Below are 55,341 nucleotides of genomic sequence, written 5' to 3'. Positions count from 1 at the left end.
AAAGGGAAATCAATCAACGGTTCTTCAATCCCTCCATCTGCGCTTTGAACAGACCGGGGAGTATCGCCACCGGGATGGCTACGTGCTCGCGTTCAACTTCTCGAGGAAGAGGAAGCGGCGCATGTTGTAGACAATATTGGCCAGCCCGATCCTCATGGTGGCCCGCGTTATGCCAACGGTTCGTATGAACAGTCCTGTCTGCGATTTCTGATCGGCAAAGACATGCTCGACACGCGACCGGATAACGGAGTTTCCTGCATTTGATTTCTGGATATGTCGTGGCATGGGCTTGAGATGCGGCTTTTTCCTGTGAACCTTTGAGACAAAACCCTCTTTGTCCATGAAGTCCTCATTCGCTTTCGAGCGATACGCGGTGTCGGCCCAAACGGTTGAGGCCGTATTGGTTTTATCCAGCAGACCCTCGCGCAGTCTGGCACCATCACTGGCAGCGGCATCCGTTGTCTTCCATTTCCGGATAAGTCGAAACTTTCGATCGATGGAAACATGCGATTTGTAGCCAAAGAACGGAATGGCGAGGTCCGTGGCCGGGAGCGTCCCGTCCTCCTGCCGCTTTGCCTTCGTGAACTTCAGCGTCCAGCGGGCGTGCCTGTCCTTGTGGGACAGCTTTACCGGCTTGTCTTCCCACCCTTCGGGGATCCGGCCTTCCCGAAGATCGGCTTTCTCCCCGTTGGTATTGCGCTGCTTTGGCGCTGCCACCAGCGTGGCATCCAGGATCTGGCCGGACATCGGCAGATACCCCGCGTTACGCAGGATGGCGTCCAACCTCGAGCTGATCGCCAAGCCCGCTTAACCGGGCAAGCCGGTCGTCAACATCAAAGAAACCCGGCTGCTTCATGAGCCATCCCCCAATCATCACACAAGGTAGGGGATCACAGCCAACAGTTCAGAGCCAGGGGTTTTTCGAACCCTCCAAATTCAATCACCGCCTCTTCGGTCCCTCCTCCCGCTCAAGAGAACAAGAAGCCTGGAGATTCTACACTAAGCAAAAATGCTTAGTTCATATCTGAAAACGCTACAGACCGATCATCCAGCGACGAATATGTCCTTTCTGAAGGGACTGCGGCCCTAACAGTTCTGATAATGCACCATCATCATTTTCTAACGGCCAACACCTTCCTCCACAGAGTTATTAAGAACCCTCAATGCTTGTCATCTATGTACAGATCTCATAACTTAATAATTTTCATCAACTATTTCACCCAACCTATAATTATGGTTTTAAATATGATACTAAATCGAATCATCTCACCTTAGAAACCAATGGATAAGATTCACACGGAGCTCCAGATCAATGAACTCGAGGTTTTTAACAGGTTCACCTCGTGCAAGTGTCTTTAGCAAGCTTTCAGCGTTATCCGCCTTAGCCGGTAGTGTTGTCTTCTTTTTAAGTGCTCGCATAGCTCACGCAGCCGATACAGCCCCTACTATCGATACCGGTGACACCGCATGGATGCTGGTCAGCACGGCTTTTGTGCTGATGATGACCATTCCGGGGTTGGCGCTGTTTTATGCGGGTATGGTGCGTAAGAAGAATGTGCTGGCAACGCTGATGCAGTCCTTTGCGCTGTGCTGCATTATGTCCATTGTCTGGATGGTTGCAGGGTATTCTCTGGCTTTCACCACCGGCACACCGTGGATTGGTGGCGTGTCGCGCATGTTCCTGAGCGGGATTGGCGCGCATATCCAGAACGGGGCTGACATTGCCTTCACGCTCGGCGCTGATTCTCTCAATGCCACGACGATGACGATTCCTGAGAGCCTCTTCATGATGTTCCAGATGACGTTCGCCATCATCACCCCGGCCCTGATTTCCGGCGCGTATGCAGAGCGCATGAAGTTCAGCGCCATGTGCATCTTCTCTGTTCTCTGGTCACTGCTGGTCTATGCGCCGATTGCGCACTGGGTCTGGAGCCCTATGGGCTGGCTGGCCGGTCTCGGCACTGCGGATTTTGCTGGCGGCACCGTCGTGCATATCAATGCCGGTATTGCCGGGCTTGTCTGCGCTCTTGTGCTGGGTAAGCGCAAAGGGTTCGGGCAGGATGATCTCTCTCCCTTCAATCTGACCTACGCCATTATTGGCGCCTCTCTGCTTTGGGTCGGCTGGTTCGGCTTTAATGCTGGTTCGGCAGTCGGGGCGAACGGGCGCGCTGCTATGGCCATGGCTACCACGCAAATTGCTGCTGCCGGGGCCGGTGTGGCCTGGATGCTCGTCGAATGGCTGCGCAGCGGCAAACCGACCGTGCTGGGTGTAATTTCCGGGGCTGTGGGTGGTCTGGTTGCCATTACGCCGGCTGCTGGGTTTGTGCTGCCGGGCAGCGCGCTGATCATCGGCCTGATTACGGGTGTAATCTGCTACTGGAGCGCCACATCGCTGAAGCACATGATGGGCTATGATGACAGTCTGGATGCCTTTGGCGTGCATGGCGTGGGCGGTATTGTCGGGGCCATGCTGACGGGGCTGTTTGCTTACGGTCCGCTCTCTGCCACGGACGCCAATCCGTCTGGCATTACGGGGTCTCTGCATCAGTTCATGGTTCAGGGCGAAGCCGTTATCGTCACCATTCTATGGTGCGGCATCATCTCCTTTGTTCTGCTGAAGGCCATTGATCTGACCATGGGTCTACGTGTGACCCCCGATGAAGAACTGGAAGGGCTGGACATGTCCCTGCATGGAGAGCGGATCAACTAACCCTCTCCTCAGTTTTATCATGCCGCTGTTCGAGCCCCTTCCCGCCTCTGTGCCGGAAGGGGCTTTTTTTATGGCACTTTCAGTGCACTTCCATTGCCGGACCACTCATCTTCATCTCTTCTGACAAACATTCCAGACGACAATGACGGAAAAGCTGCATCAGACAAGATGAAGGCCCGCGGCTTGCATGATTACGTAAAGGACCAAAGCAAGCCTGTTGGGGATAACCCTTTTCCAAACACATTTATTCATCATAAGATGTAACAATAGTCAGGGCGCTGCGGCATGGTGCTGCATCTTCCAGCCCTGGTATTTGGATGAGGTTTTTCCTTATGACATCTTCCGCTCGCTTTGCGCTTGCAGCACTGGCTCTGAGCTGTGCCACCGCCCTTTCCGCTCCGGCTGCTCATGCCCTGAGCGCAAAGGAATGTCATGCCAGCTTCGCTGCTGCTCGCACCGCTGGCACACTGGATGGCCAGAGCTACAAGCAATTTAAAGCTGCCAAATGTGATGCGGCAGCAACGCCCGCAGCGACAACTGCTCCGGCGGCCACAACTCCGGCAGAAACCGCAAAAGAGGCCGCTCCCGCTGCCCCGGCAACAGCACCGACCGCAGCCAGCACAGCAGCTCCGGCAGCCGCCACCACGGCTGGCGTTGTCTTCCCGAGCGCTGTTGCTCCGCAGTATGCGAAGCTGAGCGCTGGTAAAGCCCGTATGAAGACCTGCCTTGACCAGTACAATGCCAATAAGACCGGCACTGGCAATGGCAGCCTGAAATGGATCCAGAAGGGTGGCGGCTATTACAGCCAGTGCAACACCCACCTGAAAGCGGGCTGATTAAAGGCCGGGGCATCCACAAGGTGCCCCGGTTTTTTTTCAAGGCCGAGCGTTTAATTCCGCCGCTTGAGCGCTGGCATGACGTAGAGCATGCCTGTCTGATACGAAATCCAGACACGATGCGCCGCAAACCAGTCTGACCCCAACAGCATATCCACAGAATCATGAATGGGTGCCACGGTTAAAACCGGTGCTTTTTCCTGCTCTTGCCCAATCTGGAACGTGTGGAACTTATGCCAGTGATAGACTTGCGTATGGCCATCCACCCCACTGGTCAGCCCCCCCGGATCAGCCGCTAAAATGCGGGCCGTAACCCCCAGCCTTTCAGCGGCTTTGTCTGACAGAATACGGGACCGTGCGCCGCTATCCACCAAAGCGCGCAACGGCATGCCGTCCAGCAGCACCTGAACAATGACACGCCTGCCTGCTGATTCCAGTGGTACTGCCCGGTAAATCACATGCCAGTCCACTGGCCCGGCACAGGCAGAAGAACCGCTTTTGACGGACCAGAAAGTCAGCCAGCCCTCCGCAACATCGAATTCCACATCATAGTGCGAAAGCAGATCCCCTCCGACCAGACCTTCAACCGGAGGTTGCGTGACGGGCTTTCCCGGCAGGTCCCCAACCGGCATGGAAATCGGGCCGGTTTCCAGCCCCCCTAGCGTAAGCGACCGCACCACACCATTGGGCACCATCCGCCCGACCCCGCCCGTACCGTGCATGAGGGTATGAACAGACGGGTCCAGCTGGACATCAAAACCCTCAGCGGCCTCGGGGGAGAGCAGACTGCCCTCTGCCCCGGTATCAACAATCATACGCGCCGGATGTTTGTTGATTTCGACCGGGATGTTCAGAAACCCCAGATCATCATGTAAAGGCACACGGGCAATCCGTTCATGATGGCACAGCCCTTCCGCAGCAGTGGCCGCCTGCGTACCAAACGCAGGTGAGACCGCCGCACAGAATGCGGTGAGAAGTGCTGCCTGAACTGCCCGTGTGCGCATGATCAGCCTAATTCCCGCGCAAAGCGGTCTGTGGCATCCAGCAGTGCGCTGAGAATGCCGGGTTCAAACAACGCATGGCCGGCAGCGTTGATCAGTTTGAAGTCCGCTTCCGGCCAGGCTTTATGCAGATCCCACGCGGTACGCACGGGGGTCGCCATGTCGTAACGCCCCTGCACGATAACGGTTGGAATATGCCGGATACGATCCACATCACGGATCAACTGACCTTCTTCCAGCCAGCCCCCATGCACGAAGTAGTGGTTTTCAATCCGTGAGAACGCCAGAGCGTAATCGGTCTCTTCATGCTGGTTTTCAATGTCGGGGGCTGGCAGCAGGGTGAGCGTACGCCCTTCCCACAGGCTCCATGCCACAGCCGCTTCCTGCCGGACGGCCACATCATCAGAGACCAGACGCTTGCGATACGCCGCCATCATATCCCCCCGCTCTGCCTGCGGAATGGGGGCCTGAAAATCTTCCCATTTATCCGGGAACAGCCAGGAGGCTCCTTCCTGATAATACCAGAGCAACTCAGCTTTCCGCAGCGTGAAAATGCCGCGCAGCATCAGGGCCGTCACGCGGGTCGGGTGCGTCTGGGCATAGGCCAGCGCCAGCGTGGAACCCCATGAGCCGCCAAAAACCGCCCATTTATCAATACCAAAGAAAACCCGCAGGCGTTCAATATCCGCCACCAGATGCCATGTGGTGTTGTTCTCAAGCGAGGCGTGTGGTTTGGAACGACCACAGCCACGCTGGTCAAACAGCACAATCCGATAACGGGACGGATCAAACAGACGCCGCTGTGCGGGGGAACACCCGCCACCGGGGCCACCATGCAGGAACACTACGGGGATACCATGCGGGTTGCCGCATTCTTCCCAATAGATCTCGTGCCCTTCTCCAGTATCCAGATAGCCATGGGCGTAAGGGTCTATAGCGGGCCAGGGAGCGCGCAGGGCCTCGGTCATCAGTCTCGTGTTCCTTCTCTCGGCTGAGCAGTTTTTTGCGCACGCGGGTGCGCGCGGCTCCACACATCAAGCAGGCGGGCTTCATCCGCAAGAGTGTATCGTTGTGTGGTGGACAGGCTGGCATGCCCCAGCAGCTCCTGAATGACACGTAAATCCGCGCCGCCTTCCATCAGATGCGTCGCAAAAGAGTGCCGCAGAGCGTGGGGTGTCACATGCTCTGGCAAGCCAGCCAGTGCCCGCCATTCCCGCATGGCTTTCTGCGCCACACCGGCCTGCAACCGCCCGCCCCGCACGCCGGGGAACAAAGGCGACTCTGGCAGCGGAGACGGGTGCCGTTTGCGCCACGTCTCCAGCGCCTGCTGCACGGCGGGCAGCACGGGCACCAGACGCTCCTTGTTGCCCTTGCCTTTGATGCGCAGCACACCGCTGCTCGTCAGGCTACCAAGGTCGGAAATATTAAGATTTAACGCCTCGGAAATACGCAGCCCGCAGCCATAGAGCAGCAGGAACAAAGTCCCATCGCGCTGCTGCGCCATGGGTGTCAGGGCTAGGGCGGCAATATCTTCCGGCACGGCTTTGGCATCTGTCACACTCAGGGGCCGCGGCAGAGGTTTCTTGCTGCGGGGCGTCGCCAGCAGGGCCACAGCCGGGTTTTCCACCCCTTGCCTGCGTGCCAGATACCGGAAAAAGGAGCGCACAGCCGACACGCGCCGCGCCCGTGTGCGGGCGGCCCGGTCTGGTGTGCTTTGGCGAGTGCGGGATGCTGCGGAACGGGCCTGTTCCTGCGCCAGCCAGGCGCGAAAATCCCTCAGGCTGATACGCCCCAGCCCGGCCATGTCCGGCAGGCCATCCAGATGCTCACTCATGAAACCCAGAAACCGCGCCAGATCGGCCCGGTAGGCATCAATAGTCAGGGGGGATGCCCGCTTTTCCGTCGCCATCCACTCCAGAAATTTCTGGACGGCTTCTTCCGCTGTCATCGCACCCTCTCAAACAGATCTGCACTCTTCAGCATGCTCTGAAGGCCCTGCTGACTTGTTCAGAGTTTTTATGGTTTCGCAAGCACTGTTCTTTAACCGGACCTCCGCTTACATAGAACCCCATGGCGCCTGCACCTTCTCCCTCTCCTCAGCCTGCCCGGCTTCCGGCTTCTGCTGCCGGGTCTGCGCGCCAGAGAGTGTCCGTGCTGTTGCCCATGCCGTTCCCCGGTCCGTTTGATTATGCGGCCCCGGCAGAAATGGCGCTGCAACCCGGCGATATTGTAACGGTCCCCCTCGGCCACCGCAGGCAAACCGGGGTGGTGTGGGATGCTACCAGCTCTCTGCCCCCGGAATTCGCGCCACCACCCCAACGCACTGTGGATGCGGCAAAGCTGCGCCCTGTAGCGGAACGGCTGGAACTGCCGCCGCTCACTGCCGAACTGCGACGCTTTGTAGACTGGGTAGCGGCCTATACGCTCTCTGCCCCCGGCATGGTGCTCGCCATGACGCTCCGCCTCCATATGCGCGGGGTGCCCACACCCTCCACGGGCTGGCTGGCGGCATCCCCCCAGCCGGATGGACTGCGCCTGACACCGGCCCGCCAGAAAGTACTGACCTTGCTGGCCGATGGCACGGCCCGCACCACTACGGACCTTGCGACCGCCGCAAGCGTTGGTCCCGGCGTGGTAAAAGGTCTGGCCGATGCAGGCGCTTTAACCCCCGTTCCCCTTGGACCGGAGCGCGCCTTTGCCGCCCCGGACCCGTTCCATAATTTACCCGTGCTGGAAGGCGCACAGGCTGAGGCCACAGATGCCTTGCGCCAGACCGTGGCGGAAGGGCGCTTTTCCGTCACGCTGCTGGAAGGCGTGACCGGCTCCGGCAAAACCGAGATCTATCTGGAAGCCATTGCCGCCTGCCTGGAGCAGGGCAAGCAGGCGCTGGTTCTGCTGCCGGAAATTGCCCTTTCCGCTCAGTGGATGGAGCGCTTTACACGCCGCTTTGGCACGCAGCCCGCCATCTGGCATTCGGAAGTCGGCCAGCGTGCACGCCGTCTGACATGGCACGGCACGGCAGATGGCAGTGCCACGGTGGTTGTGGGGGCGCGGTCGGCTCTCTTCCTGCCGTTCAAGAACCTCGGCCTGATTATTGTGGATGAAGAGCACGAGGCCCTGTTCAAGCAGGAAGAAGGTGTCATCTACAGTGCGCGGGATATGGCCGTGGTGCGGGCGCGGCTGGCGGGGTTCCCCATTGTGCTGGTCTCGGCCACGCCTAGTCTGGAATCGCTGGCCAATGTGGAGGCCGGGCGTTACCGGCATCTGGTTCTGCCCTCCCGCCATGGCGGCGCGGCCCTGCCGGAAACCCGGATTCTGGACATGCGGGACCATCCCCCGCCCCGCGGCCTGTTTCTCTCCCCGGCCCTGACGGAAGAACTGACCGCGACCTTTGAGCGCAAGGAACAGGCCATGCTGTTCCTCAACCGGCGCGGCTATGCCCCCCTCACCTTATGCCGGAGCTGTGGGCACCGCATGGAATGTCCGCACTGTACCGCATGGCTGGTGGAGCACCGGAACCGCAAAATTCTCTCCTGCCATTTTTGCGATCATACCGAACCCATGCCCGAAGCCTGCCCCTCCTGCGGGGCGGAGCAAAGCCTGACGCCCATCGGGCCGGGCATTGAGCGCATTACGGAAGAAGCCCGCCATCTGTTCCCCGATGCCCGCATTCTGGTGATGGCCAGTGACACGCTGGGCGGCCCCGCCGCCACGGCGGAAGCGGTTGGCAAGATTTCCCGCAGGGAAGTCGATCTGGTGATTGGCACGCAGATTGTCGCCAAAGGCTGGCATTTTCCGCATCTGACACTGGTTGGCATTGTGGATGCCGACCTCGGGCTTGGCGGGGGTGACCTGCGGGCTGGTGAGCGCACCATCCAGCTTCTGCATCAGGTGGCAGGGCGTGCGGGGCGCGCCAGCACACCGGGCCGCGTTTTGCTACAAAGCTACACGCCGGAACATCCGGTGATGCAGGCCCTCCTTTCTGGCGATTTTGATGCGTTCATGACGCAAGAAGCCGAGCAGAGACGCCCCGGCTTCTGGCCGCCTTATGGTCGGCTCGCGGCGTTGATTGTGAGTGCTGACACCGCCGTAGCCGCTGATGATGCCGCCGCAGCTCTTGGCCGCGTAGCCCCTTATGGGGATGGCATTCAGGTTCTTGGTCCCGCCCCGGCCCCCATGGCTATCCTGCGCGGGCGGCACAGGCGGCGTTTGCTGCTGCGCACCCGTAAATCCATTGCCGTGCAGCCCATTCTGCGCCGCTGGCTGGGGCTGGTGAAACTGGACCGGCAGGTGCGGGTGGATGTGGATATCGACCCGGTCTCTTTTTTATAACGATAGCGCATCATTTTGTCGTAAAACCGCAGGAAACGACATTTGAGGATCGTATCGTGAAGCATTATTCCATTATCGGCATTGCCATCTATTTTTCATCATGGGTGGGAGTGGCCCTGCTTGGACTGGCTTATTGTAACTGGCATGAGGTGGCGTCCACAGTGGTGCTGATGCCGCTCATATCCCTTGCCATTGGCACGGCAATCGTCCTGTTCCTGAAATTCGTGCTGAAAAAAGAGCGGAGGTTGGCTACATTTTATCGGTCCCGTATCCAAAAACCGATCTGGCGTGCGGTCTTCTGGCTTTTGCCTCTGCCTGCTCTCACGCCCCTTGTGCTGCATATTCTGCACGGCCACCCACAAAGCAACGATACGCTGGGCCTGAAAATTCTGGCGCTGCTGAGCATCATCATGGCAGGCGAAGTTCTGGCTTTAGATGTGACCGAGGAAATTGCCCAGAGTGACACGGCGGACGCCCGTCTGGCAGCCGAAAACGAGCCTCTCTAATCTACGCCTCCGGGCACAAAAAAAGCGGGCAAGAAGCCCGCTTTCTGTAACAGCGCCCGAGAATGCGCCGCCTAATGCATCGCACGCTTATTTCTTGGCGTCCGCTACATCATTGGCCGGTTTGGCCGTGCTGGTCAGAACCGTGGTGACGGTGCTGCGCAGAACCATGACGCGGACGTTGGGGGCGATTTCCACTTCAATTTCCTGACTGTCGTCACGAGATTTCTGCACAATGCCGATAATGCCGCCTGCAGTGACAATCCGATCACCACGACGCAGGGACTTCAGCTCATTCTGGAGCTGCTTCTGCTTCTGCTGCTGCGGGCGAATCATCAGGAAATACATGATGACGAACACACCAATGAACGGCAGGAACGACATCAGACTCGAGCCAGCACCCCCGCCACCGGCGGACTGGGCATAGGCTGCGGGAATAAGAAAATTGGACATGATGGCAGGCTTTCCGGAAAGGCTGGTTGCGTAATTAAGATGCGTGACCATAATTTTCACGGCTCACACGTCAAGCATCCCTTGAAGATAAGCCGTCGCACCACCTCCTTTCCTGCCGGAAGTTCCCCGGCGGCACAACCATGGACCCTGCCCTGATGGATACCGCGCCTCTCTCCGTCCTTGAACGTATTGCCTCAGCGCTGGAGCGCCTCTCCCCTCCGCCGCCAAGCCTGGATGGGGTGGATCAGGCTGACGCGTTTGTCTGGCTCCCCGAACGCGGGCGGCTGCTGCCGGTGGCCCATGTGGCGCATGTGCCTGCCGGTTTGTTGCAGGGTGTGGACTCGCAGCGCCAGACGCTGATGGACAATACCGAGCATTTCGCCCGCGGGCTGCCTGCCAACAACGCCATGTTGTGGGGCTCACGCGGTATGGGCAAATCCTCCCTGGTTAAGGGCGCGCATGCGCTGGTCAATCAGGTGGATGGTAAGCCGTGCGCGCCCGGTCAGGGCCGGGTGGCGCTGGTGGAAATCCAGCGGGAAGATCTGGCCACCCTGCCGGACCTGCTGGCCATGCTGCGGGAAAGCCCGCGCCGCTTCATCATCTTCTGTGATGATCTGTCCTTTGAGAAAGAAGACCGCGATTACAAAGCCCTGAAATCCGTATTGGATGGCGGCATTGCCGGGCGGCCGGAGAATGTTCTGTTCTACGCCACCTCCAACCGCCGGCACCTGATGCCGCGTGAGATGATTGAGAACGAACGCGCCACCGCCATCAATCCGTCTGAAGCCACGGAAGAGAAAGTCTCCCTCTCCGACCGGTTCGGCCTGTGGCTTGGCTTTCATGCCTGCCCGCAGGATGTGTTTCTTGACATGGTGCGGACCTATGCGAGAGAACGCGCCCTTCCCATCAGCGATGAGGATCTGACAGCCCGCGCCAATGCATGGGCCATCACCCGTGGCGGCCGCTCTGGCCGGGTGGCCTTCCAGTTCATTGAAGACCTGACGGCAGAACTGGCCTCCAGCCGCTAGATCCTCCTCTCGCCCCACTGTTCTGGCAGCAAGGACTTTCCGCTTCATGGCCTTTCCCGTTCTGGCAGGCATCTCCGCCGAACCGATTGATAGCGTTGCGCATATCATCCAGATCGCGCTGACGCCGGTTTTCATGCTTTCGGGCATCGGCACGCTGCTCAACCTGTTCAATACCCGTCTGGCCCGCGTGTCCGACCATATTGAACAGGCCAATGCCCTGCTGATGGACGGGAATGACGATCCGGACCGAAACCAGACGCTGGAGAAACACCTTGTCCGCCTGCACCACCGCACCCTGATGCTGGACACGGCCATTCTGGCCGGAGGGCTTGGGGGCGCGGCCTCCTGCGGGGCAGCGTTTGTGCTGTTTATGGGCAGTGTGCGGGATTCCTCCGTCGCCACCTGGCTGGTGGTTATGTTCGGGATGGCCCTTGCCTGCACGGTGGGAGCGCTGGGCCTGTTTCTGGGGGATAGCCTGATTGCCTGGCATGGGCTGAAGCGCGAGGGACCTATGCCCAGACCAACACCCAAAGCAGCGTAACATTCAGTTTCTGAATAATTTGCAAATAAAAAGAGAATAACCGGGCATTCCGTTCCCTCTGCGTCTTGCCTCTTTGCGTGATATACGGTTGCATGCATCCGCTAATCGGCAGTGTCAGGATGACGCGGCCCCGAACGTCATGACATAGAGGCAAGATGGACCAGACCGTTCAGACCGACACACCAGACGATACACCCTCTTTTGGCGCGGGGCATAACACCACCACCGGTACGGATCTGCGGCGCATCCGCTCTAATCCGGACTTCTGGTATCCGGTTGCGTGGTCCAAAGAACTCAAGCCGGGCAAGACCATCGGCACGCGCTATGCAGGGACGCCCATCGCTCTGGTGCGCCCCACGGAAGGCGCAATTTTTGCGCTGGAAGACCGCTGTGCACACCGACAGGTGCCGCTCAGCAAAGGCAAGGTCTGCGGTCAGTCCGTCCAGTGCTGCTATCATGGCTGGGCCTATGGCCGCTCTGGTCGCTGCATTGATGTGCCCTATCTGGGCAAGGGCAAGCTGCCCAACGGTGTGCGGACCTTCCCCTGCCGTGAGCAGGATGGCCTGATTTTCATCTTCCCCGGAGACCCGGACAAAGCGGATTCCGTGCCGCTGGCCCCGCGTCTGGCCCGTGTGGGAGACCCGGCCTACAAGACCCGCTTCTTCGGGCAGGAAGTAAAGTGCCACTACAGCTTCATGCATGAGAACCTGATGGATATGAACCATCAGTTCATGCACATGAAGCAGATGGGCCAGATGCGCCCGCGCTTTCTGGGCCAGAAACGTAAAGCCGGTCTGGTGGAAGCCCGCTATTCCTTCGCCCGGACCAGCGGCAAGCAGCCGCTGGGTGAAGCTCTGATTTTTGGTGAACGCCGCGATTCCTCGGAAAAATTCCAGCATCGTGACGTCATGACCATCCGCACGGAATATCCGTATCAGACCCTGCGCATCCAGACGGGGGATGAAGACCCGGTGATGGATCTGTGGATCGTCTACGTCCCGCAGGATGCGGAAGAACTGACCAACCGGACCTTTGGCCTGTTGTCCGTCAAGCGCCCCAAGCTGCCGGGCGTTCTGGAACTGGCATGGCCGTTCCTTGTTGCCTTTACCGAGCGGATTTTTGCGGAAGACCGTGAAATTGTGGAACTGGAACAGAACGCATGGCGTGAGCTGGGCGGTGACCACAATGTGGAAGTCTTCCCCGTGATTAACGCCCTGCGTGCCCTTCTGGCAGAATGCGGTGTTCCCGCCGCACCGGCTGTGAATGCCTGAGATCACGTCTCTGGTTCTGGAGGCGCCGCCCTACCGGCTGCGCCCTCTGCTGCCTGATGATGCCCCTGCGCTCCACAATCTGGTCAATGACTGGGAAGTGGTGCGCATGCTCAGCCGCCTGCCCTTCCCCTACCCGCGGGAACTGGCGGATGACTGGATTGCGTCTACGCTCTCCATGCATCGGGCCAGAGAAGGTTGTCATTTTGCCATTCTGGATGAGAACGACACCTTTGTGGGCTGCGTAGGCCTGCGTGTGCAAACAGTGCCGCAGGTTGGGCGCGTTGGCATGCTGGGTTACTGGATAGGCCGCACGTACTGGGGCCGGGGCATTGCCACCCTTGCTGCAGGCCGTCTGGCCCGCTGGGCGCTGGCCAATCTGGACATTACCTGCCTGCGCGCCACGGTTGCGGATGATAATGCCGCCTCCGCCCGTGTGCTTGAACATATCGGGTTCCGGGCCATTGGCACGGACAAACAGATGTTTGTGGCCCGTGGGAAAGACCACCCCGTGCGGGTGTTTGAAGCCACGCGCGATGATCTCGATACGCCTGCCGGCCCGCAGGCGGACGGTATCGCTGCTCCCCGCAAGCTTGTTCTTGTGTCTGCCGCCGCGCTGATTGACGCGCAGGGGCGTATTCTGCTGGCCAAACGGCCGGAGGGGAAAAGTCTCGCAGGCCTGTGGGAATTTCCCGGCGGGAAAGTCGAACCCGGAGAAACGCCGGAAGTCGCGCTGATGCGGGAACTGGAAGAGGAACTGGGGCTGGATGTCTCCCGCGCCTGCCTCGCCCCGTTTACCTTCGCATCACACTCCTACAAGGGGTTTGATCTGCTGATGCCGCTTTATCTGTGCCGCCGCTGGGCCGGAACACCGACCCCGAAGGAAGGCCAGACACTGGCATGGGTAAAACCGGAAGACCTGCATGATTACCCCATGCCGGACGCGGATATTCCCTTTGTGCCGCTCCTGCAGGAATTGCTGTAAACTACGCCCTGCCCTGCTGCATAGCTGAGGCCGCAGCCCGGCGGGTGGGTAGACGCTTGACGAACAGAACATGCCTCCGCATAACGAAATGCTTGCGGTGTGTTAAAGCACGCTAAGACCTCGTGATTTGTCCGGCCGGCTTGCGGCGAGGTAAAATAAACGCGCTAAAGAGGCCATGGCGACGCTGTGCCGACGCCACGGTTTCCACGGTCACACTGCGCTGTATGACAGCAAAAGAACCGGATACCTCATGATGAGTGACAGCAAGACATCCTCTTCCCAAAACTGGCGCCCCGCCACCCGCCTGTTGCATGCGGGCCTGGAACGCACCGAATATGGTGAAACCAGCGAGGCGCTTTTCCTGACATCCGGCTTTGTTTACGAAAACGCTGAACAGGCCGCTAAAACCTTTACCGGTGAAATCTCCCACTATCAGTACAGCCGCTTTGCCAACCCCACGGTTGCAGCGCTGGAACGCCGTCTGGCGGATCTGGAAGGGGCAGAAGCCTGTGTGGCCACGTCCACCGGCATGGGCGCTGTGTCTTCCGCCCTGCTGTCTCAGGTCAAAGCCGGGGATCGCGTTGTAGCCTCCCGCGCGCTGTTTGGCTCCTGTCACTGGATTGTGGCCAACCTGCTGCCGCAATACGGCGTGGAAACAGTCTTTGTAGACGGGGGTGACCTTGCTGCATGGGATGAAGCCTTTAGCAAACCGACCGCTGCCGTGCTGCTAGAAAGCCCCTCCAACCCCATGCTGGATGTGCTGGACCTCGCCGCCATTGCAGAGCGCGCCCACAAGGCCGGCGCACTGGTGATTGTCGATAACGTCTTCGCCTCCCCCCTCTACCAGAAGCCGCTGGAACTGGGTGCCGACGTAGTGGTGTATTCCTGTACCAAGCATATCGATGGGCAGGGCCGCGTTCTGGGTGGTGCCGTGCTGGGCAAGGAAGACTGGATTAAAGAAACGCTCCAGCCGTTCGTGCGCAATACCGGTAACGCGCTCTCCCCCTTCAACGCATGGGTCATGCTCAAAGGGCTGGAAACTCTCGCCCTGCGCGTGGAAGCCATGACGCGCAACGCCGCAGCCGTGGCGGACTATCTGGCCTCTGCGCCCGGTATCGTCAGCGTGCGTTATCCGGGCCGCAAGGACCATCCGCAGTATGACCTCGCCCAGCGCCAGATGACGGCCGGCGGCACCATGGTCGCGTTTGAAGTGGACGGCGGGCAGGACGGCGCATTTGCGTTCATGAACGCTCTGAAGCTCATCGCCATCTCCAACAATCTGGGCGATGCGCGCTCCCTCGTCACCCACCCGGCCACCACCACGCACATGAAAATTGGTGCGGAAGAACGGGCCAAACTGGGCATTTCCGACGGGGCTATCCGCTTCTCCGTCGGGCTGGAAGACAGCGCCGATCTGATTGATGACCTTGCCCGTGGCGTGGCAGCTCTCGCCAAAAGCTAACGCCTGACCGCCGCCTGTCTGCTTTGTGCCGGAACAGCAACAGACCAGACAGGCGGCTTCCCTTATCCAATCGCTTCGTGATACTGCCAGCGGACTGTGCCTTGACGTCTGCCTTACGGGATGCCCCGGATGGCATGAAACCGGCCATGTTATTCTTATGCAGGAGCAGAACACCCCATGCCTGACTGGCCGGACTCACCGCCCATGTCCCCCGATCATGATGACGCCCTGAGCGAGCTCTTCGCTTCAGCGCCGATGTATGAAGCCGTGACGGACGATATGCGTGTCTGCGTGCAGGTATTCTGGCTCCCCGAACAGTCGGAACCGGACGAGGATGTCTATTGCTGGGTGTATCGCATCCGCATTGAAAATGGCGGCACGGCCCCCATCCAGCTGAAGGAACGCACCTGGCAGATTACCGATGGCGCTGGCCGCACGGAATATGTGCATGGTGAAGGCGTTGTGGGCGAACAGCCGGTCATCCGCCCGCAGAACGGGTTTGACTACACCTCCGGCGTCTCCCTCACCACGGCAGGCGGCTTTATGCGCGGGTCTTACCAGATGTGGAATGTCAATTCCGGCAAACGGTTTGATATCGCCATTCCGGCTTTCAGCCTTGATAGCCCGTTCCAGTTCCGCCAGATCCATTAACCCGAACTGGCCATGACCGCTTCATCATCATGCAGACCGCAGGAGAATGGCATGAGCGACCCTCTGCCCAAGACTGACCGCCCCACCCGTGAAGAGGCGGAAGACGCCATCCGCACCATGCTCCGCTGGGCCGGGGAAAATCCGGACCGTGAAGGCCTGCATGATACGCCTGCCCGCGTCACCCGCGCCTATGAAGAGTTTTTTGAGGGCTACGCGATTGACCCCAAAACACTTCTGGAACGCACATTTTCCGAAGTTGAAGGCTATGATGAAATCGTGCTGCTGCGCGATATTCGCTTTGAAAGCCACTGCGAACACCATCTGGCCCCCATTATTGGCCGCGCGCACGTCGCCTATCTGCCGCGCCAGCGCGTAGTCGGCATTTCCAAACTGGCACGCGTGGTGGATGCCTATGCCCGCCGCATGCAGATTCAGGAACGGCTGACGGCCCAGATTGCCAACACCATTAATGATGTTTTGCAGCCGCACGGCACAGCCGTCATTATTGAATCCAGCCATGAATGCATGACGACCCGTGGCGTGCATCGCCCCGGCGTTTCCATGGTCACCAGCCAGATGCTGGGCGTGTTCCGCACCAATTCTGATACACGGCGGGAACTGCTGGCCATGCTCAACCGCCCGGGTGCGAGCGAATACTAAGACGACCTGCCCCCGCACAAACGGGGGCATAGACCCAAACAGGCGGCGCTGAGTTTTAGCTCAGAACCGCCTGCATAGGGCCTTCAGAGACTTAATCGTTGGCTTTTTCCGTCAGGTGATAAGTCAGCGTCACGCGCTCATCCTTATGCGGCGCATGGCTTTCCGGCACGATGGTCACGCCGATATTCTTCTTCACATACAAAGCCTGAATGGCTTTTTCATCAGCCAGCACGGTTGCAGGCGTAACCTGTTCGCCCGGCTGACGATGCACGGCCTCTTTCAGCGCTGAGGTTGAGACGTGCAGATTGCCGTCAAACCCGAGGCTTTCCAGCACCAGCGGCTTTTGGAAATCTGCGGGGCCACCTGTTTCTTCAATGGCCCATCCTACCTTCACCCTTTTGCCGTCCAGGCTGAGGCTCTGGTGGAATTTTCCGCCAATATTCTGCTGCTGGTACAGCTTCATGATGTCCTGCAGACCCTGCGTGATCTGCGCCTGCGTGACCATGCTGCCAACATGGAACGGCACCACAGCCATAATAGCCTCGGTGCTGACCCGCTTGTTCCCGGAAACCTTGATGTCTTCTACCTTAACCGGCGTGTTGAGGGTCGGCAGTTTGACGTCCGGATGCATGTTCGGCGCAGGGCTTGGGGCATCATTCGGCGGGAGGGAGGTCGCCTGCTGTGCCCATGCTGCGGCTGGCGGCATGGCACAGGCCAGACTGAGAACCGCAGGGATAAAATGGGCAGTAAGACGTCTCATAAGAGGCTCCATCCTGTTGAACACAATCCTCTATGATGCACAACGGGAGGAGCCTGCCAATGCACTATATTGTCACAGTCGCGCCCAGCACGCTGAGGAACTGCGCCAGCCACGCCGGGTGAGCAGGCCAGGCCGGGGCTGTCACCAGCTCTCCGTCCGTCACGGCGTCTGTCACCGCAATATCGGCGTAGGTGGCACCAGCCATTTCCACTTCCGGGCGGCAGGCGGGGTAAGCGGAGACCGTGCGGCCCTTGATGATATCCGCCGCAGCCAGCAGCTGCGCACCGTGGCAGATGGCAGCCAGAGGCCGGTCTGCAAAGGCTTTGACAATCTCGATCACCCGCGGGTGCATGCGCAGATGTTCCGGCGCACGACCACCGGGGATGATCAGGCCGATATAATCGTCCGTATCAATCTCATCGAACGTCGCATTGAGCTGGAAGGCATGCCCGGGCTTTTCGCTGTAGGTCTGCGCACCTTCAAAATCATGGATGGCGGTCAGAACCTTGTCCCCCGCCTTCTTGCCGGGGCTGACCACATCCACTTTGTAGCCCACCATCAGCAGCGCCTGATACGGCACCATGATCTCGTAATCTTCCACATAATCGCCTGCCAGCATCAGCAGTCTGACGTCTTCAGTCATGGGAATGATCCTCCTTCAATCCTTCACGCAACCGGGGCATGAGCTCCACAAAGTTACAGGGGCGATGGCGGCTGTCGAGCTGGAACACAAGAATGTCATCCCAGCCGTCTTTGACCGCCCCGGTTGAACCGGGCAGCGCAAACAGGTATGTTCCGTCCGCAACACCTGCGACAGCGCGGGACTGAATGGTGGACGTGCCGATCTTGCGGTAGGACAGCATTCTGAACAATTCGCCAAAGCCTTCGATGCGCTTTTCAAGCACACAGTCAAAGGCTTCCGGCGTCACGTCGCGCCCGGTTACACCGGTGCCGCCATTCGTGATCACCACATCAACCAGAGGGTCTTTTATCCAGCTCTTAAGCTGTTCCGTTATCTGTTTGACATCGTCCCGCACAATCGTGCGGTCTGCCAGCACATGGCCCGCCTGCTCGATGCGGGAAACCAGAGCCTGACCCGATGTATCTGTCTCAAGCGTGCGGGAATCCGATACGGTCATTACCGCGATACGCACCGGCAGGAAGGGGCGGTTTGTGTCTATTTTTGTCATAAATGGAATTCATCATCTGCCGCCGCATGCGTCAACGCATTCCGGGCAGCGCTGTGCTGGCGGCTGTCGCTAAAATACCACCCAACAGGCCGAAAGACCCAAGAGAGTGAAAAAAGTTTTAGACATTATGGTGCCGCTTTGAAACAATATGAACACTCGCCTCATGCATCCTCAACAAAAACAAAAAGAAAAATGACAAGATTTTCATCCGGCTTCTCTTTCCTTTGCGCACTCTCTTTTGCCTGTTGCCTGACCCCAGCTTTCTCCTCAAAAGCATCAGCGCAGTTGCTGACGGGCGGGAACAGTGCTGCCGGCCTGTGGCCCAGTCTGGAAGCCAATAATGAGGCTAACCCGGTGGAAGACCCCGGCCCGATGTTTTCAGCGCCCTATGGGAAAAACCACTTTTTTGGGGACTGGTGGGGCGCGCAGCCCTGGCTGCTGGACCACGGCATCCACGTTCTGGCTGACGTGCATGAGGAACTGGCCGGGAACTTCCGTGGCGGCATGCGGCAGGGTGTGACCAACGCCGGGCAGGTCGGCGTGGAGCTGGATGTGGACTGGGGGAAGCTGACTGACCTCAATCTGCTTAAAGGCTTCTGGTCACACATGATGGTGGTAAACGGCCACGGCCAGAACCTGAGCACCCAGTATATCGGGGATTCGATTGGCGGCGTGCAGCAGATTTACGGTGCCCGAGGCAACGTGGTGGCCCATCTTGTCTATCTGTATGGCGAAAAGTCGTTCCTGAATAACCATCTGGATATCAGCGCAGGCTGGATTCCAGTGGGCAGCTTCTTCGCGGCCTCTCCGCTGTTCTGTATGTATATGAACGTGGCTGTCTGCGGGAACCCCGCCCCGAACAAATACACGGAAGGCAACCGTGACTGGCCATCAGGCAACCTTGGTGCCGTGGCCCGCGTCATGCCCACCAATGATACCTACATTATGGCCGGCCTGTTTGCCGTCTCCCCCCACGCTTTTAACGGCGGCATTTCCGGCTGGGCGTGGGCGCAGGATGGTCTGGGCAAATTCTCCACCCCGGTGGAAATCGGCTGGATGCCCTCCTTCGGCAAAAACCATCTGGTGGGCCATTATAAGGCTGGCTACAGCTACGATAATTCCAAATACAAAGACCTGTATGAGGACATTAATGGCAACGCCTGGGTGCAGACTGGTCAGCCAGCCCGTTACCATGCAGGCCGCGCCAGCGCATGGCTACAGGCTGACCAGATGCTGGTCCGTAATGGGGAAGGCCCGACCAACGGCCTGATTGCCATGGGCGGCTATATGTGGACTGACGGCAAGACCACCGCCATGTCCCACCATCTGTGGGGTGGCCTGCTGGAAACGGGTAAGCCCTGGGGCCGCCCGAATGACAGCATCGGCATGATGTATCAGTGGATGAAAATGAGCCGCACCGTAGCGCTCCAGCAGGAAGCGTCCGTCATTGCCGGGCAGGACTTCCAGTCCAACCAGTGGGGACAGGTCTGGGGCATTCAGTCGCATGAAAACGTCTACGAATTCTTCTACAACGCGCATGTGGCGAACGGCCTGACCCTTCAGCCGGATTTCCAGTATATCAACCGCCCCGGCGCCACCACGACGTTCCATGACGCCGCCGTGATGGCCCTTCAGTTCAACGTCGTTCTGTAATCTGCGGGATGGGCCGCAGGCTGAGAGGCCTGCCGCCCAGTCTGGCAAAAGCTTCCGCGCGGCAAGTCAGCACAAGAATCTGGAACCGCGTGGCCGCATCGGCCAGCACATCGAACATCAGTTCCAGCCGCTGAGAATCTGAAAAACTCAGCGCGTCATCCAGTACCAGAATGGCGGGCGACTGGCGGGCATGCAGCAGTTCTGCAAAGCCCAGACGCACCAGCACAGCAATCTGCTCCCGCGTTCCATCCGACAACCTGCCAAATTCTTCCGCCGTCCGCCGCGTCAGGCCGCACAGACCAAACCCGGTATCCATCTCAAGAGACGCCCCGGGAAACACCGTGGAAAATGCGGGCTGGAGAGTACGCACAAGCGGGGCGAGATAGCGTTCGGTCTGCGTTTTTTCCGCATCGCTCAGGGTCTGATCGAGCAAGGCCAAAGCGGCACGCTCCCGCTCATACCCTTCACAGTCCAGCTTGAGGCGGGAGGCGGTGCGTCCGGCCTCGGCGATTTTCTCATCCAGCCCGTCGCCCTCGGCCACGCGCACGCGGGTTTCCCGTTCCTTGATCTCCTCACGCAGGCGCGCAATGGAGGTGCGGGCGTTCTCCAGCGCCTGCTCCCGCCGCATAATGCGGGTTTCCACAACGGAGAGAGGCTGCTCCGTCTCTCGCCCGGCCTTGAGCGCCTGCACGTGCGCTTCTGCCTGCGCCTGAGCCTGCGCGGTCTCTGCTGCACGCGCTGCGAGAGCGTCATCGCTTTCCCGCGCTGCACTCACGGCGAGTTCGCGCCCGACCTGATCTCGTTCCGTCTGCTTCTGCCGAAGTTCCGCCTCTGCTTTGTCCTGAAGGTTTTGGGCCGCGTTATAGGCTGCCTGCTCCGTGCGCTCCCTCTGCCGGGCTTCGTCTGCGACGCGGGCGGCGCGCTCTTCTTCCTGCCGGGCCTTTTGCTGCAACGCCTGCAAGGTCGCTTCCGTCTGGTCTGTTTGCACGCCGCCTTCAGCCTCTGGGCTGCAAACAGTTTCTGTCGCGATCTGAGCTGCACGGCCTTCTGGTGCCCCGGCCAACGCCGACGACTGGCAATCCTGCTCGAAAGCCGCCTGCTCCCGTTCCAGAGCGGCAACCTGGTCACTCAAATCCTGCCGTAACGTCGCCAGAGCCTCGAACAAGGTCGCGTCGCGCTCATCCCGCGCTGAGGGCAGAGAGGCTACAAAGGCCGCACGCGCTTCCGCCACACGGGTTTCGGCTTGTCGCCGTTCTTCAAACAGGGTTTCGGCGTGCTCAGCACTCTGGCATCCGGCGGAGTGCAGGACGGACTGAAGCTGTTGCCGGGCCGTATCTGCGGCCGCCAGAGCCTCATCATGATCTTTGACAGCTGGTGTAATGCGGAACTGGCCAATGCCTTCCACCTGCACGTCTGCTGCCTGTGTGAGAACCATCTCACCCTGCGGACAGGCAGCCCCATCCAGCAGCACACGACCAGCCGCTTCGGGCTGTAAGGTCACAGTCAAACGGGTTGCGCGGGCATTCAGCGCGGCCTGAGCGGCATCCTGTTCCCGCACAGCTTTTCGCACGCGGCGGATTAGCCCTTCATCAACCTGCAAGGCCGCCAGCACCGCACGGGCCTGTTCCAGCCGCATGCAGGCCGCCTCGGCCCGGTGCAGTGTCTGTTTGCTTCGGTCCAGTGCGGCGCGCTGCTGCAAGACGGTAGCTCGGCGAGAAACCGCCAGCAACGCCTGCCGTGCGGCCTGCTGCTGCTGTTCCGCCTGCTCTCGCTGCGTTCGGCTTTCTTCGTAACGCTGACGGGCCTGTGCCGTCCGCAGTGTGAGGGCTTGCAGATCATGCTGCATTTCAGCCGCGTCACGCTCCAGCTTACGCTGGCTCTCCCGCCGTTCCTGCCGTCGCTCCTGTTCATCGCAGATGCTGTTGCGGGTGTGCGTCACTGTGGCGAGGGCCGCTCTGGCGGCCTGCTCTTCCGCATCCGCAACCCGCAGCTTGTCCCGCAACTGGCGCAAAGCCAGAAGTTCGGCCTCATCCTGTGCTTTGCGTTCCGGGTCTTCCTGCTCACGCAAGGCCCGGCGCGCCTGATCCAGCGCCGCCAGATCCTCTTCCAGCGCGGCCCGCCGGTTTTGGAGATCTTGCAAACACGCCTGCGCCTGCACTTCCTGCTCCAGCGCCTGCTTGTATTTGCCTGTTGGCTGGCCGCTTTTTGCTGTCTGGAGCAGATGCAGCCGGTCCCGCACACGGCTCAGCACGGCACTGGCCGCAGCCCCGCCGGTCGCATGGTCCACCCCATGTTCCAGACAACTGCGCAGACTGTCCTGCCCGGTCTGGTTCAGGTCCGGTTGCGCAAAGCTTTCTCCCTGCCCCACCAGCAGCGCGCTCCACAGGCCTGCCGCCTCGCCCTTGCTGGCTTCTTCCAGCCCCAGAAGGTTACGGAGCGCCTCTTCTGCCTGATCACCCTCAAACCGTTCTGCCCCTAGCATCAGACGGGTGAAAGCCTTGGAGATGAACTGCTTTTCCAGGTGGCAGTCCATGCCCTTCCATGTGAAAGACACCGCCACATGCGGCGCCCCGCCACCATAAGGCTGAAGATCCTTGACGGGCTTAGCCTTGGAGCTGGACCGCACCATCAGGACCGCCTTCAGCGCGGCCAGCAAGGTTGATTTCCCGGCCTCGTTCGGGGCGGACAACACATTCAGCCCCGGCCCCAGTCCATCCAGACGCACCGGGGACGCAAAGCGCCGAAAGCCTTCAATCTGTAAATCTGTCAGGATCATCCTGCCTGCGCTCCCATCTCCTGCCAGAACAGAAAAAGCCGTTGCAGGGCTTCCGAGGCCAGTTGCCCCTCCGCCCCGCCTGCCTCTGACTGCGCCAGCAGGTGCTCGGCAGCGGCGCGCACGGCCCCACCGGAGCCAAATCGATCCAGATCATCCAGCCCGGCGGAAAGCTGTGGCGCTCCCGTCAGGCGCAAGCAGGCGACGGCCCCGCTCAGGCGCTTCAGGATATTGCTTTCATAAAGGGCCATATCGTCCACCGAGAGCAGGCCAGACACTGCTGCCCAGACCAGCACTGCCCCCGGGTTATCTGGCGCAATGCTGCGGATACGGGCATCCAGCGCCAGAATATCCTGCTCGGATGTCAGCACCACATCATCCAGCTTCTTCCATGTGTAGCGGCCAGTTCTATGGCGTTTAATCTCTGGTTCCGCCCGAGGCCCGTGCAGCGTGACAACCACGGCCTCACCCCCGCCACCACCGCCACCACCGCCTGTGGTAAAGCGGTCCGTCTCCGGTGTGCCGGAATAAATCGTGCGGGCATCAATCTGACAAAAGCCGTGCCAGTCTCCCAGCGCCAGATAAGCCAAGCCTGCCCGTCTGGCCCGGTCCAGCGCCACGGGGTTGTGTTCAGACTCAACCTCACCACCAAACCCAACCACAGAGCCATGCGCCAGACCAATTCGCAGGGCATCTGGCGGGGTTTCGGCCTCGTCCATATAGGCCGTCAGATCGGTCAGAACGTGGCGGCGCTTAAGCACGGCGGGCAGCGCCCACGCATTATGTGCTGTATCAATCAGAATCGGCCCGGGCTCCCGATGCACCGTCACATTTTCCGGCAGACCGCTGCGGGCCAGACGCGCCCAGACGCCTTCCGGCTGATCGGCATCATGGTTACCGGGGATCAGATGCCACTGGATGTCTGCAAAGTCGCGCATCCGTTCGATGGGCTGATGCAGGGTGCGCTCCGCTGGCGTCTCATGTTCGTACACATCCCCCGCCACCAGCACATGCGCAGCACCTTCCTGCCGTGCCAGCAGGCCGAGCCTTCGGATGACTTCCAGCCGTTCTGCCTGCAACGCGCCGAGCGTATCGTCGTCAGCAAAACGGAACGTCCGGCCAATCTGCCAGTCTGAGGTATGGATAAATTTCATAAAGGTCGCAGTTTTGAGAGGGTGTGCCTTAATTCAGCACATCCTGCCGTGGCATCATACCCATGCAGCCCACCCAAAGGCTGGCCTTTTTCCCATGCCCGCATTTTATGCAACCCGGCTCAGCGTATAAAAAATCCCCCATTGAATTATATTTTATTTTAATAGACTTCTGATTTTTGGGATTCGGCACAGTTACGGTCCGTGCCACCCGACTCTGCATGACCCAGACTGACCTCTTGAGCGGCAAGGACGACGGAAAGGATGAGCCTCAACACCCCAGCCGCCTCGCCTATCAGATTCTGGAAGGGCCTCCGCCCGGCACTCCCCGCCTCCATCTTTCCGCCCGGCTGGTTTCTGTTCTGCCTGCGGACATGGCTTTCCGCTGTGCTGGCCCTGAGCACCGCATTCTGGTTGCAGCTTTCTTCCCCCGGCTCTGCCGCCGTTACGGTGATGATTCTGGCCCAACCCCTGCGCGGGCAAGTGCTCTCCAAGGCCGTCTACCGTTTAATGGGCACCATGGTGGGGGCGTTTGTCGCGCTGTTTCTCACCGCCTGCTTTAATCAGGATCGTGTGGTGTTTCTGGGCGGTGTAGGGCTTTGGCTCACTCTGTGCACCATTGTCGGCACGCTGGAAAAGGACTTCCGCGCCTATGCAGCGATGCTTTCAGGCTACACTGTGGCCATTGTGGGCATTAGCTGCATTGATAATCCGGGCTCTATTTTTGATGTCACGGTCAACCGTGTCTCGGCCATTGTGGTGGGCATTGCCGCCACGGCAGCGGTTAATGATATTTTCGGCTCCCCCACCGCTTGGGAAAAACTGGCCAGCAACCTGCATCGCGTGGCCAACATGGTGCAGCGTATCAGCCGCGATGCCATGGCCGGACACGGCATTCCCGACGATATGGCCTGCACAGGGCTGGCGGGCGAGATTATTGCGCTGACCTCTCAGGTTTCCTTCGCCAAAACCGAATTGCCAGATGCCAGTGTGCGGCTGGCAGGGGCCCGCTCCGCCATGGTGGCCTTGCTGGAAATGCTCAGTTGCAGCCGGGCCATTGCCGCAGTGCTACGCAAGGGCGAAATTTCCGGCCCGGTGCTGAACCAGATCCGCAGCGCCTTCGGGGATGGCACTCCCGTTGCTTCCCCCCGTCAGGCCGTGTGGGATCTGGAAGATCTGGCGAAGGAAGCCCATGCGGAAGAACTGGACCGCGGCCCGACACTGGATGAAGCCTGGCTGATTGAGCGCTCCATGGCGCTCCTGTCCGATGCCCGCTGGGCTGCGGATGGCATTGACGCTTTTGAAAACGGCAAGCGTGCCCGCACACAGGCCCCGGAACTGAAAATCGAGCAGCATCAGGATGTGATTGCTGCCCTACTGGCCGGTCTGCGCACCCTCACCGGGTTTTCCGTTGCGGCCGGGCTGTGCATCATCTCCGATATTCCCGCGACCTATACAGCCCTCTCACAGGTGGCCGTTATCCTCACGCTGGCCGCCACCACCTATAATGCCCGCGGCTTTGGCATGGGCGCGCTGATCGGTACCCCTCTGGCAATCGTCGTTGCCGCAATTCTGAACTTTGGCATTCTTCCGCACGGGGCGGACATGCCGTTTCTGGCCATGGTCATCATCCCCGTTATTTTTGGGGGCTGCCTGCTGTTGATGAACCCCAAGACGGCCACGATCGGCTTTAATGCCGGGGTGTTCTTCTTCGTCATTCTGGGTGTCGCCAACCAGCAGAACTATGAGCCTTCGGCCTTTATTGACCGGAACGTGCTGTATCTGTTTGCTGCAATTGTCATCTTCATCTCACTGGTGCTGCTTCTGCCTCCATCGGCCAACCGCCGGCGCTTCCGTGTAGCGATTACCATTGGGCATGATCTGCGGCTCCAGCTTGAAGGCCACGGGGAACAGGCAGGTTCCGCGCTCATCAGCCGCCATTACGACCGGCTGTGCAAAATTCTCGACTGGAACAGTTACCTCCCGAACACGAAATCCAAGGTCCGCGTGTTCAACCGGCTGTCCAGTCTGGATGAGTTGAATGTCGAACTGGCCCGCGCGCGCCGCCATCTGCAACGCGCCGCCACCATCCCGGCCATCCGGGCCGATGCTGAGGCGGCGTTCCGTTCCACAGTCGTCTACAACATCAACTCCGCTCTGTACCGCATGCGCAAACATGCCCGTATCCTGCTCGATCACGCCATCACCCTGCCGCATGGTGAGATGGCAACAGCGCTGGCAGCCGTTTCCGGCATGGTAGGAGCCATCCGGTTGCTGGAGCATAACCGCTCAGCCCTCCAGATTTACGACATCATTCCCCTGCCCGATCAGCAATGGAAGGCCTTCTGACCATGGAGCTTCGCGCTGTTCTGGATATTGATGGCCTGCTGGTGTCCTCTTTTCTGGTCCATGCGGGTCTGGCCGTTGTCACGCTGCTGGTGCTCAACCCCATTTTAGCAAAAGTGGGTGCCCGCCGGGTGATCTGGAACCTGCCTCTGGCTGAATTCGGGCTGTTTGTCTGCCTGATCGGCCTCTACACCATTCTCTTGTAAAAGGATTGTCCAACCGTGTTTGAACGCGCCCGCCGCGCCCTGCAGTTTGTCACGACGGGGACAATTCTCGCCATTGCCGGCATTGTCGGTCTCGTCTTGTGGGACTACTACACCGCAGCACCCTGGACCCGGAACGGGCAGGTCCGTGTGCAGGTGGCCGATATTGCGCCGCGTGTGTCCGGCCAGATTATTGCCGTGCGGGTCAGGGACAACCAGTTTGTCCACGCCGGGGATATTCTCTACGAAATCGACCCCTTTGACTTCAAGGTCGCCGTCGCCTCCGCCACCGCCCGCGTGAATGAACGGCAGGCCGATATGGTGCTGAAAGACACACAGGAAAGCCGCCGGAATAAACTGACAGAAGTTGCCGCCTCACGCGAGGAAAAGCAGGTCTATCAGGCCACGGCAGACATGGCCAAAGCCCAGTATGGGGAAGCCATGGCGGCTCTCTCTCAGGCCAAGATCAATCTGGACCGTACGTTTGTCCGCAGCACAGTGACTGGCTACGTCACCAACCTGATCATGCGGGTGGGTGATTACGCGACGGCAGGCAAATCCAATGTGCAGATCATTGATGCCTCATCCTACTGGGTGGATGGCTATTTTGAAGAAACCAAAATCCGCTCCATCCATGTGGGGGACCGCGTGCGGATGGATCTGATGGGCTTCCGGGAACCCATGTGGGGCCATGTCATCAGCGTGACCCGCGGTATTGCGACCCCCAACGCCACGCCCTCTACACAGGGCCTGCCCTCCGTGGACCCGGTTTATACCTGGGTGCGTCTGGCCCAGCGTATCCCGGTCAGAGTGCATATCGACAGCATCCCGCCAGGCACCCAGATTGCCGCTGGCATGACCACCACCGTCACTATTGTCGGCAGCAAGGGCAAGCGCGCGCATGATACGCTGGCAGAAACCTTTGACCGCCTGCATGACGCCCTGATGGGGGGAGCGGGCGGAAGTAGTGTGCGTAATTAAGGAGTAGGAAACGGCAGGGCCAGAGCCTCGCTCAGCACGCGTTCCCAAACCGGTGAGAACTGATCGGACTGGGAATACGGCGCCAAATGGTCGAGATACCCTGCCAGATAGAGTTGCTCCTGCCGGACATGCCCGACCAGGTCCGGGTCTTCCGTATGTCGCACAACTAGCAAACGAGCTGGCCCATAGGGCTCTATAGCTTGCGCAAGCTCTTCCGCCACATCATGCGGCACATTGTCGTTACGCTTGCAGACAAGAATAACGGAGGGATCGGCCAGACGCTGAAAGAATTTTCCGACCAGGTAATCCACCTTCTCTTTTTCGTTTTTGTAAATTTCCCGCCGTACCTCTTCAGTTTCGACCCACTGGAGATTTTTTGAAAACATCTTTGTATGGAAGAAAAATCCATACTTGGAATCAGACACCATATTATCCCAGGAAGGCGAGAGGTTTTCAAAGGCATACAGCTCTTCAAACCGATTCTGCAGGGCCTTTATCACGCCTTCCGGAGAGGAAAGAACCCACCGCAACAAGCCGCCGCTTTCATCCCCGTGGGCTCTTTTTACAAAGCCAAACTCACAATTATCCCCAATATTCTCAAATCGCTCTGTATTCATGAGTCTCTTTTCCAAGATCGTGGTCATTTCGTGCATCGTTCATGTCATACTTGGCCAACCGGACGAATTAAAGGCAGCACGATACCTTCCTTGCTTTTCCATTCCTGTAACTGGACGCTAGGGCTGGCTGCTGGCACAAATGGGTTCATGTATGCCCAGTTCCCTTTCCTTCCTCGCGTCGTGCTGGCTGCGGTCTGTTTCCTCCTCTCCATGACCGGTGGCTATGCTGAAGCCGCGCCAACGTTATTAGTCCACACGCTCTGCCTACAAAGCCTTCACCTCGTCAGCAATGGCAAGCTGGCCGAAGCGGCACACGTTGAAGACGGAGCACCGCTGGACATTAGCCTCACGACCGCAGCCAATGGTGCCGTCACCCTTACCCAGACCACCTGTACCAACAGCGGCACTCTGACGGTCTCTGTCCGGCCCGACATCAGCCTGACCATTGACGACGCAGGCACGACGAACATCACAGTGGCAGACCGCACCGGCCCCACCTTTATTCATGCAGGCAGCGGCACCCTGACTCTGGGCAAAACCGGAGAGCTAGGGCTGTTCTCTGATTCCTCAGGCCCCATCACCATTTCAACGCTGGCTGAATCCGCGCGTATCCGGTCGGAAAAGAGCGCCCCTGTCACCATTAATACGGTCGCCGCCCCGGCTCTGGCTTTGTATCTTGGAGGGAGCGCCAGCTTCACGGCCAATGCCGGTCAGCTCAAGGCTCTGGAAATTACGTCCAGCAGCACGGGAGACGCCGTTTTTCATGGTGTCACGGAGGTTGGCATGTTCCATGTTGAGCAGAGCGGAGGGATCAGTGTTGACAAAGTCACAGGTCCACTGGCAACGGAACGAGACGGAAGCGGAAAGATTATCAGTGATGCCGCAGCTCCCCCACCGCTGACCCGGGCAGACCGGGCTAACGTCCTGCCCTAAGGCGGAACGTGCCCTTCCTGCGGTTCCGCAGGGCGGTTTTCGGGGTGTTGGGCCTCTCTGCCCGGTTGAGACATACCGAATATCAATCTTTTGGTGCTTCGTTTAATGCCACGCTGGCCCTACCCATCCGCCAGCTTTGATCCTGGGTAAGGAAGACCGCTTTTGTCCATCTGCCGGCTTTTTATCATGCGTCCCGTCGGCACTATTCTGATGGCCATGGCTTTTGTTCTGGCGGGCATTTTTGCCTATCGCGCCATGCCGGTAGCCGACCTGCCCAACATCTCCGTGCCTGTCATCTATGTTGTGGCCTCTCAGCCCGGCAGCTCTCCGCAGCAGATGGCGAGCTCGCTCACCACACCGCTTGAACGCCATCTGGGCCAGATTGCCGGTTTGACCAGCATGCGCTCCGATTCAACGGACACCAGCGCTTTCATCCTGATGTTTTTTGACAACAGCCGGGACATCAACGGCGCGGCGCGTGATGTAGAGGCCGCCTTGCAGGCTGCACGGGCAGACATGCCGCATACGCTGCTGATGCCGCCGCAATATTACAAGGCCAACCCGTCTGACAGCCCGATCATGCTGGCGACAATGACATCCCCCACCCGCTCCCCCACGGCCCTGCGGGATCTGGCGGAAACCCGGCTGAAGCCCCTGCTGGGAGGGGTAAAGGGTGTTGGCTGGGTGGAAATGGTCGGGGCATCCAAACCCGCCGTGCGCGTGGAGATGAACCCCATGATGCTGTATAAATACGGCATCGGATTTGAGGACGTGCGTTCCGCACTCGCCTCCGCCAACGCCAACACCCCCAAAGGTTTTCTGGATTCCGGCGGCCAGCGCCTGACACTGGAAACAAACGACCAGGCCCGCACGGCAAACGAGTATCGGGACCTTGTCATCGGCTACCGCAATGGCCGCCCCGTACGCCTGACGGACGTCGCCATTGTACGGGATGGCCCGCAGGATGAGCGCAAGGCCGCATGGTATAATGAAAAGCCCGCTATCATCACCATCATCCGCCCGCAGCCCGGCGCGAATGTGATTGAAGTCACGAACGCCATCCGGGCCCGTGCGGACATTCTGGCCAATGCGCTGCCAGCGGATGTGGAGTTCAAACTGGTTTCTGACCGCTCGGTATCCATCCGTGGCGCGCTGGAAGACACGCAATATACGCTGGTCATTTCCGTCGTGCTGGTCGTGCTTGTGGTGCTGGCGTTTCTGCGCAGCTGGCGGTCCACACTCATTCCGGCCATTACCGTGCCCATTTCTCTGGCAGGCTCTCTGGGTGTGATGCACCTGATGGGCTTCTCGCTCGATACCCTGTCCCTCATGGCGCTGACCATTGCCACCGGCTTTGTGGTGGATGATGCCATTGTGGTGGTGGAAAATATTGCCCGCCATATGGAAGCTGGCATGGAGCGGATGGAAGCCACCCTGCTTGGCTCGCGCGAGATTGCGTTTACCATTCTCTCCATCACCATTTCACTGATTGCAGTCTTTCTGCCGCTCCTGCTGCTGGGTGGTATTCCGGGCAAGATCTTCTTTGAATTTGCGATGACGCTGACCACAGCCGTCTCCGTCTCGTTCTTTCTGTCCATCTCGCTCACGCCCATGATGTGCGCCTACATGCTGGAAATCCATCATGAGCCGGACCCAAATGCCCCGCCGCCCAAAAAAGGGGTGTTCACGCATGCGGCTCATCTGCTGGCGGATGGCACAGACAAGGCACTGGAATGGCTGGTTCGTGGGTATGAACGCTCTCTGAACTGGGCGCTGCGTCACCCCTGGCTGATTTTCTGCTCCCTGCCCGCCAGCTTTTTTGCGACCATTGGCATTCTGATTGTCATGTCCAAAACCGTGCTGCCTGCGGAAGATATTTCTCTGCTGGAAAGCTATCTGAGCTCCGACCAGACCAGCTCCTTCGCTGCCATGTCCGGCAAGACGAAAGAGGTCATCAAAGCCATGATGGTGGACCATGATGTCAGCGATGTTCTGGGCTTTGCCGGGGAAGATGCCGCCAATGAATCTCAGGTCTTCGCTCAGCTGACAGACAAGGCGGGGCGCAGCTCCACCCCGGAACAGATTGCGGCCCGTGTGCGGGAACGCGTGAAAAATATTCCGGGCATGACCGCCAGTATTTCCAACGCCGGGGACATCAACGGTGGCGGCGGACGCCAGCACGAGGGCACGTATCAATATATCTTCCAGAGTGACAACGCTGAAGATATTTACACGTGGGTGCCACGCATTACCGAAGCCCTGCGCAAAAGCAAGGTGATTGTTGGCGTCAACAGCCATCTGTCCGGCAATGGCACAGCCATGCATGTGCGCATCCAGCGTGATACGGCGGCGCGTTATCTCGTCACGCCGCAGCTGATTGGGAATGCGCTGTATGATGCCTACGGGCAGCGCACCGCCTCCGCCATCTCCACACCGCTGACGACCTATTATGTGGTGATGGAAGTGGAAAAGCAGTTCCGGGAAAATCCGGACATGCTCAAAACCCTCTGGGTTTCCACCGCAGGCGGCACAGCAGCGGGGGCCACGGCATCCAACACGGTACGTGTGGTCAAACCTTCGGATGCTACGGAATCCAGAGAGGCCTCACTCAGCCAGCAGTCCTTCCGTAACGCTATTGCCAACCGTCTGGCGGGCGGTGGCGCAGGTGCCTCCAACGGCTCTGCTGTGTCCTCCTCCTCTGAGACCATGGTGCCGCTCCCCACCGTGGCAACGCTGGAGACGGCCCCGACCCCGCTTCAGGTGAGCCATGAAAACGGATTCATTTCCGGGTCCATCGCGTTTGACCTCGCCGCCGGAAAATCTCTGGGCGATGCCACGGCGGAAATTCAACGCGCCATGCTCAGCCTGCACACGCCCCAGAGCCTGCGTGGCGATTTTTCCGGTCAGGCCGGGGATATGCAGAAAGACCTGATTAACGAGCTTCTGGTGTTCATCGCCGCGATCCTGACGATGTATGTCACGCTCGGCATTCTGTACGAGAGCTACATCCAGCCGCTGACCATTCTCTCCACCCTGCCCTCCGCTGCCGTGGGCGCAGTGCTAACGCTGTGGATCTGTCAGGAACCGTTCTCTCTCATCGCCATGATCAGCGTGATTCTGCTGATTGGCATTGTGAAGAAAAACGCCATCCTGATGATCGACTTCGCGCTTCATGTGGAGCGGGAGCAGAACCTTCCGCCGGAAGAAGCCATCCGCACCGCCTGCCTGACGCGCTTCCGCCCGATCCTGATGACCACACTGGCCGCAGCCTTTGGTGCGGTGCCGCTGGTCTTTGGCCACGGCTATGGTTCGGAACTGCGTCGCCCGCTGGGCATTGCCGTTATTGGCGGGCTGGCCACCAGTCAGTTGCTCACCCTGTATTCCACCCCGGTGATTTATCTGTTCATGCACCGGCTGGGCCGCTGGGTACAGCGGAAAGGATCTGCAATTGGGGCCAGGTTGCGCTTCACGCGGACCGACTCATCAGACGCCACGCCCTCCCACACGCCCTGAGCAGGGTGACGGGAGCGCCCGCCTGAGAGGGCGATAGGCATTCCGGCCAAAACTCGCTAAGAAAACAGCGTTTAAGACCCTTATCTGCAAGGAATGGTTCATCATGACCGATACCACCGTCCCCGATCGCCTGTCCGTTAATCCGGCCAGCCCGTATTTTAATGAAGCCCTGCTGGAACGCGGCGTTGGCATTCGCTTTAAGGGCGTAGAGAAAACCAACGTGGAAGAATACTGCATCAGCGAAGGCTGGGTGCGCGTAGCCGTTGGCAAAACAGTTGACCGCAATGGCAACCCGCTGACCATGAAGCTGCAGGGCCCGGTGGAGGCATGGATTAAAGACTAACCTGCGCTACAAACATGCCTCCCCAATAATTAATGACTTTATTAAATTATTGATGTTTGGGATACTGCACTCATCAATCGGATGTGAACACGTCTCAGGGAGAGCATGAATGGCCCAGTCTGAAACCGGGAAAACCCCGGATCTCCGCTACACAGTCGTCATCGTAGGGGGTGGTGCTGCCGGTATTGCGGTGGCCGCCCGCCTGCTGCATGAGCGGCCGACACTGGATGTCGCCGTGATTGACCCCTCCACCACCCACGCCTACCAGCCCGGCTGGACGCTGGTGGGTGCCGGGGTCATGACGCTGAAAAGCACGCTGAAGCAGGAAGGCGGGCTGATCCCCAAGGGCTGCATCTGGCTGCGCGCTGCCGTAGACTCCTTCCAGCCGGATGAAAAGCAGGTCACACTGACCGATGGCCGGACGGTGGCTTATAATCGTCTGGTCGTCTGCCCCGGCCTCCAGCTGGACTGGGACAAGATTGAAGGCCTGCCCGAAACACTGGGCCGCAATGGCGTGTGCAGCAACTATTCCAAAGACACGGTGGAATATACCTGGACGTGTATCCAGTCGCTCTCCGGCGGCACGGCTCTGTTCACGCAGCCGCCCATGCCCATCAAATGCGCAGGGGCTCCCCAGAAAATTGCCTATCTGGCCGCTGATTACTGGCGCAAGGAAGGCACGCTGAACCGCACCAACGTGGAATTCTGCCTGGCTGGTGATGCGCTGTTTGGCGTGGCTTACTATCGCCCTGCCCTGCAGCAGGCTGTCGATTATTACGGCATTAACCTGCAGTACAAACACACCCTGATTGCCGTGAACGGCCCGGAACGCAAAGCGACCTTTGCCGTGACAGGCCCGGACGGCAAAACAGAAAATGTGGTCAAAGATTTTGACATGCTGCATGTCACGCCGCCGCAGAGCGCGCCGGACTTTATCAAAAAAAGCCCGCTGGCCAATGCAGGCGGCTGGGTGGATGTTGACCCCTCCACCCTGCGCCACACGAAGTATGACTCCATCTTCGGGCTGGGGGATGTGATTGGCACCTCCAACGCCAAGACCATGGCCGCTGCCCGTGCCCAGACCCCGGTTGTCACGGCAAACCTGCTAGCCTCTCTGGACGGCAAGCCGTTCAGCGGGATTTATGATGGCTATGGCGCCTGCCCGTTGACGGTCGGGTATGGCAAAATTGTTCTGGCGGAATTCCTGTATGGCGGCAAACCCGCCCCAAGCTTCCCCTATGACCAGCGCAAGCCGAGCCGCTTTGCATGGTTCCTCAAAACCACCGTCTTCCCGCGCGTGTATTGGGACATGATGCTCAAAGGCCGAGACATTACCGTGCCGCATCACCCGGAATGGATTAAGCCCTGATATTCGGCTTAATCGGACTCTTAAAAACCCTCGCTTAACAGCGGGGGTTTTTTATTGCCTTTTCACAACACCAGATCCGCACGCCGTTTTTATCGGAACTCACACCGTAACGAACCGTTCGTTGTTGTAAGAGAAACAATAAGAAAGGGCGTTATTCGTGAAAACCGCTGCACCAGAGCCTGCCTCTCAGGTTGACCCGGAAAGCCTGCGGCAGGGCAGACAAAACGCCTTTCTTTTTGCCGGAGCCGCGGGCCTTGCCGGGCTGATGTTTGGGCTGGATACCGGCGTGATTGCCGGAGCCCTGAAATTCATGGGAGCCGAACTCCAGGCGAGTGACCGCGCACAGGAATGGATTGTTTCCTCCCTGATGCTGGGGGCCGCTGCCGGGTCCCTGCTGGCTATCCCGGTTTCAAAACATCGGGGCCGCCGGGGTGCTATGTTTTATGCGGGCCTGCTCTTTCTGATTGGCACAGGTCTCTGTGCACTGGCTCCGTCCATTCCGGTCATGATCGCCGGGCGTATTTTTCTGGGCATAGGCGTGGGGTTCGCCTCCTTTTCAGCGCCTCTTTATATTGCAGAAATTACTGAAAAAAGCCGACGCGGTAAGATGATTTCCATCTACCAGCTCGTCATCACCGGCGGCATGTTGCTGGCTCTTCTCTCAGACAGTCTGCTGTCCTACGGCGGCCACTGGCGCTGGATGCTGGGTATTCTGGCGGTTCCCACTGTTCTCTTTATTCTTGCAACTACGCAGGTTCCGTATTCCCCGCGCTGGCTAGCCATGCAGGGCCGCAAGCATGAAGCACATAGTGTTTTGCAGAAAATACGCGGCTCTAAGCAACAGGCCACGGAAGAACTGAACCGGATTGAACAGAATCTTAAAAAAACCAGTGGCAGTGGGCTGGCTTTGTTAAAATCCTCTCCCGGTTTCAGAAAAACCTTCACGCTGGGCATTCTGCTCCAGATGTTCCAGCAACTGGCTGGCATTAACATCCTACTCTATTACGCCCCGCATATTCTGGAGCATCTGCATTTCTCGGCTCAGGCGGCTGTCTGGTGCACCACTCTCCTCGGGCTGGCCAACATGGTGGCAACCGGCTTTGCTATCCTGCTGATTGACCGCTGGGGCCGCCGCCCGCTGCTGCTGACAAGCACCATTATCGCCACCATCAGCCTGACCCTGTTTGGTTTCCTGCTCTATTCCCATGTAGGGGGCACCTTTGGCAGCGTGGCCGTTGTCACCCTTCTGGTCATTTTCACACTGGGTTTTGCAACGGGTGAAGGTCCTATTCCCTGGACCATGTGCACGGAAATCCAGCCTCTTCAGGGCCGTGGTCTGGCCATTGCCTGCTCGACCTTTGCCAACTGGATTACAAACTGGCTGATCAGCAACGTCTTTTTGTCCGTTATGAGTGTCATTGGGGATTTTGGCGTCTTCTGGACACTGGCTGGTTTTAATGCCGTGTTTTTCCTGATCGGGTATTTTCTGGTGCCGGAAACCAAGGGCTGCTCTCTGGAAGAAATTGAACAGCGTGTGAAGGCAAACGTCCCGCTGCGCGAAATTGGCCAGCCCTTGTCTTCAACATCCTCTTCCACACAGCAGACGGTGCCATTGGGCATGCAGAAAGGATAACTTATGTGCGTGCGTCTTGGCTTTATCGGCACGGGGGATCTGGGCGCTGACCATGTCCGGCGGTGTGCAAACATCATTTCCGGCGCGACCGTTTCTGCACTTTATAATCGCACACAATCCCGCGCTGAGGACGTTGCCCAACAGTTCGCGCCTGAAGCGCAGGTAACGGCCACACCGGAGGAACTGATTGAAAGCCCGCTGGTGGATGCGGTGGTCATTTCTTCCGCCAGCCAGACGCATGAAGACCTTGTTCTCAAAGCCATTCAGGCCGGGAAATACGTGTTCTGTGAAAAACCTCTCGCCACAACTGCAGAGGGGTGTGAGCGCATTCTGCACGCGGAAAGTGCCGCCGGAAAGCGACTGGTGCAGGTCGGGTTCATGCGTGTGTATGATGAAGGGTATCTAAACCTGAAATCCCTGATCGACACAAAAGCGATTGGCACTGTTCTGATGGCCCATGCGGCCCACCGCAACCCAACCTCCGGCCCGCATTACACCCGTGAGATGCTGATGAGTGAAACGCTCATCCATGATGTGAATACATTCCACTGGCTACTGGGCGAAAGCTTTATCGCAGCGCAGGTTCTCTATCCCCGCTCTACCTCCAAAGCTGATGCCGCCTTGCAGGATCCACAGCTCGTGATTCTGGAAACAGAAAGAGGTGTGCTGATTGATGTGGAAGTGTTTGTTAACTGCCAGTTTGGATACGACGTGCAGTGCGCACTGATTGGGGAAAGCGGAGAAATCCGCCTCCCTAAACCCGCGCGGGCTACCCTGCGCCAGAACGGCCAGAACCACACCGCCATCACTATGGGGTGCAAAGAACGGTTTGAAGCCGCCTATGACCGGGAATTGCAGGCGTTTGTGGATGGTGTGGCCGCAGCCAAACTGACTGGCCCGGATAGCTGGGCCGGCTATGTCGCCTCCGCCACCACCGATGCCTGTATCCGGGCGCAGAAAAGTGGAAAAAGGGAAGACATCAGGCTAATCCCGCAGCCTGATGTCTATCGGTAAGACGGCTTTAAGCAGAGCGTGCCAGTAGATTTTCTGCGTCCTGATCCACCACTAAATACGGACCAGACGCCAGAATGGTTATAAACAACATCCCCACTTTTCCACGAGACGCCTGATCACCAAGCGGCAGGATCGCGTTGCCATTTGTCCATGCACATTCGGCATTTTCGCTTACGTGCCAGCCTTTAGGCTTTTCAGTCTGCAAATGCGCTGTGATGTCATGCGAACAGCCATCACACAGCAGATGCACATCGCCAACCGCGACCCCCATAGACCGTCGATCATCCACAAAAGGACCGATCACGTCCGCAGGGCGGCTGGCGCGTGACAGGATGCGAACAAACCGCGTATCCGGCGGCAGCATAAAGCTATATCGTTCGGCTGTCTGCCGCACAGGGTAGAGAGTAGCTCCGGCATCTGTCATCAGGCGCAGATCAGGGTAGTCTGTGGTGTTCACTTCTTTCTTAGGCTGCTCAGACTGTCCAGAAACCTTCGCCTTACGCTCTTCCAGAGTGCGGAACAGGGGCTCGACAAAAGACCGTTCAACACACAGCGGTGCAGCTGCATTCTCCTCCCATGTGTACGGCGCAGCCCCACGCAGAGCTGCAAACTTCCCTTCCTGCTGGAAGGAGGCGCGATCACCTGTTTCCAGATAGCTTTCGGTCAGCATGCCATCAGCAGAAATCACAGAATGGCTGGCCGTTTCTACGTGATAATAGTCGTAAGACCGGATGGTTTTATCGTAAAAAATGGTTTCTCCGTTAACCAGCATCCGAACCGGGACAAACTTATTCTGCAAAAAGAGGCAATGTTCTGCCGTAATAAGCATGTCCTTGTAGGGCACCCCATCGGCAATAGCATCTTTTAGCACACGGACTGGCCAGCCAGCCTCATCATCCGGCAGGCCAGCATGGACAGTCGCCTGTGCTTTCCCGACCCAGACAATTGGGCGAGAAACCTCTTTATTGTTTTCCCAGTCAAAGGTGACAACCTGATCGCCAATCTGAAGATCTTCAACAGCGACCTCACCTTTTTCAGTGCGGATCATGCTGCCCGGAAGGAAACAAACGAGAGAAGACGCCTGTGTGACATGATAGATGCCTCCGGCAGCGATAGTCGGGCTGTCAGACGATCCTCCGGCAGTAACCTCAAGATGGGAGCCTGAACCGATATAACTGCTTGCGACGTATCCACCACTACCAATGGTAAAAATATCACTCCCGCCATCCCCGTTCGCGCCATACAGGAACGTATCTGAGACGGAGGAACCACCTGCAGAAACTCTCCCTGCGTCAGAGACCAGAGTGTTCCGGGAAGAAACGCCACCACTCCTTACGTATGTCCACCCGTTAACGTTCACTGACGATTCCAGAACGCCACCGGATTCGATAAACACATTGTTCACCCCACCAGACACATACGCCCCAGATGCGACCGCGCCACTCGCAACAGTCAGAGTCCCGGCAGAAATAATGACCGGACCAGTATATTTTGTTGCGCCAGAGATAGGCTTCGCGCCAGCGTCAATCCCGGTTGCAGATTGATAGTAAGTGTTGCCATCAGCATCCTTGGTGGCAATCCAGTTCCCGCCACTCAGAACGGTTGCGGAGAGATAGCTGGATTGAGGATATGCCGTGTAATACGCAATGGGATTTGTAACGGTTGCACCGCTGTTGACCACCAGCTTTGTTCCGGAATCAACAATGGTATTGCCCGCAACATATCCACCACTGCTGACTGTGTAGATATCCGCTCCCCCGTCAGCCGCCTTACCTGCCAGGAACGTATTAGAAACAGAAGACCCTCCAGCAGCAACACTGCCTGCATCGGAAACAAGCGTATTGTCGGAGGCGACACCACCGCTGCTCACATACGTCCAGCCGTTGATATTGACTGACGATTCAAAATTGCCGCCTGAGAGAACATAAACATTGTTCCACCCGCCAGACACATACGCACCGGAGGCAACGGCACCGGCGGCAACAGTCAGGTTGCCACCTGAAATGACAACAGGACCCGTATATTTTGCTGCGCCAGAGACGGGGCGCGCCGCGGAATTGATCCCGTTTGCGGATTGATAGTAGGTCTTGCCATTACTATCCTTGGTAGCAATCCAGTTTCCGCCTTTCAGGACAGTCGTCCCGGAGGGTGCAACGGGGTAGGCTGGAGAAATCGTCGTATCCCCAAGGGCCGGTGCAGGCGTTCCACTCCCGACAGTGGAAGAGGGGCTATCAACGTACAGAGTGCCACCATTCTGCACCGTGATCGGCTCAGCAGTGGCGCCTGCGTTCACATTCAGCATCATGCCAGATCCGACGGTCGCACTCCCGCCGATGTACCCCCCCCTTTAGAGACGGCAAAGATATCGCCTCCCCCATCAATAGGAGTGCCTGCAATAAATGTATCTGAAATGGAAGAACCACCTGCGGCGACATTCCCGGCATCAGAGACCAGCGTATTGTCAGAAGACACGCCACCACTGCGGACATAAGTCCAGCCGTTGACATTGACTGACGATTCAAAATTGCCGCCTGAGAGAACATAAACATTGTTCCACCCGCCGGAAATGTAAGCACCTGACGCAACAGCACCTGACGCAACAGTCAGATTGCCCCCTGAAATAATAACAGGCCCAGTATATTTTGTTGCGCCAGAGACGGGGCTTGCTCCGGCATCAATACCGATTGCAGACTGATAATAGGTCTTGCCATCAGCACCCTTGGTGGCAATCCAGTTCCCGTTTTTCAGAACGGTTGCCCCTGCTGGAGGTGAGTAAGTAAGACTCATTACGGAATTCCTTTTCTTAACCTCAAACGGGTTAAAAATGCATTACCCGCCCATTAAGTGATCCTCACCTTTATCCTCCGTGAATTTTAATTTTTAATTAACACGCTCGAAACAAACGAATTTTCTTTTACGGATTTTAAGAAATTATTTGAAAAGAACGTAAGCTTTCCGTTCCCTCTAAAATTGATATTTTTCTTCTGGTGATTAATTCCTGTGGGAGTCGATTACTTACACGCTCACAGGACATCAGCACGTAAAAGAAAAGGCCATTTCCACATTGGGAAATGGCCTTTTTTGAAGTCTCTTTTGCGGGACTTTAAGCCTCGTCCGTCGGCCGCTTAGGCAGCAGAGCCGGAACAAACACCAGCGTCGCCAGAAGTGTACAGCCTAGTGAGAGCAGCAGCAGGCGGCCCATGCTGGCCGTGCCGGGGTGGTGCGAGAGCGCCAGAGAGCCAAAGGCCGTGCCGGTTGTAAGAGCGGAAAACAGCACAGCGCGGGCGGTGGGAGACGCCAGCGGGAATTTCACCCCGTCCCGCCAGTTCATGACGAAATAGATGTTGAAGGAGACGCCAACCCCCAGCAGCAGCGGCAGGGCAATAATGTTGGCGAAGTTCAGCGTTTCAGGCAGTAGCACCACCAGAATGACCGTCATCAGGGCGGACAGCATGAGCGGGGCCAGAACCAGCAACATATCCTTCACCCGGCGCAGGGCGAGGAAGAGAATCAGCGCGATCATGATAATGGCCGCAGCCGCTGCCTGTTCAAACGCACGCACAATGGAGCGCGCACTTTCCACAATATCAACAGCCGTACCGGCAATCTCCGGCTCGACCTTCTGCAGAGCCGTCACAAATTTCCGCAGAGCCCCGCTGCTGGACATCACACCCGTGGGGTGCACTTCCACAAGTGCACGGCCATCTGGCAGCAGATAGTCATTGGCGATGGATGGCGGCACGTCTTTCAACGTTACCGGTGTGGCCTGCAGCATGGTGCGCAGCTGGTCCAGCTGGGAAGGCAGGAACCGCACCAGAGCATTATTGGCGGCCAGAACCTGCGCATCCGGTGCCGTGGAGAGTTTGACCAGGGCCGCCTGAATACGCCGCAGCGGGTCCTGCGCAGAGAGTTTGTCCAGCACGCCGCCCAGTACCGTCGCGGTTGCCCCGGCAGACGCCCGCAGTTCATCGGCACTCGGAGCGGGTTTGGGGTTCGGTACAATCAGGGTTGGCAGCAGAATGGAGCTGGCATCCTGAATCAGCGCCAGTTTCTCATCCTGTTTGGTCGGCACGAAAGACCCCAGCCACAGCACATCATGCACCTGCGGCACGCTGGAAAGACGGTCAGCCTGCTTCTGCGCATCATCCAGAGACTTCACCAGCAGTTCCGCGCTGTAGGGTGAAGACTGCGGGTTACTCATCAGCAGATGCAGGGCGCGCATCCCTTCAGAATTCGGATTTTTGGTGTGCAGCGGGTCGCCGTCAAACTGGAGTTTGGGCACCAGCGCAATACCCACCACGGCCACAACCCCAAACACCCCCAGCAGCGCTGTGCGATGGTGACGGATTTTGACATCCACCGGCTTCATGAAGCTGTAGCCCATATCCGGGCAGTCCAGCTTGGGGTGGAAGATTTTCAGCAGCGCAGGCAGCAGGCTGGTGGTGGAAACAAAGGCCACCAGCATGCCAATCCCGGCGATCAGCCCCAGCTGCGCGACCCCCAGAAAGGCCGTGGGGGTAAAGGCCAGAAAGCCAGCAGATGTGGCCAGAGCCGCCACCAGAATCTGGTGGCCGGTTTCCTCACCCGTCTCCCGCAGTGCTTCCAGAATACCGGCATTACCAGAGTCAGCATGCTGCGCCCGGAAACGGACTGAAAACTGGATAGCAAAATCCACCGCAATACCAACAAACAGAATGGCAAAGGCCACGGAAATCAGATTAAGCGTGCCCACCGCAACGGCCGCAAAGCCGGTTGTCAGCAACAGCCCCACAACCAGTGTCACCACAATCGGCACAACCACGCGCCATGAACGCACGGCAAGAGCCAGCCAGAGGGTAACGAGCACCAGAGAGCCAACCAGACCGCTGACCATCCCTTCAGCCACGGTCGCAAACTCTTCATCATCCAGCTTTACCTGGCCGGTCATATGCACTTTGACCTGACCGCTTTTGACAAATTCGAGCGATTTGATGGCCTGCACCATGGCATCAGATGCCGCACCACCCGGCTGGAAAGACCCATAATCCAGCTTCGGCTTGGTGATGACGAACTGATACCGCCCGGCCAGATCAGACAACTGCCCGCCCAGAAGCTGCTGCCATGAGAGCGGCTGAGGCTGGCCTGCGGCTGCCTTTTCCAGATTATCGGCAAAGCCGGCCAGTGGGGTCTGGAAGCTTTTCAGACCATCCGCCTGCCCCTGTTTGATCCCCTCAGAGATCAGGGACATCGCGCCAAACAGGCCACGGGCAGACGGGTCCTGCGCCAGTGCAGACAGGAACGGCTGGGCTGTAATGGTGTCATTCAGCACTTGCGAGAGCGGCTGCGGCTCCAGAAACATCAGGCCATTGCGGATCAGATACGGATTGGCATCCGGGCGCTCGGCAAAATTGAAGTGCGTATGGTCGGCGGACAGTTTTGCGGCCAGCTCCCGTGCCGTCTCCCGTCCTTCTTCCGGCAGGTCGGCTTCAATCACCGCAACCAGAAGGTTCTCCTTTTGCGGGAACAGGCGGCCCATTTCATCCGAGCGCTGCTTCCACTCCAGACGGTCGGACAGCATTTTGCTGGTGTCTGTCGTCACGCCAAGGCAGGTCATGCCCGCATAAACCGCCCCGCAGGACAGCAGCAGGAACAAGGCCACCACCGCATAGGCATGACGAGCACAGAATGTAATGAAACGACCTATGGGGGCAGAGAGCATGACTGACGATCAGATCCTGAAAAGTTCACGGCACAAGGCCCAAAGCTGCTTTCGTTTGGACCAACCCACTGGCCCGATGCAAGTGAGGATATGCAGATCACGCCTGGCGGGCCTACAGACCAGAGCGGGGAAGCGGGTTTTTGCACCCGTTTTGAGAGCGCGCATCCCACCGGTGTTCCAGCCATTGCCAGACCAGCAGAGACGGCACACCCCATGCAATTTCCCGCACACGTTTAATAAGAGACAGCGCAATGGCCAGAGCGGGGCTGATGCCAAACAGGCTGCCAATCAGCAGATAACCGCCTTCTGAAACACCCAGCGCACCCGGCACGGCAAACCCGACAGACTTGGCGGCCTCGCCCACGCCCTCAATAACAAAGCCGACCGAGAGCGAACAGTCATGCCCCATAAAATGCAAAATGAGGCAGACTTCCACCGCCCCCAGCGCCCAGGCCACAAACTGAAGCCACAGGGCCATGACGGCGTTCCGTTTGACCTTATACAGGCCCAGCACGGCCTGATGCAGGCCCCGGATGCCATCCACGCCACTCCAGCCCAGATGCCCGGCAATTTTAACCAGCAGCACTTCCACAAAGGCCACGGCCCCCAGCCACTGGCTGACAAACAGCGCAAGGCCGACAGCGAGCGCAATCAGCGCGCTTTCCAGCAATTCATCCGTAATGGGGGAACGTTTGACCAGAAACAGCAGCAGGCCCAGCCCCATGAAGGTGAACAGGACCTGACTGAGCAGTTCGAGCGTGAGATCACAAATGGTTGCGGCGGCCGCGTGTTTGGTGCCTAAGCCCCGCCACGCCAGCAGGCGGCTGGACCAGACCTCGCCCCCCACCTGTGCCACAGGGAGCAGATTGTTGATGCCTTCCCGCACACAGCGCAGCAAAAAATAGTCACGCCATGGCAGAGAGGGGGAAAGGCTGTTGCCCGCAATCATCCGCCAGGCCTGCGCGGAGAGTGCCACCTGCACGGCATGGAACAGCGTGGCGGCCAGAATGCCCCAGCCACCCGTCATGATAAGTGAAAGAATGGAGCGCGCGCCGAACTGCATCAGCATCCACACAGTCAGCCCCAGACCTAAAAGACCCGCGATGACGGTAACCCGCTTCATTCTTCCCCCTGTGTTAGAGGGCCGCTGACTCCGTAATGCAGCCCTTTTGCATCAGACCCTGATCTGACGCAGCAAAGCAAGAGACTCCACGCAGGCAGCGGCTGCTTCACGCCCTTTGTTATGAATATCATCGCGGGAGCGCACCTGAGCCTGCTCATCCGTGTAGGTGGTCAGCACACCAAAGGCGATGGGCGTTTCCGTCGCCAGAGAGGCCTGCATCAGCCCGACCGTGGTGCCAAGGCTGATGAATTCAAAATGGGCCGTATCCCCTTTGATTACGCAGCCAAGGCAGATCACGCCTTCAAAGCGCCCGCTTTTGGCCAGTGTCTGCGCCAGCAGCGGCATTTCAAACGCGCCCGGGGCCGCAAAAATATCCTGCTCAGCAACCGTAATGCCGTGCTCACCCAGCCATGCCAGAGCGCCATCCCGCAGGCCGCCGGTTACCTCTTCGTTAAAGCGGCTGACGATCAGCGCCAGACGCGGCATGGGCGTGAGGTTGAGGTCCGGGAGGGAGACAGGAATCCGTGTACTCATGAAAATATCCTTAAAGAAAACTGTGTAAAATCAGACTGCGGCGTCGGCTGGCGCATCACTCACAGAAAAGTGACTCAAGCTGTGCCCCATCCGCTGCCGCTTGGCATGCAGATACGCCCGGTTGTGTGGGTTAACGGGGGTTTCCAGACCGATTCTCTTGCGGACATGGAAACCACGCGCTTCCAGCGCCCGCACTTTGTCGGGATTATTGGTCAGCAGATCGAGCTGCCCGATGCCCAGATCGCGCAGGATTCCGGCCGCTGCCGTCCAGTCCCGCACATCCGTGGCAAAGCCCAGCCGGTGGTTGGCATCGACCGTATCCAGACCGGCATCCTGCAATTCATAAGCGCGGATTTTGTTGACCAGACCAATGCCCCGGCCTTCATGCCCGCGCACATAAACCAGTACGCCACAGGCCGCTTTGCCGATGGCTTTGAGCGCGGCGTGCAGCTGCGTACCGCAGTCACACCGCAGAGACCCCAACGCATCGCCCGTCACACATTCTGAATGCATGCGCACCAGCGGCACAGCCCCCACTGCGGCAGGATTGCCTTTGACGAGCGCCACATGCTCCACACCCCGTGAGTCGCGGAAGGCATGAATCGCCAGATCTTCCCCGCCATAGGCGCTGGGCAGCGCTGCGGTGGCGAGATCTGCTATCGCTTCTTCTGCCACACCGTCTGCATCCGCCGTTCCCTGATGCGCTGACGGAGCCGCTGCGGTATCCGTATCAGACGCAAGCGGCGTCAGGCCGTGGGCGCTGATCCATGTGACCAGCTCCGCAATGGAGATAATCGGCATGTCATGCTGCTGGCCGTAAACTTCCAGCGCCGGACGGCGGGCCATGGTCCCGTCTTCATTCAGAATTTCACAAATCACCGCAGCCGGACGCAGGCCAGCCAGATGCAACAGATCAATAGAACCTTCCGTATGCCCAATGCGCTCCAGAACGCCTCCCGGGGCTGCACGCAGAGGGAAGATGTGGCCCGGCGTTGCCAGATCCATCGGCTGAGCGGTGTCAGAGGCCGCAACCTGAATGGTATGGGCGCGATCCGCAGCGGAAATGCCGGTTGATACCCCTTCCCGCGCTTCAATGGACACAGTGAAGGCCGTGCCATGCCGGGCGGTATTGTCCCGCACCATCATGGGCAGTTGCAGCTTGTCCACCTGTGCGGGGGTCAGCGGCAGGCAGACCAGCCCACGGGCATGGGTGATCATGAAGTTCATGGCGGCTGGCGTCATGAATTCCGCCGCCATCACAAGGTCGCCCTCGTTTTCGCGGTCTTCATCATCCACCATAATCACCATGCGGCCCGCGCGCAGAGCCTCTACAGCGCGACGCATGGCTTCAGACGGCTGGGCCGCCACGGGTGCGACGTTTTTCACCGGTTCTGACATAGAACCTCCACATATTTGGCAATCACATCAACTTCCACATTCACCGCGTCCCCCGGCTGAAGTTTGCCGAGGTTGGTGTGGCTCCATGTGTGCGGGATAATCATCAGCGCGATGCGAAACACGTCGTCTTTCACGTCGCTGAGTTCATTCAGGGTCAGGCTGATGCCATCCAGCGTGATGGAGCCTTTTTCCACCATGTAGCGCCGCAGGCTGGCAGGCACTTCAAACACCACGCGGTGCGCATCACCCGAGGGCGTGCTTTCCACAAAGCGGGCTGTGCCATCCACATGGCCCTGCACGATATGGCCAGAGAGGCGGGTGGCAGGCGTTACAGCGCGTTCCAGATTAACATGGCTTCCGGCCCGGAGCGCGCCCAGCGTGGTGCGGTCCAGCGTCTCACTGCTGACAAAGAATTGCACAAGGCCGGTTTCGGACGGTGCCGTGGCGGTCAGACACACACCGTTGACGGCAATGCTCTCCCCCTCAGCCACATCCCGCAGGCCGGTTTCCACTTCCAGCATGACAGATTTGGCACCGGGTTCGACTTTAAGCACTGGGCCGAGTGATTCGATGATTCCGGAAAACATGGTTACTCCTCAGCGCACCGTGCCCACTCCGGAAACAGAGCAAGCGGCGTTGTTGCATGACGGGTTGTGACGGAAAAATGGTCTGCGCCCTGGGCATCCTGACGAATGGTCAGCCAGTCATCCCACAGGTTCTGCTCCCGCAGGGCGGCCAGCACGCCCGGGCCGGCTTCCACCATTGCCCAGAGGGCGGACGTTTCTGCCAGCAGAGCGGGAAGCTTTTGAATATCCGGGCAGAAGTGCACATCAAAACGTGTGCGGGCCTGCTCCAGCCAGTGCGTCGGCACATGCGCGGAGTGACCGCACACCACCAGATCTCTGCGGCGCTCGGCATGATCCTGCACATGGCGCACAGTAAAGGACGGATTATCTGCCACCACCGTGCCCGTGCCGGTTATGACCAGATCAGTCGCCCGACGCAGGGCATGCGCAAAGCGGAGCGACTCTGGCGTTGTAAAGGTTGTCTGCCCGGCAGGCGGCACCATGCTGCCGTGCTGGTCCAGCGCCTGTTTGACTGTGATCCATGGCCGCCCGTGCGTCATCCGCATGGCGAACGGGGCCAGCAGAGCGCAGCACCGGGCGGCAAGATCCGCGCCGTTCGGGCTTTCCGCCAGCCAGTGCACAGAAACGCCAGCTTTTGTCAGGGCCGCAGCCCCACCGCCAGCGACATGCGGGTTAGGGTCCGGGCAACCGATCCAGACATTCTGAACGGGAGACTCCAGCAGGGCTTCCGTGCAGGGGCGCGTGCGGCCTGTATGGTTGCAGGGTTCCAGCGTGACAACGGCCGTATGCACACGGCTAAACACGCTGGCGCGCTTGGCCTGCTCCAGCGCCAGCCGTTCCGCGTGCAACTCCCCGGCCCGGTGGTGAGCGGCGACAATCAGCACCTCACCGGCCTCATCCAGCAGCGTGCAGCCCACGGCGGGGTTGGGAGCCGTCTGGCCCACAAATCGCCATGCTTCTGCAATCGCCGCCTCAAAGGCCTGCGCGACACAGTTCGGCATCATTTTTGAAGGGTCTTGCGTCACACCCTGCACCCATCTGCCAAAAACAAAACCAGACAGACTCAGGGCAGATAGCAGGGGACACCCCTTACGCCTCCGCGACAGACGCGGAGACCCAAAGGCCTGCACCGTTCTCTCTCATCCGGACTGTAACCGTCGGCTCCGGAATCACACCGGATCTGCTGACCCTGCCGAAGCAGGCGCTCGCGGGCTTATAACGGAGAACCGTTACTTACCGCCGGTAGGGACTTGCACCCTGCCCTGAGAACGTCACGGTCATACAAAAGATGACCGCACTTGTTATGATGGGGTGAATAAAGCCCGCTTGCAAGAGAGAATGCGCGCAAAGCGGGCCAAAGAATGCGTGAGGACCGGGTTAAGTGCTACGCTCTCAAAAAGCCCAGATCGCGTCACAACTGAACCAGAGCATATTATTAGTGCCGTTATTCACGATCGGATTGGACACCGTGCCAGCCTGATTGAACGGGTGCGTGCCGTTCAGCGATTTATCCAGACGAATTTCCGGCCGAAGAGTCAAAGCGCCAAGACCGAGGCGTTTGTTGATGAATTCCGGCTGGTAGGACGCCCCGACTGTCAGTTCCCCATAAGTCGTAGGGGGTGCCGCATAATAAGGATAAGGCTGGTTGCTGAGGGACCGTGTGTAAGACGTAAAACTGGAATATTGCGCCGTCACAGCGCCGGTATTGTCGCGGTAGATTTCGCCACGGGCATTCAGGGTCAGCCAGGGGCTGATGGCCCAGGCCAGATAGGAAGAAACCCCATACACATCATCATGCGTCAAATCATCATGAAGATAGATGCCGTCTACCGTGACGGTCACCTTCTTGTTCACATGATACGCCGCCATGATGTTGCCGTTATACTGCATCTTCTCGTTCGCGAGCGGCCCCATCCCGGCACTTGACCATCCATCGGGGGACATGATGGCGCGCCCGTTATTGCCCTGCGGGCCGAAATGCCCAATGGCGTGCACATCCAGCTTGCCATCCAGAAGGTGGTTAAACGCAAACCCGAAATAGCCTTTGGGTTTATTATTGTTTCCGGACCGTCCGAACGTGGTGGAATTGCCCGCATCCACCCCCAGAATCCAGTCCATATGTTTTGTCAGATGCATGGTGGCAAGAATGCCAACCGTCTCAAACGGCACGATATAATCGGACGCATAATTAAACGTGTAGAACGGCCGCGCCTGCGCGGGTGTGCCCTCCACCCCCATTATCCCGTACATCTGCCCCACCTGCACATCTATCCCGTGGCGGAACAGCCATGGCAGATGCAGATCCAGATGCGCCTGCGTGGGCGCCCACTGATACAGGCTGTTCAGAGAGCCGGACCCCATCCCTATGGTCGGGTCAAACCGGGCATCCGAACCATACATGGCCTCAAAAACAAAGCCGATGCCATAGCCGCCACCCACACTGGTGACGGGATGAGAGAGGGATCCCATAATCTGGTTGAGCGTAAAGGTGTTGGCGCGGTCCGTATAATACTGCGCGAAGTTTCGACCGGAGCGCGTCCATGGGTTTCCGGAAATCCCGGCTTCAACACTCAGATGTCCTTCCAGCCCGTCCCAGTATGTCAGCTTATGCCCGGGCTTGGGGTGAAACAGATTACCGACGTGCAGCTTTGGCATATCCCCCTGATCCGAGGTGCTGGCGGGAACTACCAGTTCACCATCTGACGGCGTGCCAGCTGATTTTTCCGCTTTGGGGGGCTGAGACGCTGGCTTTTGCACAGCGCCCGGCTGCACCCGCTTTTTGGGCACGGACGAACGTCGTGCAGGGGGCTGCTCAGATGATGCAGCATGGGTATCCGGGGAGAGAACCGCACAGCCCAGCAGCAGTAAAGAAGCCAGAGAAACCTGCTTCAGTCTGGTGTGCTTTGCCATCCGCCTCAATCCATTCCAGAAAATATCGGGGTCACAAGACATGATTTGGCCGCTCTATTGAACCGGCTGTTTTCTGGACAGAGCCATGAACAGAACAGACAGCACCACCATGAAGCCCAGATAAATGCAGAATATTGTGCCATTGCAGGAGATGACCGCGACCAGAGCAATCAACGCCCCAACCAGCGCAATACTGGGCAAAATGGGGTAGAGCGGCGCGCGATAGGAGCGATGCAGATCAGGCTCCGTGCGGCGCAGACGGAACAGGCTGATCATGCTCAGCACATACATGGTCAGCGCTCCAAAGACCGACATGGTGACCAGCGTTGCAGTGAGCGACTGCCCATTAATGGAAATAAAATCGTCCGAGAAAATAGCGGCAATGCCGACCACGCCGCCCGCGATGGTCGCCATATACGGAGTCTGAAACCGGGGGTGTAGCTGCCCCAGCACTTTCGGCAGGAAGCCTGCGCGAGCCAGCGCAAAAATCTGCCGGGCATAGCCCATGATAATCCCATGCAGGGACGCCACCAGCCCGAACAGCCCCAGCCAGACCAGCATATGCAACCAGCCGCTATTGCTGCCGACCACACGCTTCATGGCCTGCGGCAACGGATCATTCAGATTGGCGAGGCTGTGCCAGTCCCCGACCCCGCCCGCAAACAGCATGACACCGAAGGCAAGAGAGACGAGCGTGAGCACTCCGGCAATATAGGCAATGGGAATAGCACGTTTGGGGTCTTTGGCTTCCTCCGCCGCCATCGCGACGCCTTCAATAGCCAGAAAGAACCAGATGGCAAAGGGGATGGCGGCAAAAATGCCTCCCATCGCTTCCCAGCCAAAATGCGGAGCAGCGCCCCAGCCATCATGCAGAAAATTCTGCCATGAAAAGGCTGGTGCCACGACGCCCATAAACACCAGCAATTCGATAATGGCCGCGATGGTAATAAAGAGTTCAAACGTTGCAGCAATATGCACGCCCACAATATTCAGCGCCATGAACACCAGATAGGCGCCACAGGCCGCCACCTTTGGCGAAAGCCCCGGAAACTGCACGTTCAGATAGGCCCCAATAGCCAGCGCAATGGCTGGCGGTGCAAAAATGAACTCCACCAGGGTCGCCAGTCCCACAATCAGTCCACCCCAGCGGCCCAGCGCGCGGGAACTGTAGGTAAACGGCCCACCTGCCTGCGGGATGGCGCAGGTCAGTTCTGTAAAGCTGAAGATAAAGGCTGCATAAATCACCGCGACAAACACGGTAGCGACCAGAAAGCCCAGCGTCCCCGCTGTAGCCCAGCCATAACTCCAGCCGAAATATTCACCCGAAATAACCAGACCGACGGCAATGCCCCACAGGTGGAAGGCCCCCAGCGTTTTGTGCAGATTGGTGGGGCTCTGGCTCATGCGTGCGGGTCCTTTTCTATTAAAGGGCTAGGATTTTCAGGAAGAGTGCTGTCAGGTGCGGCATCTTTCAGCCCCACGCCTGTCAGTTTCAGCTGCATGGCTTGCTGCATCAGCCATGCCAGTTTGTCCGCTGCCACCGTGGTCGGCAGACCATGTTGATGAATATTGGACAGACAATTCCGCGCGGAATCCGGGCAGCCTACGTAGGGCGCGTATGTCAGGTAAACGCCCATGCTATCGGCCACACTCAGGCCCGGGCGCTCACCAATCATCATCACAACCATGCGCGCGCCCAGTGCGGACGCAATCTCATCCCCCAGCGCCACACGGCCCTGTGTGGCAATAACCAGTGGCGCAATCCGCCAGCCTTTAAGCCGTGCCTGCATGGCCCGAAACAAGGGGATAGCGCCTTTCTGCGTCGCAATGGAGGAGAGGCCATCTGCGGCGACAAACACAACGTCCCACTCGCCTTTTTGCAAAAAGGCGAGACTTTCCGACGCAAGCCTGCGGCCCAGATCCGGCCGCCGCAGATAAGTGGAACGGTCCGCAGCGCGGCTCCGCACACACAGGCAGGAGATCCCGTTCAACTCCTCCAGCATGGCCTGCACATCCAGCGGCGTATGCACCGCATCCCGCGCCTGCGCATGGGCGGCCTGAAACGTGAGAACATCCGTTGTGCGCTGTGCATTACCGCTGCGGCCCAGGCCGATCCGCGCCCGGGTGAGAGACCGCAGATCCTGCCAGACGTCCGGCGCGCCATCTCTGTTTTTTGAAGGAGGAAGAGGTTTTTTGGTCATGAGTCAGCCAACCAGCTGCGCAAGGCGGGTCTGATGCGGCGCAAGTTCCCGCATGCGGCCAGACTGCGCGTCAAACAGACCCATCTGCTCCAGCCATCCCGCAAATTCGGGCGCGGGCCGGAGGTTGAGCATGCTGCGCAAGGTCAGAATATCGTGGAAAGACAGGCTCTGATAATTGAGCATGATATCGTCTGCACCGGGCACCCCAATCAGGAAGGTAATGCCCGCGGCACCCAGCAGAACCATCAGATTGTCCATGTCATCCTGATCAGCCTCGGCGTGGTTGGTGTAGCAGGCGTCACACCCCATCGGCACCCCCAGCAGCTTGGCGCAGAAATGGTCTTCCAGCCCGGCGCGGATAATCTGTTTGCCGTCATACAGATATTCCGGGCCGATAAAGCCCACGACCGTATTGACCAGCAAAGGCCGGAACGCGCGGGCCACGGCATACGCACGGGCTTCCACGGTCTGCTGGTCCAGCCCGTGATGCGCCTCGGCTGAGAGCGCAGCCCCCTGCCCCGTTTCAAAATACATGACGTTATCGCCCACCGTGCCGCGTTTGAGCGACAGAGCGGCTTCATGCGCTTCTTTCAAAATATCCAGCGTAACGCCAAAGCCCTCATTGGCTTTCTGCGTTCCCGCAATGGACTGAAAGACCAGATCCACCGCGCCACCCTTGTTCATGATCTCAAGCGTGTTGGTGACATGGGTCAGCACACAGGTCTGGGTCGGGATGTCATAGCGGCGGCGGGCGTGGTCCAGCATGTCCAGCAGGGCCAGACCGTTGGCGACGCTATCCGTCGCGGGGTTAATGCCAATCACGGCATCACCCATACCATAGAGCAGACCGTCCAGCGTGGACGCGGCAATCCCTTTCAGGTCATCTGTCGGGTGGTTGGGTTGCAGGCGTGATGCCAGACAGCCTTCCAGACCGATGGTATTGCGGAAGCGAGTCACCACCCGCATTTTCCGCGCGACACTCATCAGATCCTGATTGCGCATGATCTTGCTGACGGCCGCCGCCATTTCCGGCGTAAAGCCCGGTGCTGCGGCTGTCAGAGCAACTGGCGTAGCCTCGTGTGAGAGCAGCCAGTCCCGCAGATCCCCCACCGTCATGGACGCAAACGGAACAAAGGCAGCCCTGTCGTGCGTATCCATAATCAGACGTGTGACGTCATCAGCCTCGTAGGGAATCAGTTCAGTCCGCACAAAAAGGTCGAGCGGCACATCCGCCAGCGCATAGCGGGCAGCAATGCGCTGCGCATCAGACGTGGCAGCAAGCCCTGCCAGTTCATCCCCGGACCGCACGGGGGATGCGGCGGCCATCAGGGCCTTGAGATCATCAAAGACATAGCGTTCACCGCCAAGACTGTACTGAAAGCCCATGCCAGCATGCCTCCCGAGACCCTGCGGAAATCCGCCGGGAACCAAGCCGGGACTCGGTGTTGTGCCCGGCTCTCTCCATTTCGTTCGATACTGAAATGATACCTGTTCCGGGGGCTGGCTGACTTGACGGATACCAACAAACTTTTGACACTTTACAACGTTCAGACTGGTAAACACCGCCACCACTATACTGAGGACACCATGCCCCGCTTTTCCGGCACAGGAGAAAACGCCAGCGTTCTCGCCGCCGCCGCATGGGGGGTGGAACGCTTCATGCAGGACCGTGGCGGGGATATCGACCGCATTGCGGGGCGCGCAGGCCTCTCCACCCGCCAGTTTTCCCTTCCGACCGATGCGCTGGATCTGGGTGCCTATTGCCGCCTGTTTCATGAAGCCGCAGCCGATACGCAGAATGGCAATATCGGCCTCTGGTTCGGCCAGCAGTTTGACCCGCGCAAGCTGGGGCTGATCGGCTATGTAGCGCTTCTCTCACCCACAGTGTCAGACGCGCTGCACAATCTGGCCTCGCATTTCGGCTATCATCAGGCCCGCACAGAAACCCGATTTGTGCAGCAGGGGGATCTGCTCCGGCTGGACTATGCCATTCGGGATCCGGCCATTCTCACGCGGCGGCACGACGCCGAACTAACCATGGGGATGTTCTGCAACATTCTACGCCATGCGCTGGGGCCGGACTGGGCGCCGGAAGAAGTGCATTTTGAACACAGCCAGCCAGAACAGGCTAAAGAGCATCGGCAGGCGTTTCAGGCCAATATCCGTTTCCAGTGCCCCACCAATGCTCTGGTGTTCCGCAAAACGGGGCTGGATCGCCCGATGCCAGACGCGGACCCGATTATGCTGGAAGTCATCCGCTCGTCCCTCATCTCTCTTGCCCGCAGCAGGCCGGAGCTGGCTGCCCCCCATCTTTCCCTGAAAGAACAGGTCGTTCAGCACATCCGGGCAGCGCTTGAAGATGGTCATATCGAATTCCCCGATATCGCCGCGCGGATGACCCTGCCGCCCTGGACCCTGCAACGCAGGCTGGCGCAGCTCAATCTGTCCTATTCCGCTTTACTGGAAGAAACCCGCTACGCAGAAGCCCTGCGCTATCTCGCCATACCCACACATGACATCAGCGAAATTGCCCGCACGCTGGCCTATACGGAAACCAGCGCCTTCAGCCGGGCCTTCCGGAAATGGAGCGGCATGTCGCCCCGCGCATGGCGACAACAGAACAAGAGTGATTTCACTCCCTGAGTTGGAGATGACATCTTAAAAACGGTTCTTATCGCGTCCCGGTGTGGATGGCATGGTGGCCTGACCACTTCACAAACGCGCCTCCAACGCGGCACATTCCGATAAAGATTTAAAGAGACATGTCCGACGTTCTTGTTGTTTATCATTCCGGCTATGGTCACACGCGCAAAGTGGCAGAGCATGTGGCACAGGGTGCGAATGCGACCCTCATCACCATTGATGAAAACGGCAACATCCCGGAAGACGCATGGGACAAGCTGAACGCCGCCAAAGCCATTATTTTCGGCGCACCGACCTACATGGGCAATGCCAGCTGGCAGTTCAAAAAATTTGCTGATGCTACGTCCAAAATCTGGTTCATCCGCGGGTGGGAAAACAAAATTTTCGGCGGCTTTACCAATAGCGCCAGCCTGAATGGCGATAAAGCTGTGACGCTGGAGTGGCTGAACACCCTTGCCTCTCAGCATGGTGGCATCTGGGTCAGCCTTGGCCTGGCCCCGGCCAACACCAAGGCCGCCAAGCGCACGGACATTAACAACCTTGGTGGGTCTGTCGGCCTGCTGGTGCAAAGCCCGGCTGATGCCAGTGTTGATGAAATTCCGCAGGGCGATCTGGATACCGCTACTCTGTATGGCAAACGCGTAGCCGATATCACTGCCCGTTTTTCTGCGGCGTAACGCGCAGCCGCTTTCCTAAAGGGGAGTCTCTCTTCAGGGTCTGCTCATAGCTGACCCTGAAGCCCTCGCCTCCTCCCCGGCCCGGATCTTTCAGGGAACCAACGGCCCGACGAAAGAGAGCGGAGGGCTGCATGGCAGGGCTGCCATAAGCTGGCCGCAGATTGACCGGGGCCAGAAAAGAATGGACAAGCTGCGATCAGAAAATTCATACCAGTTCAGACAACACAATGAAGGCGGAAGCGTAATGACTGTAGGAAAAAAAGTAGCCTTGGTTGTGCTGGTCGCATTCACACTGTCGGGTTGCAAAAACTTCTATCACAGCAGCTGCCCCGGCTATGCAGGCGAAAATCCTGAAGCCCGCGATGGCATCAAATCCGTTATCCAGACCTGCAACTAAAGCTCGTTACGGTTAAATTCTGACATTTCTATAAAGAATGAACACTCTACTGGCTTATACAACCCCCTGTAGAGAATGTGTTTTCATGTCCTCTATTTCGGACAAGACGAGTTACACGTCGCAGCTGATTACCTCATGACGGTACACTCTTAAGACGTACTGAGCCGCAGCCTGAATTCACACCAGTCCGGGCAAACATTGCTCACCTGACTAACTAATATTTTGTATGGAATTCATCATCTGGCGGAGAGGGAGGGACTTTTC

At 58.6% G+C, this 55,341-nt stretch carries 46 protein-coding genes, 1 pseudogene and 2 riboswitches; of the genes and pseudogenes, 24 read left to right on the top strand and 23 right to left on the bottom strand.

The genetic code is table 11. The features are described 5' to 3' along the window. Positions 1-78: 78 nt before the first annotated feature. A pseudogene (locus AD928_RS07495) lies at positions 79-789 on the bottom strand (transposase); the annotation flags it as partial. Positions 790-1,312: 523 nt separating this feature from the next. Between AD928_RS07495 and AD928_RS07490 the strand changes: the two are divergent. After that, positions 1,313-2,710, top strand: a complete 1,398-nt coding sequence (locus tag AD928_RS07490) for an ammonium transporter (RefSeq protein WP_062249516.1) — start codon at positions 1,313-1,315, stop codon at positions 2,708-2,710. 332 nt (positions 2,711-3,042) lie between these two features. Continuing rightward, positions 3,043-3,546: a hypothetical protein gene (locus tag AD928_RS07485; RefSeq protein ID WP_062249514.1), complete on the top strand. Its 504-nt coding sequence runs from the start codon at positions 3,043-3,045 to the stop codon at positions 3,544-3,546. Between the two features lie 53 nt (positions 3,547-3,599). Here AD928_RS07485 and AD928_RS07480 read toward each other — a convergent pair whose 3' ends face one another. From AD928_RS07480 to AD928_RS07470, 3 genes are read right to left on the bottom strand one after another with little or no spacing between them, the layout of a single operon-like run. Continuing rightward, complete coding sequence (locus AD928_RS07480; RefSeq protein ID WP_062249512.1) at positions 3,600-4,550, bottom strand: retroviral-like aspartic protease family protein; 951 nt, start codon at positions 4,548-4,550, stop codon at positions 3,600-3,602. Between the two features lie 2 nt (positions 4,551-4,552). Further along, entirely contained in the window at positions 4,553-5,515 is a 963-nt protein-coding gene (gene pip / locus AD928_RS07475; RefSeq protein ID WP_043550505.1) for a prolyl aminopeptidase, read from the bottom strand. Further along, positions 5,515-6,495: a tyrosine recombinase XerC gene (locus AD928_RS07470; protein WP_062249511.1), complete on the bottom strand. Its 981-nt coding sequence runs from the start codon at positions 6,493-6,495 to the stop codon at positions 5,515-5,517. The genes pip and AD928_RS07470 overlap by 1 nt, the downstream gene beginning before the upstream one ends. A gap of 122 nt (positions 6,496-6,617) precedes the next feature. Between AD928_RS07470 and AD928_RS07465 the strand changes: the two genes are divergently transcribed. Beyond that, positions 6,618-8,879 carry a primosomal protein N' gene (locus AD928_RS07465; RefSeq protein WP_062249508.1) on the top strand — a complete coding sequence of 754 codons (2,262 nt, stop codon included), beginning with the start codon at positions 6,618-6,620 and terminating at the stop codon, positions 8,877-8,879. Between the two features lie 56 nt (positions 8,880-8,935). Next, entirely contained in the window at positions 8,936-9,385 is a 450-nt protein-coding gene (locus AD928_RS07460) for a hypothetical protein (RefSeq protein ID WP_061505494.1), read from the top strand. Between the two features lie 87 nt (positions 9,386-9,472). Here the strand turns inward: AD928_RS07460 and yajC are convergent, their stop codons facing one another. Continuing rightward, positions 9,473-9,838 carry a preprotein translocase subunit YajC gene (yajC, locus tag AD928_RS07455; RefSeq protein ID WP_197056220.1) on the bottom strand — a complete coding sequence of 122 codons (366 nt, stop codon included), beginning with the start codon at positions 9,836-9,838 and terminating at the stop codon, positions 9,473-9,475. Between the two features lie 152 nt (positions 9,839-9,990). On the opposite strand from yajC, the gene AD928_RS07450 reads away from it, so the two are divergent. The 7 genes from AD928_RS07450 (at position 9,991) to folE (ending at position 16,430) form a co-directional block, all read left to right on the top strand. After that, positions 9,991-10,863: an ATP-binding protein gene (locus tag AD928_RS07450; RefSeq protein ID WP_043550711.1), complete on the top strand. Its 873-nt coding sequence runs from the start codon at positions 9,991-9,993 to the stop codon at positions 10,861-10,863. A 46-nt stretch (positions 10,864-10,909) separates the two neighbouring features. After that, positions 10,910-11,404 (top strand): DUF2721 domain-containing protein, encoded by a 495-nt coding sequence (locus tag AD928_RS07445; RefSeq protein WP_061505493.1) that lies wholly within the window; start codon positions 10,910-10,912, stop codon positions 11,402-11,404. Between the two features lie 155 nt (positions 11,405-11,559). Next, entirely contained in the window at positions 11,560-12,675 is a 1,116-nt protein-coding gene (locus tag AD928_RS07440) for an aromatic ring-hydroxylating oxygenase subunit alpha (protein WP_062249506.1), read from the top strand. Then, positions 12,668-13,657: a bifunctional GNAT family N-acetyltransferase/(deoxy)nucleoside triphosphate pyrophosphohydrolase gene (locus tag AD928_RS07435; protein WP_062249504.1), complete on the top strand. Its 990-nt coding sequence runs from the start codon at positions 12,668-12,670 to the stop codon at positions 13,655-13,657. The genes AD928_RS07440 and AD928_RS07435 overlap by 8 nt, the downstream gene beginning before the upstream one ends. Positions 13,658-13,766: 109 nt before the next feature. After that, positions 13,767-13,846: riboswitch (SAM riboswitch) on the top strand. Between the two features lie 64 nt (positions 13,847-13,910). Continuing rightward, a complete protein-coding gene (gene metZ / locus AD928_RS07430; RefSeq protein WP_062249520.1) occupies positions 13,911-15,119 on the top strand; it encodes an O-succinylhomoserine sulfhydrylase in 1,209 nt (402 codons plus the stop codon). A gap of 177 nt (positions 15,120-15,296) precedes the next feature. After that, on the top strand, positions 15,297-15,770 hold the full coding sequence (gene apaG / locus AD928_RS07425) for a Co2+/Mg2+ efflux protein ApaG (RefSeq protein WP_043550495.1): 474 nt from the start codon (positions 15,297-15,299) through the stop codon (positions 15,768-15,770). Positions 15,771-15,821: 51 nt separating this feature from the next. Then, positions 15,822-16,430 (top strand): GTP cyclohydrolase I FolE, encoded by a 609-nt coding sequence (gene folE, locus AD928_RS07420; protein WP_043550493.1) that lies wholly within the window; start codon positions 15,822-15,824, stop codon positions 16,428-16,430. Positions 16,431-16,521: 91 nt separating this feature from the next. Here the strand turns inward: folE and AD928_RS07415 are convergent, their stop codons facing one another. The 3 genes from AD928_RS07415 to moaB form a co-directional block, all read right to left on the bottom strand. Next, positions 16,522-17,190, bottom strand: coding sequence for a POTRA domain-containing protein (locus tag AD928_RS07415; RefSeq protein ID WP_062249502.1), 669 nt, complete (start codon positions 17,188-17,190; stop codon positions 16,522-16,524). 64 nt (positions 17,191-17,254) lie between these two features. After that, positions 17,255-17,833, bottom strand: a complete 579-nt coding sequence (locus tag AD928_RS07410) for a DJ-1/PfpI family protein (RefSeq protein WP_043550492.1) — start codon at positions 17,831-17,833, stop codon at positions 17,255-17,257. Beyond that, positions 17,826-18,380 (bottom strand): molybdenum cofactor biosynthesis protein B, encoded by a 555-nt coding sequence (moaB, locus tag AD928_RS07405; protein ID WP_061492181.1) that lies wholly within the window; start codon positions 18,378-18,380, stop codon positions 17,826-17,828. The genes AD928_RS07410 and moaB overlap by 8 nt, the downstream gene beginning before the upstream one ends. A 192-nt stretch (positions 18,381-18,572) precedes the next feature. Between moaB and AD928_RS07400 the strand changes: the two genes are divergently transcribed. Further along, positions 18,573-20,033: a carbohydrate porin gene (locus tag AD928_RS07400; RefSeq protein WP_082779803.1), complete on the top strand. Its 1,461-nt coding sequence runs from the start codon at positions 18,573-18,575 to the stop codon at positions 20,031-20,033. Here AD928_RS07400 and AD928_RS07395 read toward each other — a convergent pair. Continuing rightward, a complete protein-coding gene (locus tag AD928_RS07395; RefSeq protein WP_062249499.1) occupies positions 20,017-22,809 on the bottom strand; it encodes an AAA family ATPase in 2,793 nt (930 codons plus the stop codon). The genes AD928_RS07400 and AD928_RS07395 overlap by 17 nt on opposite strands. Continuing rightward, entirely contained in the window at positions 22,806-23,960 is a 1,155-nt protein-coding gene (locus tag AD928_RS07390; RefSeq protein ID WP_062249497.1) for a metallophosphoesterase family protein, read from the bottom strand. The genes AD928_RS07395 and AD928_RS07390 overlap by 4 nt, the downstream gene beginning before the upstream one ends. Positions 23,961-24,221: 261 nt before the next feature. Between AD928_RS07390 and AD928_RS07380 the strand changes: the two genes are divergently transcribed. The 3 genes from AD928_RS07380 to AD928_RS07370 are packed head-to-tail and all read left to right on the top strand — an operon-like array spanning position 24,222 to position 27,487. After that, positions 24,222-26,306: an FUSC family protein gene (locus tag AD928_RS07380; protein WP_062249492.1), complete on the top strand. Its 2,085-nt coding sequence runs from the start codon at positions 24,222-24,224 to the stop codon at positions 26,304-26,306. Between the two features lie 2 nt (positions 26,307-26,308). After that, positions 26,309-26,509, top strand: a complete 201-nt coding sequence (locus tag AD928_RS07375; RefSeq protein ID WP_043550706.1) for a DUF1656 domain-containing protein — start codon at positions 26,309-26,311, stop codon at positions 26,507-26,509. 15 nt (positions 26,510-26,524) lie between these two features. Beyond that, on the top strand, positions 26,525-27,487 hold the full coding sequence (locus AD928_RS07370; protein WP_062249490.1) for an HlyD family secretion protein: 963 nt from the start codon (positions 26,525-26,527) through the stop codon (positions 27,485-27,487). Here AD928_RS07370 and AD928_RS07365 read toward each other — a convergent pair. Continuing rightward, complete coding sequence (locus tag AD928_RS07365) at positions 27,484-28,131, bottom strand: hypothetical protein (RefSeq protein WP_156470140.1); 648 nt, start codon at positions 28,129-28,131, stop codon at positions 27,484-27,486. The two genes, AD928_RS07370 and AD928_RS07365, sit on opposite strands and share 4 nt — an antisense overlap. Before the next feature lie 63 nt (positions 28,132-28,194). On the opposite strand from AD928_RS07365, the gene AD928_RS07360 reads away from it, so the two are divergent. The 6 genes from AD928_RS07360 (at position 28,195) to AD928_RS07335 (ending at position 36,909) form a co-directional block, all read left to right on the top strand. Next, positions 28,195-29,037 (top strand): hypothetical protein, encoded by an 843-nt coding sequence (locus AD928_RS07360; protein WP_062249488.1) that lies wholly within the window; start codon positions 28,195-28,197, stop codon positions 29,035-29,037. 162 nt (positions 29,038-29,199) lie between these two features. Beyond that, positions 29,200-32,550: an efflux RND transporter permease subunit gene (locus tag AD928_RS07355; protein ID WP_062249486.1), complete on the top strand. Its 3,351-nt coding sequence runs from the start codon at positions 29,200-29,202 to the stop codon at positions 32,548-32,550. Between the two features lie 103 nt (positions 32,551-32,653). Then, complete coding sequence (locus tag AD928_RS07350; RefSeq protein ID WP_043550482.1) at positions 32,654-32,893, top strand: DUF3297 family protein; 240 nt, start codon at positions 32,654-32,656, stop codon at positions 32,891-32,893. Positions 32,894-33,002: 109 nt separating this feature from the next. Continuing rightward, positions 33,003-34,262, top strand: coding sequence for an NAD(P)/FAD-dependent oxidoreductase (locus AD928_RS07345; protein ID WP_062249483.1), 1,260 nt, complete (start codon positions 33,003-33,005; stop codon positions 34,260-34,262). Positions 34,263-34,419: 157 nt separating this feature from the next. Next, positions 34,420-35,895, top strand: a complete 1,476-nt coding sequence (locus tag AD928_RS07340; protein ID WP_062249481.1) for a sugar porter family MFS transporter — start codon at positions 34,420-34,422, stop codon at positions 35,893-35,895. Between the two features lie 3 nt (positions 35,896-35,898). After that, on the top strand, positions 35,899-36,909 hold the full coding sequence (locus AD928_RS07335; RefSeq protein WP_062249479.1) for a Gfo/Idh/MocA family protein: 1,011 nt from the start codon (positions 35,899-35,901) through the stop codon (positions 36,907-36,909). 7 nt (positions 36,910-36,916) lie between these two features. Here AD928_RS07335 and AD928_RS07330 read toward each other — a convergent pair whose 3' ends face one another. The 12 genes from AD928_RS07330 to AD928_RS07275 all read right to left on the bottom strand — a co-directional run bounded on the left by AD928_RS07330 (position 36,917) and on the right by AD928_RS07275 (position 52,746). Continuing rightward, positions 36,917-39,214 (bottom strand): Hint domain-containing protein, encoded by a 2,298-nt coding sequence (locus tag AD928_RS07330; RefSeq protein ID WP_062249476.1) that lies wholly within the window; start codon positions 39,212-39,214, stop codon positions 36,917-36,919. Then, positions 39,211-39,696 (bottom strand): hypothetical protein, encoded by a 486-nt coding sequence (locus AD928_RS07325; protein ID WP_062249473.1) that lies wholly within the window; start codon positions 39,694-39,696, stop codon positions 39,211-39,213. The genes AD928_RS07330 and AD928_RS07325 overlap by 4 nt, the downstream gene beginning before the upstream one ends. Positions 39,697-40,012: 316 nt before the next feature. Continuing rightward, positions 40,013-42,607, bottom strand: a complete 2,595-nt coding sequence (locus AD928_RS07320; protein WP_062249471.1) for an MMPL family transporter — start codon at positions 42,605-42,607, stop codon at positions 40,013-40,015. Positions 42,608-42,719: 112 nt separating this feature from the next. Further along, positions 42,720-43,730: a lysylphosphatidylglycerol synthase domain-containing protein gene (locus tag AD928_RS07315; RefSeq protein WP_062249468.1), complete on the bottom strand. Its 1,011-nt coding sequence runs from the start codon at positions 43,728-43,730 to the stop codon at positions 42,720-42,722. Positions 43,731-43,781: 51 nt separating this feature from the next. Then, positions 43,782-44,264 carry a 6,7-dimethyl-8-ribityllumazine synthase gene (gene ribH, locus AD928_RS07310; RefSeq protein ID WP_043553676.1) on the bottom strand — a complete coding sequence of 161 codons (483 nt, stop codon included), beginning with the start codon at positions 44,262-44,264 and terminating at the stop codon, positions 43,782-43,784. A 30-nt stretch (positions 44,265-44,294) separates the two neighbouring features. After that, complete coding sequence (locus tag AD928_RS07305) at positions 44,295-45,662, bottom strand: bifunctional 3,4-dihydroxy-2-butanone-4-phosphate synthase/GTP cyclohydrolase II (RefSeq protein WP_062249465.1); 1,368 nt, start codon at positions 45,660-45,662, stop codon at positions 44,295-44,297. Then, positions 45,647-46,249 carry a riboflavin synthase gene (locus AD928_RS07300; protein ID WP_062249464.1) on the bottom strand — a complete coding sequence of 201 codons (603 nt, stop codon included), beginning with the start codon at positions 46,247-46,249 and terminating at the stop codon, positions 45,647-45,649. The genes AD928_RS07305 and AD928_RS07300 overlap by 16 nt, the downstream gene beginning before the upstream one ends. 2 nt (positions 46,250-46,251) lie before the next feature. Beyond that, positions 46,252-47,283, bottom strand: a complete 1,032-nt coding sequence (ribD, locus tag AD928_RS07295) for a bifunctional diaminohydroxyphosphoribosylaminopyrimidine deaminase/5-amino-6-(5-phosphoribosylamino)uracil reductase RibD (protein WP_373320539.1) — start codon at positions 47,281-47,283, stop codon at positions 46,252-46,254. A gap of 93 nt (positions 47,284-47,376) precedes the next feature. After that, positions 47,377-47,523: riboswitch (FMN riboswitch) on the bottom strand. Positions 47,524-47,641: 118 nt separating this feature from the next. Next, a complete protein-coding gene (locus AD928_RS07290) occupies positions 47,642-49,159 on the bottom strand; it encodes an outer membrane beta-barrel protein (RefSeq protein ID WP_062249463.1) in 1,518 nt (505 codons plus the stop codon). A 54-nt stretch (positions 49,160-49,213) separates the two neighbouring features. Then, positions 49,214-50,563 (bottom strand): ethanolamine permease, encoded by a 1,350-nt coding sequence (gene eat, locus AD928_RS07285; RefSeq protein WP_062249461.1) that lies wholly within the window; start codon positions 50,561-50,563, stop codon positions 49,214-49,216. Beyond that, positions 50,560-51,360 (bottom strand): ethanolamine ammonia-lyase subunit EutC, encoded by an 801-nt coding sequence (eutC, locus tag AD928_RS07280; protein ID WP_062249459.1) that lies wholly within the window; start codon positions 51,358-51,360, stop codon positions 50,560-50,562. Before eutC ends, eat begins: the two co-directional genes overlap by 4 nt. A gap of 3 nt (positions 51,361-51,363) precedes the next feature. Further along, positions 51,364-52,746, bottom strand: a complete 1,383-nt coding sequence (locus AD928_RS07275) for an ethanolamine ammonia-lyase subunit EutB (protein WP_062249457.1) — start codon at positions 52,744-52,746, stop codon at positions 51,364-51,366. A 201-nt stretch (positions 52,747-52,947) separates the two neighbouring features. Between AD928_RS07275 and qhpR the strand changes: the two genes are divergently transcribed. The 3 genes from qhpR to AD928_RS14775 all read left to right on the top strand — a co-directional run bounded on the left by qhpR (position 52,948) and on the right by AD928_RS14775 (position 55,077). Beyond that, the gene (qhpR, locus tag AD928_RS07270; protein WP_062249456.1) at positions 52,948-54,003 is read left to right on the top strand and encodes an AraC-like transcriptional regulator QhpR; all 1,056 of its coding nucleotides are present in this window, start codon (positions 52,948-52,950) and stop codon (positions 54,001-54,003) included. Positions 54,004-54,122: 119 nt separating this feature from the next. Then, positions 54,123-54,680 (top strand): flavodoxin family protein, encoded by a 558-nt coding sequence (locus tag AD928_RS07265; protein ID WP_062249454.1) that lies wholly within the window; start codon positions 54,123-54,125, stop codon positions 54,678-54,680. A gap of 181 nt (positions 54,681-54,861) precedes the next feature. Beyond that, positions 54,862-55,077 (top strand): hypothetical protein, encoded by a 216-nt coding sequence (locus AD928_RS14775; protein WP_156482874.1) that lies wholly within the window; start codon positions 54,862-54,864, stop codon positions 55,075-55,077. Positions 55,078-55,341: the final 264 nt, after the last annotated feature.

It is taken from the genome of Acetobacter cerevisiae (assembly GCF_001580535.1).
Classification (GTDB): Bacteria; Pseudomonadota; Alphaproteobacteria; order Acetobacterales; family Acetobacteraceae; genus Acetobacter; species Acetobacter cerevisiae.
Note: the sequence above shows the minus strand (reverse complement) of the source record. Positions and strands in the feature narration are given on the sequence as shown.

Bases quoted from the DNA above. Each gene is read 5' to 3' on its own strand.
- AD928_RS07490 (WP_062249516.1), top strand. From the start codon at position 1,313: ATGAACTCGAGGTTTTTAACAGGTTCACCTCGTGCAAGTGTCTTTAGC.
- AD928_RS07485 (WP_062249514.1), top strand. From the start codon at position 3,043: ATGACATCTTCCGCTCGCTTTGCGCTTGCAGCACTGGCTCTGAGCTGT.
- AD928_RS07480 (WP_062249512.1), bottom strand. From the start codon at position 4,550: ATGCGCACACGGGCAGTTCAGGCAGCACTTCTCACCGCATTCTGTGCG.
- pip (WP_043550505.1), bottom strand. From the start codon at position 5,515: ATGACCGAGGCCCTGCGCGCTCCCTGGCCCGCTATAGACCCTTACGCC.
- AD928_RS07470 (WP_062249511.1), bottom strand. From the start codon at position 6,495: ATGACAGCGGAAGAAGCCGTCCAGAAATTTCTGGAGTGGATGGCGACG.
- AD928_RS07465 (WP_062249508.1), top strand. From the start codon at position 6,618: ATGGCGCCTGCACCTTCTCCCTCTCCTCAGCCTGCCCGGCTTCCGGCT.
- AD928_RS07450 (WP_043550711.1), top strand. From the start codon at position 9,991: ATGGATACCGCGCCTCTCTCCGTCCTTGAACGTATTGCCTCAGCGCTG.
- AD928_RS07445 (WP_061505493.1), top strand. From the start codon at position 10,910: ATGGCCTTTCCCGTTCTGGCAGGCATCTCCGCCGAACCGATTGATAGC.
- AD928_RS07440 (WP_062249506.1), top strand. From the start codon at position 11,560: ATGGACCAGACCGTTCAGACCGACACACCAGACGATACACCCTCTTTT.
- AD928_RS07435 (WP_062249504.1), top strand. From the start codon at position 12,668: ATGCCTGAGATCACGTCTCTGGTTCTGGAGGCGCCGCCCTACCGGCTG.
- metZ (WP_062249520.1), top strand. From the start codon at position 13,911: ATGAGTGACAGCAAGACATCCTCTTCCCAAAACTGGCGCCCCGCCACC.
- apaG (WP_043550495.1), top strand. From the start codon at position 15,297: ATGCCTGACTGGCCGGACTCACCGCCCATGTCCCCCGATCATGATGAC.
- folE (WP_043550493.1), top strand. From the start codon at position 15,822: ATGAGCGACCCTCTGCCCAAGACTGACCGCCCCACCCGTGAAGAGGCG.
- AD928_RS07415 (WP_062249502.1), bottom strand. From the start codon at position 17,190: ATGAGACGTCTTACTGCCCATTTTATCCCTGCGGTTCTCAGTCTGGCC.
- AD928_RS07410 (WP_043550492.1), bottom strand. From the start codon at position 17,833: ATGACTGAAGACGTCAGACTGCTGATGCTGGCAGGCGATTATGTGGAA.
- moaB (WP_061492181.1), bottom strand. From the start codon at position 18,380: ATGACAAAAATAGACACAAACCGCCCCTTCCTGCCGGTGCGTATCGCG.
- AD928_RS07400 (WP_082779803.1), top strand. From the start codon at position 18,573: ATGACAAGATTTTCATCCGGCTTCTCTTTCCTTTGCGCACTCTCTTTT.
- AD928_RS07395 (WP_062249499.1), bottom strand. From the start codon at position 22,809: ATGATCCTGACAGATTTACAGATTGAAGGCTTTCGGCGCTTTGCGTCC.
- AD928_RS07390 (WP_062249497.1), bottom strand. From the start codon at position 23,960: ATGAAATTTATCCATACCTCAGACTGGCAGATTGGCCGGACGTTCCGT.
- AD928_RS07380 (WP_062249492.1), top strand. From the start codon at position 24,222: ATGAGCCTCAACACCCCAGCCGCCTCGCCTATCAGATTCTGGAAGGGC.
- AD928_RS07375 (WP_043550706.1), top strand. From the start codon at position 26,309: ATGGAGCTTCGCGCTGTTCTGGATATTGATGGCCTGCTGGTGTCCTCT.
- AD928_RS07365 (WP_156470140.1), bottom strand. From the start codon at position 28,131: ATGACCACGATCTTGGAAAAGAGACTCATGAATACAGAGCGATTTGAG.
- AD928_RS07350 (WP_043550482.1), top strand. From the start codon at position 32,654: ATGACCGATACCACCGTCCCCGATCGCCTGTCCGTTAATCCGGCCAGC.
- AD928_RS07345 (WP_062249483.1), top strand. From the start codon at position 33,003: ATGGCCCAGTCTGAAACCGGGAAAACCCCGGATCTCCGCTACACAGTC.
- AD928_RS07335 (WP_062249479.1), top strand. From the start codon at position 35,899: ATGTGCGTGCGTCTTGGCTTTATCGGCACGGGGGATCTGGGCGCTGAC.
- AD928_RS07330 (WP_062249476.1), bottom strand. From the start codon at position 39,214: ATGATGCTGAATGTGAACGCAGGCGCCACTGCTGAGCCGATCACGGTG.
- AD928_RS07325 (WP_062249473.1), bottom strand. From the start codon at position 39,696: ATGAGTCTTACTTACTCACCTCCAGCAGGGGCAACCGTTCTGAAAAAC.
- AD928_RS07320 (WP_062249471.1), bottom strand. From the start codon at position 42,607: ATGCTCTCTGCCCCCATAGGTCGTTTCATTACATTCTGTGCTCGTCAT.
- AD928_RS07315 (WP_062249468.1), bottom strand. From the start codon at position 43,730: ATGAAGCGGGTTACCGTCATCGCGGGTCTTTTAGGTCTGGGGCTGACT.
- ribH (WP_043553676.1), bottom strand. From the start codon at position 44,264: ATGAGTACACGGATTCCTGTCTCCCTCCCGGACCTCAACCTCACGCCC.
- AD928_RS07305 (WP_062249465.1), bottom strand. From the start codon at position 45,662: ATGTCAGAACCGGTGAAAAACGTCGCACCCGTGGCGGCCCAGCCGTCT.
- AD928_RS07300 (WP_062249464.1), bottom strand. From the start codon at position 46,249: ATGTTTTCCGGAATCATCGAATCACTCGGCCCAGTGCTTAAAGTCGAA.
- AD928_RS07290 (WP_062249463.1), bottom strand. From the start codon at position 49,159: ATGGCAAAGCACACCAGACTGAAGCAGGTTTCTCTGGCTTCTTTACTG.
- eat (WP_062249461.1), bottom strand. From the start codon at position 50,563: ATGAGCCAGAGCCCCACCAATCTGCACAAAACGCTGGGGGCCTTCCAC.
- eutC (WP_062249459.1), bottom strand. From the start codon at position 51,360: ATGACCAAAAAACCTCTTCCTCCTTCAAAAAACAGAGATGGCGCGCCG.
- AD928_RS07275 (WP_062249457.1), bottom strand. From the start codon at position 52,746: ATGGGCTTTCAGTACAGTCTTGGCGGTGAACGCTATGTCTTTGATGAT.
- qhpR (WP_062249456.1), top strand. From the start codon at position 52,948: ATGCCCCGCTTTTCCGGCACAGGAGAAAACGCCAGCGTTCTCGCCGCC.
- AD928_RS07265 (WP_062249454.1), top strand. From the start codon at position 54,123: ATGTCCGACGTTCTTGTTGTTTATCATTCCGGCTATGGTCACACGCGC.
- AD928_RS14775 (WP_156482874.1), top strand. From the start codon at position 54,862: ATGGACAAGCTGCGATCAGAAAATTCATACCAGTTCAGACAACACAAT.